At 60.7% G+C, this 57671-nt stretch carries 38 protein-coding genes, 1 tRNA gene and 1 CRISPR repeat array (1 of these 40 running past the window's edge); of the genes, 16 read left to right on the forward strand and 23 right to left on the reverse strand.

The annotated features are described in order from the left end of the window. Window positions 1-42 precede the first annotated feature (42 nt). Window positions 43-299: direct repeats of the CRISPR family, unit length 36 nt; unit sequence GTGTTCCGCAGCGATTCGCTGCGGCCCAATTGAAGC. Between the two features lie 653 nt (window positions 300-952). Continuing rightward, window positions 953-2173 carry a 3,4-dihydroxy-2-butanone-4-phosphate synthase gene (gene ribB / locus N3C12_00005; protein ID MCX8070828.1) on the forward strand — a complete coding sequence of 407 codons (1221 nt, stop codon included), beginning with the start codon at window positions 953-955 and terminating at the stop codon, window positions 2171-2173. A gap of 60 nt (window positions 2174-2233) precedes the next feature. Here the strand turns inward: ribB and N3C12_00010 are convergent, their stop codons facing one another. Beyond that, window positions 2234-3106, reverse strand: coding sequence for a hypothetical protein (locus N3C12_00010; GenBank protein ID MCX8070829.1), 873 nt, complete (start codon window positions 3104-3106; stop codon window positions 2234-2236). A gap of 63 nt (window positions 3107-3169) precedes the next feature. On the opposite strand from N3C12_00010, the gene N3C12_00015 reads away from it, so the two are divergent. Then, window positions 3170-4954 carry a thioredoxin family protein gene (locus N3C12_00015; protein MCX8070830.1) on the forward strand — a complete coding sequence of 595 codons (1785 nt, stop codon included), beginning with the start codon at window positions 3170-3172 and terminating at the stop codon, window positions 4952-4954. Here N3C12_00015 and N3C12_00020 read toward each other — a convergent pair. Then, window positions 4951-5730, reverse strand: coding sequence for a DUF4352 domain-containing protein (locus tag N3C12_00020; GenBank protein MCX8070831.1), 780 nt, complete (start codon window positions 5728-5730; stop codon window positions 4951-4953). The two genes, N3C12_00015 and N3C12_00020, sit on opposite strands and share 4 nt — an antisense overlap. Before the next feature lie 186 nt (window positions 5731-5916). Here N3C12_00020 and N3C12_00025 point away from each other — a divergent pair, with 186 nt between their 5' ends. Continuing rightward, window positions 5917-8103: a PAS domain-containing sensor histidine kinase gene (locus N3C12_00025; GenBank protein MCX8070832.1), complete on the forward strand. Its 2187-nt coding sequence runs from the start codon at window positions 5917-5919 to the stop codon at window positions 8101-8103. Between the two features lie 36 nt (window positions 8104-8139). Here N3C12_00025 and N3C12_00030 read toward each other — a convergent pair whose 3' ends face one another. The 8 genes from N3C12_00030 to N3C12_00065 all read right to left on the reverse strand — a co-directional run bounded on the left by N3C12_00030 (window position 8140) and on the right by N3C12_00065 (window position 16774). Continuing rightward, window positions 8140-10167 (reverse strand): matrixin family metalloprotease, encoded by a 2028-nt coding sequence (locus N3C12_00030; protein MCX8070833.1) that lies wholly within the window; start codon window positions 10165-10167, stop codon window positions 8140-8142. Window positions 10168-10352: 185 nt separating this feature from the next. Then, window positions 10353-11816 (reverse strand): alkaline phosphatase family protein, encoded by a 1464-nt coding sequence (locus tag N3C12_00035; GenBank protein ID MCX8070834.1) that lies wholly within the window; start codon window positions 11814-11816, stop codon window positions 10353-10355. A 182-nt stretch (window positions 11817-11998) separates the two neighbouring features. Further along, entirely contained in the window at window positions 11999-12388 is a 390-nt protein-coding gene (locus tag N3C12_00040) for a hypothetical protein (protein ID MCX8070835.1), read from the reverse strand. A 10-nt stretch (window positions 12389-12398) separates the two neighbouring features. Further along, a complete protein-coding gene (locus tag N3C12_00045) occupies window positions 12399-13007 on the reverse strand; it encodes a hypothetical protein (GenBank protein MCX8070836.1) in 609 nt (202 codons plus the stop codon). Between the two features lie 39 nt (window positions 13008-13046). Then, the gene (locus tag N3C12_00050) at window positions 13047-14195 is read right to left on the reverse strand and encodes a metallophosphoesterase (GenBank protein MCX8070837.1); all 1149 of its coding nucleotides are present in this window, start codon (window positions 14193-14195) and stop codon (window positions 13047-13049) included. A gap of 29 nt (window positions 14196-14224) precedes the next feature. Continuing rightward, complete coding sequence (locus tag N3C12_00055) at window positions 14225-15367, reverse strand: cytochrome-c peroxidase (GenBank protein MCX8070838.1); 1143 nt, start codon at window positions 15365-15367, stop codon at window positions 14225-14227. Between the two features lie 11 nt (window positions 15368-15378). Beyond that, window positions 15379-16194 (reverse strand): zf-HC2 domain-containing protein, encoded by an 816-nt coding sequence (locus tag N3C12_00060; GenBank protein ID MCX8070839.1) that lies wholly within the window; start codon window positions 16192-16194, stop codon window positions 15379-15381. Further along, window positions 16184-16774, reverse strand: a complete 591-nt coding sequence (locus N3C12_00065; GenBank protein MCX8070840.1) for a sigma-70 family RNA polymerase sigma factor — start codon at window positions 16772-16774, stop codon at window positions 16184-16186. Before N3C12_00065 ends, N3C12_00060 begins: the two co-directional genes overlap by 11 nt. Window positions 16775-17132: 358 nt before the next feature. On the opposite strand from N3C12_00065, the gene N3C12_00070 reads away from it, so the two are divergent. Further along, window positions 17133-20921 (forward strand): hypothetical protein, encoded by a 3789-nt coding sequence (locus N3C12_00070; protein MCX8070841.1) that lies wholly within the window; start codon window positions 17133-17135, stop codon window positions 20919-20921. Window positions 20922-21004: 83 nt separating this feature from the next. Here the strand turns inward: N3C12_00070 and N3C12_00075 are convergent, their stop codons facing one another. Together N3C12_00075 and N3C12_00080 are read right to left on the reverse strand one after the other, a co-directional pair. Continuing rightward, complete coding sequence (locus tag N3C12_00075; protein MCX8070842.1) at window positions 21005-22273, reverse strand: cytochrome P450; 1269 nt, start codon at window positions 22271-22273, stop codon at window positions 21005-21007. Between the two features lie 21 nt (window positions 22274-22294). Then, the gene (locus N3C12_00080) at window positions 22295-23299 is read right to left on the reverse strand and encodes a prenyltransferase (protein ID MCX8070843.1); all 1005 of its coding nucleotides are present in this window, start codon (window positions 23297-23299) and stop codon (window positions 22295-22297) included. A 345-nt stretch (window positions 23300-23644) separates the two neighbouring features. Here N3C12_00080 and N3C12_00085 point away from each other — a divergent pair. Continuing rightward, a tRNA-Val gene (locus tag N3C12_00085) sits at window positions 23645-23718 on the forward strand. Between the two features lie 127 nt (window positions 23719-23845). On the opposite strand, the gene N3C12_00090 is transcribed toward N3C12_00085, so the two are convergent. After that, window positions 23846-24274: a hypothetical protein gene (locus tag N3C12_00090; GenBank protein ID MCX8070844.1), complete on the reverse strand. Its 429-nt coding sequence runs from the start codon at window positions 24272-24274 to the stop codon at window positions 23846-23848. Between the two features lie 361 nt (window positions 24275-24635). After that, complete coding sequence (locus N3C12_00095; protein MCX8070845.1) at window positions 24636-26015, reverse strand: hypothetical protein; 1380 nt, start codon at window positions 26013-26015, stop codon at window positions 24636-24638. Between the two features lie 647 nt (window positions 26016-26662). Between N3C12_00095 and N3C12_00100 the strand changes: the two genes are divergently transcribed. Beyond that, window positions 26663-35932, forward strand: coding sequence for an isopeptide-forming domain-containing fimbrial protein (locus N3C12_00100; GenBank protein MCX8070846.1), 9270 nt, complete (start codon window positions 26663-26665; stop codon window positions 35930-35932). A 543-nt stretch (window positions 35933-36475) separates the two neighbouring features. Here N3C12_00100 and N3C12_00105 read toward each other — a convergent pair. Beyond that, complete coding sequence (locus N3C12_00105) at window positions 36476-37594, reverse strand: SGNH/GDSL hydrolase family protein (protein MCX8070847.1); 1119 nt, start codon at window positions 37592-37594, stop codon at window positions 36476-36478. A 292-nt stretch (window positions 37595-37886) separates the two neighbouring features. Between N3C12_00105 and N3C12_00110 the strand changes: the two genes are divergently transcribed. Further along, window positions 37887-38411, forward strand: a complete 525-nt coding sequence (locus N3C12_00110; protein MCX8070848.1) for a hypothetical protein — start codon at window positions 37887-37889, stop codon at window positions 38409-38411. A gap of 67 nt (window positions 38412-38478) precedes the next feature. Here the strand turns inward: N3C12_00110 and N3C12_00115 are convergent, their stop codons facing one another. Beyond that, the gene (locus N3C12_00115) at window positions 38479-40104 is read right to left on the reverse strand and encodes a hydantoinase B/oxoprolinase family protein (protein MCX8070849.1); all 1626 of its coding nucleotides are present in this window, start codon (window positions 40102-40104) and stop codon (window positions 38479-38481) included. Between the two features lie 80 nt (window positions 40105-40184). On the opposite strand from N3C12_00115, the gene N3C12_00120 reads away from it, so the two are divergent. After that, entirely contained in the window at window positions 40185-41690 is a 1506-nt protein-coding gene (locus tag N3C12_00120; protein MCX8070850.1) for a thymidine phosphorylase family protein, read from the forward strand. Window positions 41691-41727: 37 nt separating this feature from the next. On the opposite strand, the gene N3C12_00125 is transcribed toward N3C12_00120, so the two are convergent. Together N3C12_00125 and N3C12_00130 are read right to left on the reverse strand one after the other, a co-directional pair. Further along, window positions 41728-42141, reverse strand: a complete 414-nt coding sequence (locus N3C12_00125) for a cytochrome c (protein MCX8070851.1) — start codon at window positions 42139-42141, stop codon at window positions 41728-41730. 399 nt (window positions 42142-42540) lie between these two features. After that, a complete protein-coding gene (locus N3C12_00130; protein MCX8070852.1) occupies window positions 42541-43212 on the reverse strand; it encodes a protein-L-isoaspartate(D-aspartate) O-methyltransferase in 672 nt (223 codons plus the stop codon). Window positions 43213-43309: 97 nt separating this feature from the next. Here N3C12_00130 and N3C12_00135 point away from each other — a divergent pair, with 97 nt between their 5' ends. Continuing rightward, complete coding sequence (locus N3C12_00135; GenBank protein ID MCX8070853.1) at window positions 43310-43603, forward strand: ArsR family transcriptional regulator; 294 nt, start codon at window positions 43310-43312, stop codon at window positions 43601-43603. A gap of 65 nt (window positions 43604-43668) precedes the next feature. Here the strand turns inward: N3C12_00135 and N3C12_00140 are convergent, their stop codons facing one another. Beyond that, window positions 43669-44841, reverse strand: a complete 1173-nt coding sequence (locus N3C12_00140; protein MCX8070854.1) for a sigma-70 family RNA polymerase sigma factor — start codon at window positions 44839-44841, stop codon at window positions 43669-43671. 269 nt (window positions 44842-45110) lie between these two features. Here N3C12_00140 and N3C12_00145 point away from each other — a divergent pair, with 269 nt between their 5' ends. The 6 genes from N3C12_00145 to N3C12_00170 all read left to right on the forward strand — a co-directional run bounded on the left by N3C12_00145 (window position 45111) and on the right by N3C12_00170 (window position 52353). After that, the gene (locus tag N3C12_00145) at window positions 45111-45932 is read left to right on the forward strand and encodes a cyclase family protein (protein ID MCX8070855.1); all 822 of its coding nucleotides are present in this window, start codon (window positions 45111-45113) and stop codon (window positions 45930-45932) included. 683 nt (window positions 45933-46615) lie between these two features. Then, window positions 46616-47569, forward strand: a complete 954-nt coding sequence (locus tag N3C12_00150) for a PfkB family carbohydrate kinase (protein ID MCX8070856.1) — start codon at window positions 46616-46618, stop codon at window positions 47567-47569. Continuing rightward, window positions 47566-48939 carry an FAD-binding oxidoreductase gene (locus N3C12_00155; GenBank protein MCX8070857.1) on the forward strand — a complete coding sequence of 458 codons (1374 nt, stop codon included), beginning with the start codon at window positions 47566-47568 and terminating at the stop codon, window positions 48937-48939. Before N3C12_00150 ends, N3C12_00155 begins: the two co-directional genes overlap by 4 nt. After that, window positions 48936-49673, forward strand: a complete 738-nt coding sequence (locus N3C12_00160; protein ID MCX8070858.1) for an SDR family NAD(P)-dependent oxidoreductase — start codon at window positions 48936-48938, stop codon at window positions 49671-49673. The genes N3C12_00155 and N3C12_00160 overlap by 4 nt, the downstream gene beginning before the upstream one ends. Before the next feature lie 4 nt (window positions 49674-49677). Next, window positions 49678-50343 (forward strand): histidine phosphatase family protein, encoded by a 666-nt coding sequence (locus tag N3C12_00165; protein ID MCX8070859.1) that lies wholly within the window; start codon window positions 49678-49680, stop codon window positions 50341-50343. Between the two features lie 3 nt (window positions 50344-50346). Continuing rightward, entirely contained in the window at window positions 50347-52353 is a 2007-nt protein-coding gene (locus N3C12_00170) for an aminotransferase class I/II-fold pyridoxal phosphate-dependent enzyme (GenBank protein MCX8070860.1), read from the forward strand. 69 nt (window positions 52354-52422) lie between these two features. Here N3C12_00170 and N3C12_00175 read toward each other — a convergent pair whose 3' ends face one another. The 4 genes from N3C12_00175 to N3C12_00190 form a co-directional block, all read right to left on the reverse strand. Next, window positions 52423-53280, reverse strand: a complete 858-nt coding sequence (locus N3C12_00175; protein ID MCX8070861.1) for a hypothetical protein — start codon at window positions 53278-53280, stop codon at window positions 52423-52425. Then, a complete protein-coding gene (locus N3C12_00180) occupies window positions 53277-54830 on the reverse strand; it encodes a PD-(D/E)XK nuclease family protein (GenBank protein ID MCX8070862.1) in 1554 nt (517 codons plus the stop codon). Before N3C12_00180 ends, N3C12_00175 begins: the two co-directional genes overlap by 4 nt. 530 nt (window positions 54831-55360) lie before the next feature. Beyond that, a complete protein-coding gene (locus N3C12_00185; protein ID MCX8070863.1) occupies window positions 55361-56134 on the reverse strand; it encodes a 1-acyl-sn-glycerol-3-phosphate acyltransferase in 774 nt (257 codons plus the stop codon). 7 nt (window positions 56135-56141) lie between these two features. Next, window positions 56142-57041 (reverse strand): isoaspartyl peptidase/L-asparaginase, encoded by a 900-nt coding sequence (locus tag N3C12_00190; protein MCX8070864.1) that lies wholly within the window; start codon window positions 57039-57041, stop codon window positions 56142-56144. Window positions 57042-57052: 11 nt separating this feature from the next. Between N3C12_00190 and N3C12_00195 the strand changes: the two genes are divergently transcribed. After that, a protein-coding gene (locus N3C12_00195; GenBank protein ID MCX8070865.1) for an ATP-binding protein crosses the window boundary here: on the forward strand, window positions 57053-57671 show its start. Its footprint extends 749 nt past the window's final position; only the first 619 of its 1368 coding nucleotides appear in the window; the start codon lies at window positions 57053-57055; the stop codon falls past the right edge of the window.

A 57671-nucleotide genomic window follows, 5' to 3' on the forward strand; every position in this document is an offset into this window, starting at 1 on the left:
GAAGCGGCCGGCATGGTGATCGGCGCATCCTCCGCGAGCCGGGTGTTCCGCAGCGATTCGCTGCGGCCCAATTGAAGCACGAATACAAAGATAATATTGTCTGCGACCTGGCTGTGTTCCGCAGCGATTCGCTGCGGCCCAATTGAAGCTAAGGTAGAATTACGTGTACGCAATTTAGATGAAGTTGTGTTCCGCAGCGATTCGCTGCGGCCCAATTGAAGCTCAATGTCTCAGGATTTGGCGGCTCGCGGTCTCCACGCCCGGTGTTCCGCAGCGATTCGCTGCGGCCCAATTGAAGGCTTGCAATGGTTGGTCGGTTACGCAAAGAGGGAGGGCGCAACGGCTCCCTAGCCGCTGACCTGCCACGCCCCTTTTAAAAAAAGCTCGATTTCTTCGAGAATTTCATGGTAACGCGCTGAGCACGTTGGCAGGGCCTCTTCTAGTGGCAATCGCACTCCGGTGGGACAACGATTTGAGGTGGCTCACCGTGGTTCGTGCTGCGTGCCGAAGCTCCGTTTAGCAATTCCACTTCTTACCCTGGGCGCTTGTGGAAACGAGTCCCCAGAACTTCCGATGTTCGTGAGAAGCGACGCCATCGCTCCGAGGGCAGTAGGGAAAAACCTACTCCGATCCCACCGCATTCCAACTCCTCGCTCGGGAGCTGCGAGCGGAGCGGGTTCTTGGAGATAGCTCGCCGACAACTGTGAATGACAATCATCTGGCGGCGCAATCGCAAGGCTTCGTCGGCCACACGTCGCCGAGCCACCCGCACGAGATTCACTCAGGCGATGTCTTCCCACCAAAGGCAATCCAGCTAACACGTCACCCTAGTCAACGCCAACCAAGGCCATGGCTCCGCTCTCTGGCGACCTCCCAGCCCCGGAAGCAGCAACTGCTTCGCGGCCGCGCACGCCTGGCTCGGCCACCTTTGCTTGCGCTATAGGGCAACCGCATGTTCACTGCGGTTCGTTTGCCGTCGAAACGCCCCGGGCGAGTCCATTCCATCGAGGAGTGTCTGGCCGATTTGCGGGCCGGGAAGATGGTCATCCTGGTGGACGATGAGAACCGGGAAAACGAAGGCGACCTGTGTTTAGCCGCAGAAAAGGTGACGCCCGAAGCTATCAATTTCATGACGAAGTACGGGCGAGGGCTAATCTGCTTGGCGCTCACCGAAGAGCGGGTACGCGAGCTCGGGTTACCGATGATGGTGGCGGAAAACCGCGCACCGCTCGGCACTGCGTTCACGGTGTCCATCGATGCGCGCCACGGCATAACCACAGGGGTCAGCGCCGCCGACCGGGCGCACACCATTCGGGTCGCGATCCGCGAGGGCACGCGTCCACACGACCTTGTGACCCCCGGTCACGTTTTCCCTTTGATGGCGCGTCGTGGCGGGGTGTTGGTGCGCACCGGGCAAACGGAAGGCTCGGTGGACCTCGCCCGTCTTGCTGGCCTCAGGCCGGCAGCGGTGATTTGCGAAATCATGAAAGAGGATGGCACGATGGCGCGCCTTCCCGACCTGGAACGCTTTGCTGCAACCCACAATCTGAAAATCTGCACGATTGCCGACCTGGTGCAGTACCGCCTTCGGCACGACTCGCTCGTGCATCGTGTGGCCGAGGCCAGGCTCGACAGCCGCTATGGCGGCGAGTTCAAGATTTACGTCTACCACACCGATGTGGACGACGGAGAGCACGTGGCGTTGGTGAAGGGGAAGATTTCACCGGACGAACCGGTGCTGGTGCGGGCCCACGCCGAATTTCTCCCTGGCGACGTGTTCAACATGGCGGAGCAAAACACCGCCGCGTTACTGCAAGAGTCCATGAGGATGATCGGCGAGGCGGGCAAGGGCGTGATCGTCTACCTGCGCCGGCAAGGCCGGGGGGCCGAACTCGCACACTTGCAGCGGCAAATGGCTCGCAACCCGAGCACGGATCCCGAAACCCGGCAACGGGCGTTCCGAGACTACGGGATTGGCGCACAGATTTTGCGCGACGTCGGGGTGCGGAAAATTCGCTTGCTCAGCAATTTCCCGCGGCGGCTGGTGAGCTTGCCGGGGTACGGCCTAGAGATCGTCGAATGCGTGCCCATTGCTCTCCCCAAGGACAACGGAGGTAAAAGCTCGCCGCGCCCCCGGGCCACTAAGGCGAAGGCACCACGGGCGCGGAGTTGACCGCGGCGACGGTCCGGCGCCTGCCACGTTGCCACGCTCGTGTTCCTGCCGGCGGGCTGTTCACTGAATTTTTTCCACCCAAGCGCCCAGGTCCCAACTGTAACTCATTCCAAAACGCAGGCCGAAATTTTCGCTGGCTGTATCGAGCCCAGCCGTCGCACCGAAAAAGAACGCCATCGGGCCGTGAACCACCCGCATGCCGGCAGCGGCGCGTGTACGGTCGTTACCGAACCTCGAACCGGCCAGCCCAGAAAGCTCTGCCAGAAGCTGGAATTGGCTCGCGCCAGATTGCTCGCGCCCCCACAAGGGACCTTCAACGGCGAGCGCGTACACGAACAAATCGTCCTGTCCTCCGGGGCCAAACCTCCGGCCGAGCAATTCCCCCGGGTTCCCCAGGAGCAAGATGCCCAAATTGGTGTGCAGCCGTAGTGGGCCCGCCTCTTTGGAGACCAATGCAAGCAGGTCGAAATCCGTCTCATCCGTGCCTAAGCGATCGTCCTTGTTCGCGTTCGGCAATTTAGTTCCAAAACGCACCGCGAGAGCCGGCCAGGTCGCGTCCTCCGCGCGCACACGGACTTTGGTGTGCAAGCGGGCATCACCGGAGCCATACTGCCAGTTCGTCTGCCCGCGGGTGGTTTGCTCGTCGAGGTAAATCGCCTCGTACTGTGCCTCGATTTCGACCCAGTCGGCAGCCCCGGCGCGGAACCCGAGTTGGGGGACTGCCCAGCGGTCTTGCCGCCGCAACGCCCCTGGCGCGGTGAAAAATGGGAAGCGCTCATCCCTGGCGTACGCAGCGGAAACTGTGAGCTCGGCGCGACCATCCGGCAAAATTGCCGCATCGTAGGCATTAAGCGGGGCCAACGAAGCTTGCTGGGCAACAGCCACAGCCGGCAACCAAGCAGCCAGCACGCACCACCACCGCAAGCTCCGCATGTCACCTCCTTCGCCGCGCCGACCGAAGCAACGCGGCCGCAGTATTCGTGACGAGCGCCACAATTGCAAGACTACGCATGCTGTGCTTGCACGAATTTCGTGCGTGCTCTTCGCCAGGTCCTCCTCGCTGTGGCCCTGCCGCTGATTGCCGTTGCCGCAGACATCGTTGAGCTTTCTGTGCGCTCGGTCGCCCCGAACGCGATTCGCGGCGGGAGCGTACCGCTCGAGGTTCAAGTCCGGATCGCACCCGGATGGCACATCCACGGCCATGAAGCCGACGAACCGTTTCTGATCCCGACCGAACTTTCCTTCGAGCTCCCGGAGGGAGCCCATGTTGGGCCAATCCGTTACCCCCTAGCCGAGAGCCGCAGTTTTGCCTTTGCACCGACCAAAGTCCTCAAAGTCTATCAAGGAACTGTTCGCATTGGCTCGACCCTGACGGTGGACAAGGAATTCGCTGGATCAGAAGTGCCGGTGTCGGCTCGACTGCGCTACCAAGCCTGCACCGACACCACGTGCGCCCCGCCGAAAACGGTGACGGCACAACTCGTTTTGCCAGTCGCCGATCGCCAAGAGGCAGGCGTAGGTGGGGCAACATTTTCATCCGCAGCGACTCCCGGCCCTGATTTTTCGACTTGGTTCAGTGAGCGCGGGCGCCTGACCACGCTCTTGCTCACGCTCCTCCTCGGTCTGGGCCTCAACCTCACGCCCTGCGTGTATCCATTGATCTCGATTACAGTAGCGTTTTTCGGGCGCCAGGCGGCGAGCAACGCCTATCGGCGCGCGCTGCTCGCCGCGGCGTATGTCTCGGGCATCGTTGCCAGCTTTGTCGCGCTCGGCGTCGCCGTCGCACTCTCCGGCGGGATGTTTGGTGCCTGGCTGCAGCGTCCGCCAGTGCTCATCGGCTTCGCCGCGCTCATGATGTTGCTCGCGGGCAGCTCCTTTGGGCTGTACCAGTTCCGGCTTCCTTCTGTGCTCACGCGCCGGGCAGGCGGCGCGATGCCGGGGCTCCTTGGTGCGCTCGCTATGGGAGCAAGCATGGGGTTGGTGGCAGCGCCTTGCGTGGGGCCCGTGGTGGTGGGCTTGCTGTTGTTCGTTGGGCAGAAAGGCGATCCCTGGCTCGGCGTCCAATTGTTCGCAGCGTTAGGCACCGGCCTGGGCCTACCGTACCTGCTGCTCGCGTTCCTGGCGAGCTCGTTACACGCGTTGCCACGCTCTGGAGATTGGTTGGTTTGGATGGAGCGGCTCTTCGGTTTCGTACTGGTTGCGGCGGCGGTTTACTTCGTCGCCCCGTTGTTGCCACGGCGCGCCGTACACTTAACCTATGCCGCAGTTGCCCTCGGTGCTGCTGTGGTGCTCGGGGTTGTTCCCCTTGCGCACGCCCATCGTTGGTTTCGCTGGTTTCAACGGGTGGTAGGTGCGAGCTTACTCGGAGTCGCCCTGTGGCTGGCACTTCCCTCGGATGCTGGCAGCATGATCGAGTGGGAAGAGTACTCCGAGCTCGCATTGGAGCAGGCAGTACGCGATGGCAAACCTGTGTTGATCGATTTTGTGGCGGATTGGTGCATCCCCTGCCACGAAATGGAGGCCACGACATTTGCCGATCGCCGTGTTGCCGAGCTGGCGGAACGCTTCGTCATGCTGCGCGCAGACGTGACGCTCGATACCGAAAAAACCAAAGCCATGACCGAGCGTTTCCGCGTCCTCGGAGTGCCGACCATCGTTTTGCTCGATCCGGAGGGCCGAGAGGTACAGCGGCTGGTGGGGTACGTGACGGCGGAGGAGTTGGCGTTGGCGATGGGAAAGCTCGCTCCGCGAGCAGCCGGAGCCGAGCCGAGTGCAAGCTAAAACTCGATGGTAAAACCTTCGCTTTCTCGGTTCTCCACGTCCTCGAGTGTCACGCGCGCCCGCACGTAGCTTTGGAAGGGCGCGAAAACATAGCCGTCCACGGTTTCCCCGGGAGCAATCGTCCGGTCATGAAGAACCCTCGGCTCCACGCGTGCCCGGTCCTCTGGTGGTAGCTTGGCGAGCACTTCTCGAGCGGCAACAGGCTGGACGCGGCGCCCGTCGCCGGTTTGCAGCGTCACTGCGGCAACTTCGAAGCGGTATGGGCGCGAAGTGTGGTTCGCAACCCGAACGTGCACCGGGGCCACTCCTTGCTCGGCCAAATTGACCTCGAGCCCTGACGCACTCGGCCGCTCGACCACCACGGCAACATCCACACCGGACCCAGCCAATGGCCGCGGCGTCGGCCGGGCTGCCGCCATCGCGGCAAACGTCTTCTCGAATTGGCCAGCGAAGTCCAAGGACGCCAAACCCTGCCCTTCAGCTTTCGCCTCGATTTCCGCCCCCATCGTCGTGCAAAACACTTGGACCAAGACACGCGCGGTGCGTCCCGGATCTTCTTTCCTGCCGACGACAACGCCCGGGGAGCCTGGCTCCGCCCGGGTCACCTCGGCAATCTGGTAGCCTAAGCGCTGGACGGCAGAGATCGCGAGCTGCTGGGCCTCCCCGCAGGTCATCCCTTTTTCTTCGATGCGCACATAGCGTCCCGCGCAACTGGCAAGCAACAAACCCAGCAGCACGAGTTTGCTTTTGCGGAGGGCAACGCTGACTACAAACATCCTTGTGCATTAAGCCTAAATGCCTGGCCCATGCAAAGGCAGCTGCGTCGGTTCGTCTGAGTTCGCTTGCCGAACGGCTGTGCGCGCAGCGCGAATCGCTCACCGAATTTCTGCTTGCGCGCGCGGGCAAATTCATGCCATCAAGAGCTATTTACGATGGAAGGGAGGCCGCTCAGTGGAGGCTCCGTGACCAAGAACGGAACCAGGGGCTTCGTTCCTTTACTCGCCCGAGCTCGAGCGGCAGGGTGGTTATTACTTATCGCTTTGGCTGGTTTTGCGATCGCCGAGGTGGTCGCTCGCCCTCTTGAGAACCCCGGAGTCACCGCGGTCCACCTTGTAGGACTAGGCGTCCTCGCTATGCTCATGGTGCCGCTGTACCGGGGATCGTCGGAGCGCACGCTGATCACCGCCGCTGTGTTTGCTGTGCTGACAGCGGCGTTCGTAAGCGTTGCTGTCGCAGCCCTCACCGGCGATGCGAATAGTGCGTCGTTCATTTTTGTGTCGCTCGCCATGGGGAGTGCAGCCTTAGTCCCGTGGGGAGCGCGAGCCCAGACGCTCGTGGCAACCATTCTGGCCCTGTTGTTCCCGATCGCCGTGTACTCGGCGGAAGGCGCCTTCAGTCCGTTCCGCCTGCGAGAGTACCTCGGACTAATTGTGGTCCTCGGCGCCTCCGTTTACATCGCAGCGGAGCTCGAGCGCAATCGCCGACGAGCCGCTGCTGAGCTCCAGCGGAGACTGGAACGCGAACGGGAACTTGATGCGCAGAGGCGTTTTCTGCGAGCGGTCATCGACATCAACCCCCACCTCATCTTCGCGAAAGACCGACAGGGCCGCTTCACCTTGGTCAATCAAGCAGTTGCCGAGGTCTATGGGACAACGGTCGATTATTTGCTCGGCAAAACCGATGCTGACTTCAATCCTCACGAAGAAGAAGTCGCGTTTTTTCGCAAGATTGACTTAGAAGTTCTGGATACCGGAGAAGAAAGAATCGTTCCTGAAGAACGCATCACCGACGCCCAGGGGAACGTCCGTTGGTTGCGCACGATCAAGCGGCCCCTCTTCTCGCAGGACGGGAGACCCGAGCAAGTGCTGGGCGTGGCCATGGACATTACGGAGCAGCGGACCTTTCAGGAAGAGCTCCGCGAAGAGGCCCTCATCGCCTCCACGTTGTCCCGCGCGGCGGAGGACATTATCGCTGCGCTCAACAGCCCTCAGCTTCCCGCGGTGCTCTGTGGTGTTGCTACTTGGGCGCTCGGGGGTAGGTGGGCGCAACTTTGGACCGTGGACGAAGAGAGCGGCCGTGTGCGACCCGAAGCACAGCACGCAGCGTCCCCGGAAGTGTGGCAGGCGCTGCAAGTGGTGGAAGTTCACAAATCGATGGTGATTGATTTGTGGCGCCGGGTCGAGACCAGAGAGATCGTTACCATTTCGCCGCAAAAAGCAAGCCAGTGGATTCCGCAAACCCTACTGGGCTTGGCCAAAGCATTCTCTGGCGCCGCGGTCATTCCCCTCTGGCGCGGAAACCAAATTTCGGGTGCGCTCGTGGTGGGCGTGCAGGAAGAGGCTCTGCCATTGGCGCGGCCACTGGAGCGCATCGCTAATGGTTTGTCGCAGCTCGCCTCGCTGACCTTGGAAAACGCCCGCCTCGTGCATGAAGTGGAGCGGGCGAGTCGTCTGAAGTCGGAGTTCATGGCCACCATGTCGCACGAGTTGCGCACGCCGTTGAATGTCATCATCGGCTACAGCGGTCTGCTGCTCGAAGGCGCACTCGGGGAGCTCAGCAAAGATCAGGTGGAAGCCGTGGAGCGTTTGCGCGCGAATGCGTTGCAACTCCTCGACCTTGTGAATGCGACCCTCGATGTCACGCGACTGGAAACCGGGAGAGTTCCGCTCGAGTTGCGGCCGACATCCGTTCCCGAAGTCGTAGCGCAGACGGTGCGAGAAACCGTGGATCAACTTCGCCCGACGGGGTTGGACATTTGGCGCGCCGTACCCCCGACTCTGCCGCGGGTGACGACGGATCCGGTCAAGCTGAAAGTCATCCTGAAAAACCTTCTCGCGAACGCCATGAAGTTTACTCCTTCGGGTTGGGTCCTCATCGACAGTCAAGTGTACAAGGACGAGCTCGTGATCCGCGTGGCAGACACTGGAATCGGCATTCCACCGACGGAGATCGAGCGCATCTTTGAGCCTTTTCAGCAGGTGGGTGCTCCGGTGGACCATCGTCACGGTGGGGTCGGCCTTGGCCTCTATATCGTGCGGCGACTGGTCGATGCCTTTGGCGGGGAAATCACCGTCGAAAGCCAAGTCGGCTACGGCACGGCGTTCACTGTACGGCTGCCAGTGGAGCCGCACGGCGCAAGCGCCCTGTAGTCTGCTGAGCACGCCGTAAAGTGAACCGAGCTGGGGTTAGAGGTCGTTGTCGTCGCGCAAGTCGATGACCAGCGGCTGCGCGTTGTTGGTCGGGTTTCCGTCGGGATTTTGCCCTGTCACCCGCACCTCTGCGGTGCAGCGTGCCGGAGAGCCGGGGAAGATCGACGTGACAGTGTCTAGCTGAAAGACCAGGGGAATTTGGGCGCTCACTCGGGCATTGCTGCCCATCGCAACTCCGGCAAAGGTGCGACTCAACTTCGGGATGAGAGCCGGTTGGACGAGACCGCCGGGGCAGGTCCCAGGATTCACATGAACGGACACGTTGTCCGGCGCCGGTCCCGTGCGGATTTTAACCGTCACCAGCTTCCTGAGTTCTGTTTTCCCTCTTGGAAGGCGGAGCGTAACCGGTTTGATTTGTTCAAGCACGAGTCTCGCATCTTGGTCTCGGCTGACGAAATCGTTCTCATCGACAACATCGAGGGGAACACGCACGCTTTCGTTGCCCGGAACCGGGTCGATGTTATCCGTAGCCACAGGCTCGGCGGTGAACACAAGTTCGCAGCGAGCGGGATCTCCTCCGTCTGCCGTGATGAACTCCGCGGAGCGAACACTGAGCCACACAGTGGCCTTGGCTTGTGCGGCGGGCGCGAGTTCGACTTGGTCGGGGGTGTTCGTAAACTGCCCGAAATTCGCACCACCCACGGTGCCTGTTGGGCACGTGCCGTCCTGCGCCACTAAACGGAAGCGTGCCTTGTCTCCCCACGTGTCCCCGTGTCGCAGGGTCACAGTCAGGGGCACATATACCTCGCTCTTCCCGCGGCGTATTCGGACTTTCGCCCCCGGGGGCGGGACAACCACCGCATCGTGCAAGCTGGATGATGCGGGATAAATAAAGCTGAGGCCTGCCAGGTCGTCGGCTCGGATGCCCGCGCATCGACCGTCAAAGTGGGCAAAGGCAAACATGGTGGCGTGGTGATCGCCCGAGTGTCCTAAGCCGATCGTGTGGCCAAGTTCGTGGGTGACCACCTCAGCCAAGTTGCACGTGTTCCAAAACGGGCACTGGTCCCAGCCATTGTTGAAGAGAATCTTCGCCGAGGTGATTCGTTGGAAGGTGACGCCGTTGACTTCGGTCGTGTCGGACTTTTCCGCACAGTATCCCCCAACCGCCAAAATCCCCGAGCAGAACCAAGGGTCGGAAAGCAGATTGTTCGGGTCGTTGAACATAATTTGGGTTGCGGGGCTACAGTCCAACTTCCCCGGTGCCATGTCCCCGCCTCGCTGTAGGAACAGCGTGGCAATCGCTGGTGAGGTCCAGGCTTCCATGGCGGCATCGATTGCCACGTTCGTTTGTTCGGCGCCCAGGGCCGCGTCGCCGGCTGGATCGACAAGGTATGTGACCGGCTCTCCGCGATCGGCCTGGAACCAACGAGCAGCGGTAGACATGAGGGCGAAGGGAGCTCCGTACGTGTCGAGCGCCGCGTCGATGTCGCCGCTCAGCGGTGCCGCTTTGGGCACCGCTCGTCCGGTCAGCGTGGCACGGACGGAGCTCCGCAATGCTTGCCAGTCGTACACTGCTTGAGTCTGGGCGGGGCGAAGAGATCTGCCATCCCATTCGATTGCTGTACTGCCGGGCCCGAGATCGCGCAACGCGAGCGAGCCTCCAGCCCCTTGAAGAATTGTGTACTTGCCGAGTGCCAGGCTCGTAGTGCCCCACGCACCGTCGGCCCGTCGACTAGCAAATACCAACACTTTTTCTCCGGGTCGGTACACCGGCACACCGAAGAACCGTGCGGTGACTTCCGGGGTTTCTCCCCCGAGTTCAGTGAGTTCCAAGACTGAAGCGGCTTGGCCCTTCAGCGTTTCCGCAACGCGCAGGCGGACAGTCGTCGACACCAACTGCGACGCTGCGTCGTACTGTGGGGCGACCTCCTCCACCTCCCCGACCACGACCGCATCCGCTTGCTGCGCGAGCTGTTGTTCGTTGGCGATGATGAGCGTGGTCGGCCACGCCGACCAAGGAACTAGTCCACAGGCAATGACGATTATGACATGTCGGGTGCGCATTGAGTTTGTCCTCCGGGAGGACAACCAATGCGCTTGCCGTGCCAGCTAATCGTAAACACTACGTCACGTTTTCGATGTGTGGCCCGTACCGGCAGCCAATTGACGTTTTGGGCAAAACGCCAATTCCGGTTCCCTCGCGAACTCGTGAACTTCCCATCCCGCAAGAAACTCGCGGCAGCAAGTGCTTAACGCCAGCGAGCACCGCCTAAGCGCACGAGTTCCGCATGGATGTCATAGAGAGTTCGAGCAACTTCCCTGCGCCGGTCGAGAGCGCGGGGAATTCCTCCGGCGTTTGCAAAGCGTTCGATGTCCTGCAGGCCAGGTACATCGCGCGCCGTTGCTCCCAAGGCCACACACTCCGAAGGAGCCTCAGGATCCACTTGGATCACTGGAAGTTGCGGGAACGGCCGAGGATTGTCGGTCGCCAGACGTGTGCGATCGAATGCGTCGAGGAAGATGTTGGCATTGCGGTCGCGCAGCGTGAGTGGCTCAAGACCGAACAAGAACTCGATAAACGCTGGGTACGAGCTGTGCTCGTACAACGTCGAGGACACGAAGCCACGTTTTGCCCATGGCGACGCGATGAACGCCGGCACGCGGGGCCCGAGCTTACCAAAGCCTTGGTCCGAGCGTTCGTCGGGTACGGTCGGCGGCGGGACGTGGTCGAAAAAGCCGCCGTGCTCGTCGTAGGTTAGGATGAACAAACTCCGGCGCCACTGAGGACTTGCGCCCAGGGCCCGCAGCACCGCGGCAACAAATGCTTGGCCGAGTTGAACGTCGTGCGGTGGGTGATCATCATTGACACCAAATCCTGGCTCCACCACGCAAACCGGCGGCAAAGTACCGGCACGAGCATCCTCGAAGAACGCCTGGATGGGAAGCAGGCGCGAGAGTTGTGTCCTCAAGCTCGCCCACAGCGCCAAAAAAGGAAGATCCGTGTAGTAGTACTTCCAGTCGATGCCCGCCTCGTTCAGTGCATCGTAAATCGTGCGGAAGCGAAAGCCTGGCGGGGTGGGGAAGTCGTTATTCTTCCGCCCGTCCGATTGGGCCGCGTGCAGGTACATCCGGTTCGGCCATGTGGGACCACGCACCGAACAAAACCAGCGCTGGCAGAGCACGAATTCGTCGGCCAGCGCATAGTAAATCGGCAGTTGGTGGCGCTGGTAGTAACCCATCACTTGGTCGCCATGGGTAGGCCCCACCGCTTGCCAGTGTTCGCGGACGAAGCCATCCATCCGGCCGTCATTCACCTGGCGAAAGCTTGCATCCCACCCGTGCGGTGGATCCTCAACACAACGATCGGACATGGGGAAAACCCGCACCAGCGACCCATCCGGGCGCGGGTTCGCGAATGAGGCCTGCAAACCATCGACCGCTCGCCCCTCGTGCAATGACAGAGAGCCCAAGAAATGGTCGAAGGTCCGGTTCTCCATCATCACCAAAACAACGGTGTCGACCTTGAGATCCGCGGGAGAGAGCGGCGGCAGCTCAGAGCCCTCGCCGTCGTCGCCACAACTGCTGATCAACGGCCCCAACGCTACGGCCCCCGCCACCGCACTGATTTGCTTCAGGGCTTGACGGCGTGTGATGGAGCCCACGGGCCGAGCGACCGCTGCACGCTTCCCTCTTTTTCCGCCACCTCGTTTCACGGCTATGCACCTCGCGCGGCGGGCATTGGTGGCGCAAAAACGCGTGCCCTGCAATAGGCTCAATGGGGCGGGTTACAAAATTTCTCTGTACTTTAACGTTTTCCACCGCGCCCAGGACCACGAGCGGCGAGCAGTGTCCGCTACCTCATCCTGCGTGCGCGGGAAAGCTCACGCGCTGCGGATCAAGGCCGGCGGTGCTCTTGCAGCACGCGCCAGCGCGCTCGCTGCTCGCGGTCGAGCACGGCCAAGGCATCCCGATCGGCGAGCACGCGCAGGCGCCCCCGTTCTTGAGCGAGGTTCGTCCAATCGCTGTGTGTTCCCGCACTTGCATTGCGCTCGGCTTCTCGCAGTCGACGGGTGAGTTCGTTCCACGTGGCTTGCGCACGATGCACCAGGAACTGCAAACGGGTGCGCTGCTCCGCCGAGAGCTCCAAGGCATCCGCTTGCCGGAGCAAGGCCCCCGCGAGCCAATGCGGCTCCTCCGGATCCCCCGCCCCAGCCGGCCGCACGCCGTACGCTGCGACGAAGCCTAGCATCGTCAACGGCACGACAATACGGAACGTGCGGCCCACAGGCTGATCCTCAGTGCTTGCCGGGAGCCAAGGGCACACCCTTACGGGTCGAGATGATGTAGGCTTCCAAGGCCTTCATCTTTTCGTCGTCGTCGGCAAGGCGCGGACCTTCCATCGGGTTTTCAATGCACCAGTTGATCATATCCCGGAGCAAGGCGATCCGTTTCAGTTGGGTTTGGAATTTGGGATACGTCTCCGGATGAGTGTTGCTGGCATCTGGGTGACACATATCGCAGGAGATTCCGTTGGTTCCGAGTTCGGGCGAGTGAAAGAGCTTGTAGCCCTCGTCGATCGTCCGTTTCAGTTCGGCTTCCCAAACCCGCATCTCTCGCTCCGTGTGGGCCGCACCGCCGTGAGCCAACTGTGTCTTCTCCTCATACTTGCGCATGAGTTGATTTGCGACGTCGCGTGCTTGCTCACCGGACATACGCTCGCCGGGAGCGACACCAGGCACGACGACGCTGGTTTGCCCATCGCACAAGCCCACGACCTTGCTCTTGCCGTCGGGCGCAGGCGGGAGTTCATGCTTCGGCATTTCTCCCGCGCTCACGTGCAGGGCAGCGGCCCCAGCAACAACCCCGACGATGGCCAATGCCAGATAACGAATTTTTCTCACCATGGTCCCTACCTCCCTAGTCTCGCCCACCGACACGCCCGTTCAGTAGGACGGCCAATCCACGCGCCCTTGAAACTCTTTGGCCAGCTCGGCCATTCCCGCCTTACCGCGGCGAACCGTATCGAAGGTCACAGTCATCGGATTCCGATCCCACAAGACGTAATGTTTGTCCGCTTGGCCATCAGCACGCAGAGCCACCGTACCCCAACCGCAGCCATCGAACTGGTTGAACGGATCGGCACGGACCATTTGGACTGTGAGCGGGGGAATGCCCTGCGGCGCGTACGGCCACGGCCACGCGGTCGACAACACCCCATGGAAGGTGATGTTGCCGATCCGGTTGGTGAGCACTTGGTGGGTATGAGCGTGGATTACGGTGACCGACTGGAACGGTGCAAGCAGTTTTTGGACTTCTTCGGCGTCTTCCGTCCAGAAATTCCAGGGCCGGTAGTACTTGTACAGCGGCGAGTGAGAGAACACGACGATCGGGGTCTTTTTGTCGACTTTCGCCAAGTCCTTCTTTAGCCAATCGCGCTGTTCCTCACCGACCATGAACGGGCGGCCGTTAGGGTTGTCGAGCTGAGCCATAGCGAGCATCCGTTCCATCGGGGTCATCTTCGGTTCTGTCCAGTAATCCTCGACAATCACCGAATTCAGAACGATGAAGTGCACTCCCTTGTGGTCGAAGGAGTAGGTCGGCTCACCGAACATTTCCCGCCACTTCTCGCCCATATCCAAGTACCAGTCATGCTCGCCGACCATCATGCGCACCGGCGCTTTCAGTTGATCGAGAATTTGCTTCCCGATTGACAGCTCCTCAGCCTTACCGAGTTGCGCCAAATCACCGCCGAAGAGAACGAAATCCGGCTGGGGGTCGAGGGCGTTCACATCATCCACCGCTTTCTGGCATGCTTTCACGAAGCGGTGATTCAGCCCCTTGTCCAAGATGTGGGTGTCAGAGATGTAGGCAAAGGTAAATTTGGGCTGCGTCTCTTTTGCCTCTGCCACACGGATGAGCTGGAAGGAATGCGGCGGGAATCCCTTCCAGAAAGCCGTCGCGACTGCGGCTGCTTTTGCCGCTGTCTTAAAAAAGTCGCGCCGGCTCAGCCGCGGCAGCTCGGCAAAAAACCGCTCGCGCTCCGCCAGGTACTCCTGTTTCTTCCTCTCCAATGGAAGTACGTACTTTGCCATTTCGATCCCTCCTTTGCCGCACGATGTGCTCACGGGGCTGGCGCGGCCACCAATTCCCCGGCGCGCGTTTTGCGCGATAACTCCTTCAACTCCTCCCAGTCGAAGTTCTTCCCTCCGCTCTCATCGGTGAGCGACTTCATAAATTCGATGATATCGGCAATCTCTTCGCGGGTGAGGTTGAGCGGCCGCATCCCGCCATCCAGATTCGGGTTCGGCTCCCCACCGCGGTTGTAAAAGTCCATGACTTCTTCGAGCGTCTTCAAGCTGCCGTCGTGCATGTACGGGGCCGTGAGCGCCACATTGCGCAGGCCTGGCGTTTTAAACGCACCTATGTCTTTGGGCTCGCGGGTGACGATCCAGCGCCCCAGGGCTTCCACTCCCGGCTTATGGGCTAACGACGACTCCGCTTCCTTATCGCGCCGCGTTTGAATCGCCTGCGCTTCGCGCGCCAGTTGCTCGAAGTTGCCCTTCATTGCGACACCGATGTTGTGGAACTTATTGTCGGTAAAGTACGGGAAAGACGTATTGAATTCGTGGCACGTGACACACCGCCCCTTGCCTTGAAACAATTGGAAGCCGCGTTTCGCGGCATCACTCAAGGCGTTCTTGTCGCCCGCTAGAAAACGATCGAACGGTGAGGCGAAGGGAGCCAGTGTGCGCTCGAACGAAGCGATTGCTTGCACGATGCGCTCGATGGTCACTTGCGGAGAACCAAACGCCTGCTGGAACAAAGGCGGATACTCGGGCACGCTGGCCACAGCCTTGACCACCGCTTCGTGCGACGGCTGCCCCATTTCCACCGGGTTAATCAGCGGTTGCTTGGCCTGCTCCTCCAACGTTGGAGCGCGGCCGTCCCAAAACTGAACCTCGCTGAAACCAGTGTACAGCACCGTGGGAGAGTTGCGCGCACCGGCCTGCCCACGGATCCCCGTCGCCACAGGTTTCCCGTCTGCAAAACCCCGCAGGGGGTCATGGCAGGACGCGCAAGAGACTGTTCCATCCGCCGAGAGACGCTTGTCAAAGTAGAGCTTTTTCCCGAGTTCCACCTTCTCTTTCGTTAAGGGATTTCCTTCGGGAATCACCGGCTCCAGCACTCCCTTCGGCAAGTAAAGGGCAAAGGCCCCCATCATGGAAACCATCAGCTTCCGTACCCCGCGCTGCACTTCCATCATCTCCCCTCCGTTTACAGTTCGCGACCCACAGACCGACCAAAATCCTTCAGGCCATCACTTGCCACGCCTGCGTGGCAGCTCGCGCAGGCACGCGCCCCGTCCTGCTCGCCTTCGCTGACCAACACGTACGACACTTCCCCGTGGTTCCACGCAATGAACTTTCGGCCATTGTGCGCAAAGGTGCGAAACTCGCTCCGGCCAAGCCGGACTCGTGCACCTTGTGCCGGTAAATCTCGCTTTGCTGCCACGACCAACACTGCCGGACCATTGCCCGAGCGATACACCACCACTCCGACATCCTCGCCTTCGGCCCGCAAAACATTGGCACCTTCCGGAACCATCCCATCGGGCAAGCGTAAGGTGCCCGGGTGGTAGAACACCAAACGTTCTGCCAGCCAGCGATCCAGCACGGCGGCGTCCGCACTGCGCGTCAAAAGCGGCATCTCCCCACTCCGGACCGCTTCATACACCCGGTCCGCCAGCGCCACCCTTGGGGAAACTAGAGCGTTGCTGCCTCCACCGTGAAGAGCAAGCCATGCCACCACGACGGCCGCCAACAAGGCTGTAACGGCAGCACTCGGAACAATCCACCGCCACGAAGCTTCCCTCTCCACTAAGAGTGCTCGGACTTTCTGCTCCAGTGCGGGTGGGCAATCGTCTAACACGTAGTGGCGACGCACCGACTCCGCGATCCATTGCTCCACCTGCAGGCGCCGCGCGCATGCTTGGCACCCCTCGAGGTGCTCCTCGAGCTCGACCGCTCGATCTACCCCGAGCTCGTGATCCACGTAAGCAGAAAGGAATTTGGAAAACTCGTTACAGTTCATGGCCTTCGGTTCCTGTCTTGCGGTTACGGCCCCAGCCGCGATCCTCGAGCTGCCCTAAAAGCTGCGCTCGCAAAAGCGCGCGGCCGCGCGCCAGCCGCGACATAACTGTGCCTATGGGGCAGCCGAGAATTTCGGCAATTTCTTTGTACGACAACCCCTCGACGTCCCGCAGGTACACGGGAAACCGATACACCTCCGGCAAATTTTCCACCGCCCGCCGGATCTCGAGCGCCCACTGCTGCTCGACCGCAAGCTCCTCTGGCCCCCTGGCCGGCTCCGGTTCGGTACACGTTCGATCACGTCCAGCGGCTGCGACGCGGCGCGACTGCTCCCGTTGGGCGTCGATCCATGCATTGCGCAACACGATGAACAGCCAAGCGCGAATGTTCTGCCGAGGGGTAAGCTCTGCCCAATGCTCGATCGCTTTGAGCACGGTTGCCTGCACCAAATCCTCCGCCTCGCCCCGCCCGGCCAACTGAACAGCAAAATTGTACAGCGAGCGCAGATGGGGCAACAGTTTTGCCGCAACCTCGTTCGTCTGTTGTCGCCGGAGCACAACGGGACCTCGACGTTTACTCACCCGCTACTACGAGGAGCCTTGGCGGTTTATTCCCATCCCATCCAGAAATCGTGGGTCATCCGCCGCCAGGGGCGACATCAACGCATTTTCGCCCGCAGGACGACTCATCATCGTTGACCTTTCTTCGCGATTGCCGCTTCCTCCCCTTGCCCGTATTGCGCAGAGAACCCGAGCTGGCGGGAGACCAGGTTGTGGGGTTCTTTTGAAACTGGCTCTCCTCGCAAACCTGGGCAGGACAGCAGGCAGAGCCCTTTTGTCTGGTTGGTTTGCTGTTGTCAAACAGTCCAATTTCGTTGTAGACACCGCGGGCGAGGGAGGGATATCGGTGAAAAGGGTCGTAGCGTGGACGGCGCTTCTGGTGTGGGTCTTTGTCGCGCCGTGGAGCAGAACGTCAAAGTGTTGGGCAGGTTCTTATACGCTTTTTGAGAGTGGACCTGTACGCCCGTTAGCGCTTTCCCCTGATGGAACGAAGCTATTCGCGGCCAACATTCCCGACGGCCGCTTAGAGGTGTTTTCGATCGGCGTCAACGGCACGCTGACGCATTTGGAGTCAGTGCCGGTGGGACTCGAGCCGGTAGCGGTAGCAGCGCGCACGAACACCGAAGTTTGGGTGGTGAACCACCTGTCGGACAGTGTGAGCATCGTCGACCTTTCCAGTTCACCCGGGCGTGTCGTTCGCACATTGCTCGTGGGCGATGAGCCGCGCGATATCGTTTTTGCCGGTCCAGGGAAGAATCGAGCATTCATCACTTGTGCGCGTCGGGGTCAGAACAACCCCAACGATCCACAACTGACAACCCCAGGCGTCGGCCGCGCGGATGTCTGGGTATTTGACGCGAACAATTTAGGGAACACACTCGGCGGCACGCCGCTCACGATCCTCACGCTTTTCGGCGACACGCCGCGCGCCCTCGCCGCGACGCCGGACGGTAGTCGAGTTTACGCCGCAGTGTTTCACAGTGGCAACCAAACGACGGTGATCAACGAAGGGCTGATTTGCAACGACTCCAATAAAACCGACACCGTTGTTCCTGGTCCATGCACGATTTCTGGGACCACGGTGCCCGGCGGTCTCCCGCTCCCCACCGCCGATCATACTGGGGCTGCCGGACCTGACGTGGGCCTCATCGTGAAATGGAACGGCTCGTACTGGGCGGACAAAGCGTGCGCTGGCGGATCAAAGTATGGATGGAGCTGTAAGACCGATGCTGATTGCCCTGGAAGCGTGTGCGGTCGGAACTGGAACAATGCGGTCAAGTTCAACCTGCCGGACAAGGACGTGTTCGTTATCGACGCGATGGCCAACCCGCCCGTGCAGCTTGCGGGCAGTGCGGGTTTTTACACCGGGGTGGGGACGATCTTGTTCAACATGGCCGTTAATCCCGCCAACGGGAAAGTGTACGTGACCAATTTCGAATCCCGGAACGAGTTTCGCTTCGAGGGGCCCGGGATTTATGCCGCACAGTTCGGTGGCACCACCGTACAAGGCCACTTGGCGGAGTCCCGCGTCACGGTGCTCTCCGGAAGCAGCGTGCTGCCCCGGCACCTCAACAAACACATTAACTACGACCAACGACCGGCACCTGCGGGAGTCAAGGACCATAGCCTGGCTACACCTTTGGATATGGCCATCACGAGCGACGGGCAAACTCTCTACGTCGCCGCTTTCGGGTCGAGCAAGGTCGGCGTGTTCAATACCAGCGCCCTAGAAAACGACACCTTTGTTCCGAACAACGCGAACTACATCAGTGTGAGCGGTGGTGGACCTGCGGGTTTGGCCCTGCACGAAGGTTGGCAGCGACTTTATGTGCTCACTCGATTCGACAACGGTATCGCCATCGTCGACACGAGCACGAAAACGGAGATCGACCATGTGTCTCTCTACAACCCGGAACCACCCAGCGTAGTGAACGGCAGGCGCTTTTTGTACGACGCTTTTTATACGTCGAGCAACGGCGAGGCTGCCTGCGCCAGTTGCCACATCTTCGCCGACCTCGATAGCCTGGCGTGGGACCTGGGAAATCCCGACGACGAAACGCAAACCAATCCCTTACCGGTCAAGCTTGCCTTTGCCATCGGTTCCGGAACATTCAGGGACTTTCACCCCATGAAGGGCCCGATGACCACTCAAACCCTGCGCGGACTGGTCAATCACGGCGCGATGCACTGGCGGGGTGACCGCAACGGGGGATCGCAGTGGAACAACCCCGACCTGGCCTTCAAGGCCTTCAATGTAGCTTTTCCTGGACTGCTGGGGCGGACTGCCGAACTCACGGCCGCCGAAATGCAGGCGTTCACAGATTTCATTCTACAGGTGAAACTTCCACCCAATCCAATTCGGAACTTGGACAATTCGCTCACCGCGTCGCAGCAAAACGGGCGGAATTTCTTTTTCGGCCCTCGCCGAGCGGACGGGCTAAACTTCGGTACCGATGGTGCAGACAATGCGCTCGGACATACGTGCAACGGGTGCCACGTGACGAACAGGGCGCAAGGATTTTTTGGTACCGACGGCAAAGCCAGCTTCGAAAACGAACCGCAAGTGATCAAAATCGCCCACTTGCGGAACCTTTACCAAAAGGTCGGCATGTTCGGCATGGCAGCCGTTTCCTTCTTCAACGCCGGTGACAACGGGCACAAAGGGGATCAAATCCGGGGTTTCGGTTTCCTGCACGATGGCAGCGTGGATACTCTTTTCCGGTTTCTTAACGCTACTGTGTTCAACGACCAGAATGGCGTGGGGTTCAATGGCGGAGGCCAGCAGCGACGGGACGTCGAGCAGTTCCTGTTAGCGTTCGATACGGATCTCTTTCCAATCGTCGGCCAACAAGTGACCCTCACCAACACGAATGCGGCCCAGGTGAACCCGCGAATCGACTTGTTGATCCAGCGCGCCGCGGCAGGTGAAACGGACCTGATCGTGAAGGGCCGATACAATGGGCACTTGCGCGGCTGGTATCGCACTGCGGCCGGGACGTTCCAGCCGGACCGAGCTAGTGAGGCGCCCTGGACGGATGCCGCGCTTCGCGCCGTTGCCGCGGTGTCGGGGCAAGAACTCACGTACACGGCGGTGCCTCTTGGCTCGGCAATCCGCCTGGGTGTGGACCGTGACGAGGACACTTTCTTCGACCGCGATGAACTCGATGCCGGCTCGGACCCTGCGGACCCGAACAGCACCCCTCCTGCGGCAACACCGACGGCAACTCGCACGGCGACCTACACCCCCTCGGCAACACCGACCAATACACCTCTTCCCCCGACGAGCACATTCACACCCCTGCCGCCGACGCCGACGTTTTCTCCCACCTCCACTCGGACGGCGACGCGCACCCCATCGCCAACACCAACCCCCACTTTCACGCCCACGCCGACTGCGACAGCGTCTCTCACTTCGACACCCACGATGACCATCACACCCGGAGGGCCGACCCTCACGCCGACAAACACGCCGTCACCAACTCTAACGTTCACGAACTCACCCACGCTGACGCCGACACGAACTTCCTCTCCGACTCAAACTCCCACGGAGAGTCCTACCCCCACGCTGACTTGGACCCCCACTTGGACTCCAGAACCCACCGTCACACCGACGCCGATGCCGGACGTGTTCTGCGACGGGAGCAGCCAACTGAGTTCGCCGCGCCTGAAAATTACCAAACTCTCCACGCCGGCCGGTGATGACAATCTGACTCTGACCGGATCCTGGCTGTTGTCGCCGGCGACTCCGGCACCGAACCCGGTGACCGAAGGGCTCCGCTTTGCCATTTACGATTCTTCAGGGGCATTGGTTTTCCAAAGAATCATACCCGGAGGCGTTGCCCTGTCGCGTTCCCAACCGGGGTGGTCGCTGAGTGTCGACGGCCATGTCGCCAAGTACAGCGACACCTATGCTTTGCAGGGAGACATCAAAAAGGCCGTCGTCAGAAGCTCTCGCCTTACACCGGGACTCTTCACGGTGAGCATCACAGGGAAGCTGGGCAACTTCGCCGTTGCGCCGAGTCAGCTTCCGCTTCGGGTCACCATTGTTCTGGGCAATCAGACGCGAGCACTGCTCGGCCAGTGTGCGAGCTACGCGTTCAATGGTCCGGACGGGCTGCGGCCACGCTGCAGCATCTCTAGCACCGGCAGCACAGCCATGTGTCGCTAGCCGGAACGCAGGCTGGGTAGTCTTGAACGCACTACCCAGCCTGGATTATTCGACCCTACTCCGACCGTCGACCCGACCGCGAACTACGCAACCTTAAAGCGCATTCGCACGGGCATCCGTTTCGGGCCACCCACGAAGGAAGCCTGCAAGCGCTCGACCGGCCCCGCAAGCTCGACCGCATCGATGCGCTTGGCGAACTCGCGGAAGAACACCTTGATGTCGAGGCGCGCCAAGTGGGCCCCGAGGCAAAAGTGCTCGCCGACGCCGAACCCCAAGTGAGGATTCGGCTCGCGATCCAATCGGAAAACAAAAGGATCCGGAAAAACTTCCTCGTCGCGATTGGCCGAGGGATAGAAGAGAGCCACGGAATCACCCTTGCGAATCTTCTGGCCGCGCAACTCATAATCGACGGTTGCCGTGCGCGAGAAGTGGATGACTGGCGTGGTCCAGCGCACGATTTCGTCGGCACCCGTCTCGATGAGATTCGGGTTTTCCCGCAACTTGGCGAACTGATCTCGGTGTTCCAAGAGTGCGAGCAAGCCACCCGAAATGGAGTTCCGCGTGGTGTCGTGTCCCGCCACCATGATTAGAAAGTACAAGGAGAAAAGCTCAAACTGCGGTACCGGTTTGCCATCGATCGTGGCTAGCGCGAGCACGGTGGAAAGGTCTTCCCGTGGGTTCTTTCGTCTGTCCTGCGTGATTTCCTCTAGGTAAGAGAACGCCTCGTAAAGAAAACCAAGGCGATCCTCTCGCGTTTCCCCCGGGCGCTGGAATTCCGGGTCCTCGATTCCAAAGTTCTCGTTGGTCACGCGCAAAACAAATTGTTCCCGCTCCCGTGGAATACCGAGGATTTCCGTGATCATGCGCAGCGGCTGCAGGGCGGCCACGTCGCGCACAAAGTCGCACTCCACCCATTCTCCCGGCGGGGCTAGCGAGCTGAAAATCTCATTGGTCAGCTCGACCAAGCGGTTCTCGAGCCGTGCAATCGCGCGCGGTGTGAACCAGCCGCTCACAAGTTTGCGGTACACGCGATGCTCCGGAGGATCCATGTTCACGAGCATCCGCAGGGGCGGGTCCTCTTCCAACTTTGGGCCCTGCATGTCTGCATCCGGGAACAAGATAAAACGCCCCGCGCTTTTGAACTTATCGGGTTGCGTGGACACTTCAATGATGTCCGCATGTTTGGTCACGGCCCAAAACGGGCGGTAACCGGGCGGTTGCATGTAGCAAACCGGCGCTTCACGGCGGAGCCGGGTCCAAGCGGCATGCGGGTAGCCATGCTCTCCGTACGTGCGCGCACTGATGATGTCTAGTTGCTCCAGCGGAATCGACTCTACGTGCGGATCCATCATGGGCGCTTCTCTCCGATAGTGTCAGCTCAACCAACGCTGGACGATGCCATCGATCAGTACTCCTGCCAAGTAGAGGCCACCGAACCGCCGCGCATGTTGAAAGGCAAATGCCGAGTACCAGAGCGGCCAGACGTTGGGAGGAAATCCGTCCGGTGGAGCGCTCGGTCGCGCCTGACGCAAGACGCCGCTCAGCAACCGATACCAAGAAGCTGCTCCGAAGACCAACAGTACGGGCCAGCCCAGGCCCCCAGAGACGACCAGAGCGACCGTGACCACATACGCCGCAGTGCAGAGCAGCCAAGTTGTGCGACGCGCGCGTTGCTCGCCGAGGATCACGGGTAGGGTGCGAATCCGCTTCGTGCGGTCTGCCTCGATCTTGTCGATATGCTTACCGAACAAAACGGTGGTGGCTGTAAGGGCCACGGGCAAACTTGCCAACATCACGGTGTCATCAAATCGGCCCGTGATCACATAGTAGCCGCCGCCAACCATGAGAGGTCCCCACACAATCAGGACGGCCACTTCCCCGAGCCCGATGTATTTGAGCGGCCACGTGTAGAACAAGACAAAGAATGCCCCAGCCAGCAGCAACCAAAGCACGGGCTCGCCGCGCCAAAAGAGCAACGTTAGCCCGGCAAGCAAAGCCAAGAGGCCACTCACAGCAATGTATGCCAGCATTTGGCCCGTGGTCAACAACCCGTGCTCCAGCGGCTGCGGTCCGTATTGGGCACGGAAGTAGTTGTCTCGATCCACACCCTTCCAGTGGTCGGTGAGGTCATTCACCAAGTTGTTCGTCGCATGAGCTAGCAACAGCCCGGCTGTCAGTACGAGCCAGCCGCCGAAATCGAACGCACCGTTGCGCCAGGCAAGCAGTCCTGCCAGCGCAGCCGACACGAAGGTCATCACCAACACGGCTGAGCGGGTGGCGATTAGCCAGCGCGAGACCACATCGAGCTCTTGCCACTCCTCGCGCGAGATGCGGGGAATGACCCGCACTGCTTTCGCCCACATGGCAACGTTCACCATAAGCCTTCTCCTGTGGCCGTAGGGTACCCGATTCGCCGCCTCGGGCAAGGGTTCGCCGCAAAGCCGGGGTGAAAGGACAGAGCCCATGCGAATTCCTGAACTATGCACGACAGCGCCTTTGCCATCGAGCGCGAATAACGGGACACCGTGCCGCAAAGTTTCTCCCTCATAGTCCTACCGGCAACTCGAAGCAGCACCACGCCGACTCGGACGTCACGCGCAGAGGACACAGCCGCCCCAGCTCCGGTACAGGTTGGCAGCCGAACGCGGCGCGCTCGCAAGTATACCGAGGACGCAGCGCTTGCAGCTTCTGAGGCAGTGTGTTAGCGGCGCAGCCTTGCGCTTGGTCGCATAGCTCAGCTGGTTAGAGCGCCTGCCTCACATGCAGGAGGTCCGTGGTTCGAGTCCACGTGCGACCATTTTGACTCAATTTTTTCCCACAAGCCACTCGCGCTTCCACCCTTGGCGTGAGCCCTTGCCATCCCCAGGTACCCACACCAAGGGTGGCGGTCTGGCTGCTCCGACGCGTTCACTTGCGCAGCCGGCTTACCGCTCGCTCAAGCGGCGCACATTGTTCGGTGCAAACGGACTCTCATAACACGCACCATCTGACTGGTGCAGTTGCACCACTACGGCTTCGCGCGCCCCCCAAAGCGCCTGGTCGACGATTGCTTTCGGAAGCTGAGCTAACGCGCCTCCGAGGGACACCTTAATGCTGGAGCGCCCAGCCGCACCGGCTCGCAAGACCGCGCGTTGGAAGCCGTCGTTGGAGCCCCAGGGATCACGATACCGGTACGCGGTCCTCGTCGCTGTCCACAGAGACGCACTTGGCTCCACCCACGCAGCAACTTTGAGCTCCCGGTCGTCGTAGAGGCAGAGCGCGTACGAGGTGGACCCAGACACGGGGTCACCGAAATCACTGAAGGTGCGTGCGGGCCCCCGAGTAAACGACCACGTCAGCGAAGAACGATTCACGTTTGTTGAATCCGCCAGGCTCAGTTCGCTCGCCCCGCTCGTCAGACAATTCGTCGCAGGAGTCTTGGGACAAACCGTGGTCGAGGACGCGCAGCTTGTAAGTCTGAGGATACCCCAACACTCCACTTCGCCATTCGACCTTTGCCCCCACGTCGATCCACCCCCAGCCCCGATCGTAGTGAAGTTCACCCCACGCGGGGGCAGACTCTGCCCATACGTGTTCGAGCCCCAGCAGAGCACGCGACCATCCGGCCTAAGTCCACAAGCGTGTTCATCGCCTGCGGCCAACTTTGTGAACACCACACGGGCTGGGGGCGACGCCTGCCCTCGCTGATTTCGCCCCCAGCAACGGACGCTGCCGTCAAGCAACAACCCACAACTGGTGTTCCGCCCCAGTTACCACTTGTTGAACCACCAACCCCAATGGAGCGGCAGCTTGTCCGTAGTTGTTCGCGCCCCAGCAGGTCACGGAGCCATTTTCTCTCCGGGCGTAATTGTGACGATGACCCGCGCTCACCTCCACCAACCCACCGCCGCTCGGGGGAGACGCCTGCCCGTAATCGTTATTGCCCCAACACACAAGACTCTTGTCGTTCTTCAACGCGCAGGCGTGGTCTTGCCCCGCCGCGACGGACTGGTGGTCACTGCCGACTGGTGGGGACGTTTGCCCGTTGGATCCAGATCCCCAGCACACAAGCTGGCCACCGACTGCGACACCACATACAAAGCTGAACCCCTGAGACACTTGTTGCAGCGGCGGCAAACCGGGTGGGGGGACTAGCGAGAGGCAGCCCACCGTGCCCGTGCTGCCCAACTCGCAGAGCCATTCATCGCGGACGCTAAAGCTCGCTGGCGCCAGCGACCCCGGTGCCACCGTTGTGGCGCCGTTGAAGTCGCCCCAACACACCGGCTCCCCAGCACTGTTCAGCACACAGGAATGTGCGAAGCCCGCTGCCAATGATTGGTAACCGCCGCCCGGAGGAACCCCTAGCTCGCCGCTAGAGCTTCGGCCCCAACACAAAATCGAGCCATCTGCCCGACGCCCACAGGAGTGGAGCGCCCCGAGCGCCAACTCCTCAAAGGTCTCGTTCGTTGGTGCTTGCGACTGACCAAAGCCATTATGACCCCAGCAAATCGCCTTCCCATCCCCAGCTCGAATACCACTAGTGTGCAGGCCCCCTGCGGCTATGAACTGAAACGCGATCCCTTGGGGAGGAGTTGTTCGCCCGTCATCAGGCTTGCCCCAGCACGCCGCAGAACCGTCTGCCCGCAAACCACACGTGTGATCTGCCCCGCAGGCGATTTGTTGGAATAGCTCGCCCACTGGGGCATCTGCTTGCCCCCAGTAGTTCGCTTCCCAGCACGACACGACCCCGTCGGAACGCAATGCACATGAATGCTCGGCCCCAGAGCAAACGGACGTCCATCCTGCACCAGCGGGAGCATCAAGCTGTCCGGCGAAATTTGCCCCCCAGCAACGAAGCGCACCGTTGGTTTCGAGCCCGCAGTCGTGGTAATCACCGGTACTCACCTCGGACCACGACACGCCGGATGGCACGATCAACTCGCCCCGTGTCTGTCTACCCCAACAAAGGGCAGTTCCATCGGCGAGTAAACCGTAGGTGTGGTGGCCACCGGCCGCAAGCCGTGTAAAGGCACAGATCGCCCCTGCGCGCGATGCAATCTGCGGCAAGCACCAGCCGAGCAGGATCACAGCGTCCAGGGCAACTTTGAGCCACACTGACTTCAAACGACGTGCCTGCACGTGACCCGGTGAAGGCGAGGATTGCTGTACGCTCTTCGATGGTCTCTCGCACATAAACCTCCTGCCGAAACCATCCCCGAGCAAATTACCGCAAGTCTCAACCAAGGCTATCTTGTGCAAGTATCCGACCATGCATGCAAGCGAAATTCGAAAGCCCTCCGTGCACCCCAATCTGCCGGAACAGCTGGAGCTCAGATGCCGCAAGTTCACGACCAGCCTCGGCCCGAAAGGCTGGTGCACCCATCGCAGGCTTGGTGTTCGGTCACCCGCGCGATGACACTGGCGTCGCCACCATTTCATTGCTCGGATCAACGCCGTACAGGTGGAGATGCATGTGTCCCGTCACCCGCGCTACCTCCGTGGGTGATTCGACACTCCTCCAGTCCAGTCCGAGCTGGCCAAGCGCAGCTCTGGGTCCTCTGCAGCCGTTGCTGACAGATTGCGTTCCCAGCGATCTGTCCGGGCCGTGCCACAACCAGGCAGCGTTTCCTCGGACGCCCCGCTCCCGCACACGTATCAGCGGCGCTTCTGGACGAGTAAGCAAATTCTCCTTGTGTAGAGGTTGGAGGGCCCTTAGACTGTGTCACAAGCTTTCAAAACGGCCACGTATCGCGGAGCGAATTATGTACGAAATCAAACAAATGTGGGCTTTTCCGGCCCGACTCCTATTGTCATGCGCGCTGGTCGCACTCGGAACCGCCACTGCGGCCGTGGCAGCGCCCGTTCCTACTGCCTCGCTGTCCGTTCCAGGCAATGTGCTCATTGGCGAGTCCTTCACCTTCACCATCAGCTTTGACAACACTTCACCGTCGGACGTCGGCTATGGCCCCTACATCGACCTCGAGCTCCCAACGATCGGTGCCGACGGTGCCGGGCCAGCAACGGACGACGGCATCACCTTCGTGTCAGCCACGTACCTCACGTTCCCCGTCACGGTTCAGGTTCTCACGTGCCCGGTCGCAAGCCATCCCTATACTGGGTTGCCGGTTACCTGTACCGCCGGTAACCAGCTTGTGGTCATGGAACTCCCGTTTGGGAGCTTTACCAACGACCAGCCTCCGGCGGACATCACGGTAAATGCAACGCTGAGCAATTTAGCTGATCTCGGAGTTCCGCTTCCGATCCGAGCTACCGGCGGCTTCCGCTTCGGGGCAGATCCGCTCGACAATCCAACCACCGACCCACCGATCCTCGGCGCGACGCAAAGTGCCAATGTGACGCCCACGCTGTTGACGCTCGCGAAGTCGTACAACGGGCCGGAGGATGAAACGGCTACGGGGCCCAACTTCCCGCGACGGTATACGATCACCGTCGATGTGGCCAATGGGCAGACGCTGTCCAACTTGGACGTTGCCGATTTTCTTCCCAACAATCTCGCGTTCTTATCGGTAATCTCTTTCACGCCGGGCACTGGCTCGGTGCTCGTCACGCCTCCAATTGGGGTTGCTGCAAACCCGCCCAATAACCGCCTCACTGTGCGATTCCCTGCTATCGTCGGAGGAGCGGGCCCCGATGCGACTGTGGTGTTTGAGTTTTTCGTGCCCCAGTTTGATGCCAACGGCAATCCGGTGATCGACCCGAACTCCGGCGACGACGTGGTGTCAGTGAATCAGGCTCGAGCCGAGGCCGACTGGGTACCCATCGACAGCCGCGACCCGACCACGCACATGGTGGAGGATCCAGCCGGTCCGGAGCACATTCTCAACGATCGGTCCGTCGCCATCCAGAAGTCGGTGGCTTTCGTAACCGATATGCCGCCGGCTGGGCTGTCTCCCGGAGATGTCCTGGAATACACGCTCGAATTTCAGATTTCGGACTTCTTCGCGTTCACCAACCTGCGGGTAGAGTACGACACATTGTCTGACGGGCAGCGGTTCGACACGACCTTCACCCCAACCCTGTCGGTAACGGAAAACGGAGCGACGAGCTCGGGCCCCTTCGACTCTGCCAATTATTCGGTCACGTTGAACAGCCCAGGTACGGGAACCTCGGACGTGTGGTTCAACATTTCCGGAGAATTGATCACACGGGGCTTCTCCGGGCGACTTCTCGGGGGCCTCGTGCCCGACGGTGGAGCTCCGAACGATGGACCGACCGTGGGGACGATCCGCTATCGGGCGTACGTTCTCGACCAGTACTCGGACAACTTCCCCTCTGGTGACCCGAGCCTCAACAGCCGCGACAGCATTTCGAACGCCGTGCGCATCGTCGGCGACGTGCTCAACAACGCTACGTTGACGCCCACGGGTTTCGACGAGGATGACGGTAGTAGCGCAGGACTCACTGTGCCTATTGGGACGCTCACGAAGAGCATCTACGCACGCAATGGCGTTATCGGCTCGTTCACGCAGATCGCGCCGGGAGATACGGTAACGTTCCGCTTGCACTATGTCATTCCGACCGGAGACGTTGAAGCCTTACGGCTAGTCGACTGGCTCCCTTTACCAGTGCTGCTGGCGACAGAGGTCAGCACATTCAACGACGTGGTGTCGAGCACGCCGCCGGCGGCGGGTACGGCCCATTTCGGGCCAGCGGATACCTTCCGGGCACTATCCGGGATTGTCCCAACGGTTTCTGTGGACTCCACTGCAAATTCCGTAGAGTTCACCTACGGAACCTTCGCCAATCCCGCCAATACCCCCGCGACGGTCGACATCCTCTTCACCGTGACGGTCTCCGCGGCTCCATTTGCGGACCGCCTCTTCCTCACTAATCAAGTGCGCGCCTACGAGCAAAATACTGTAATTGAGCGTGCCAGTGCCGACGCGATTGTCCAGTTTCAACTGACCGAGCCGGTGATCAATTGGTCGAACATCAAAGGCGCAGTGGCGAGCTCGAACCCGCTAGCTACATTTTCGCCCCCCGTGGTGGGTCCCGTATCCTTCACGCCACCCGGGAGCGGTTGTCCCCGATTTTCTGGGACCATTCACTCGAACGGGCTGAGCACGAACCCGATTCGTAGCGACGTGGCGAATGTGGATGCCGGAGATCTCGTGACCTTTGCCATCGTTGTCGAAAACACCGGCACGGGATTGCACGGGGCGTTCGATGTCCGGTTGCGCGACACTTTGCCTCCCGGTTTTTCCATTCCTCCTGGTGGTCCCAATCTTTGTGTGACAGACGGAACCGGCGCGCCAGTCACTTATGTTCCCCTAGGTGCAGGTTTGTTCGACCCGGCTGGCGGGATCGAGCTGGTAGACCCAGGGCCGACATCCACACCAGCAGGAGCGCTCGATCCCTACGATCCCGCAAACGGGCGCAACGTCGTCGTGATCACATTCGACCTGCGTCTCGACGGTCCTGGCGACGCAAGTCCGGTTACACCCCGAAAAACTCTGACCAACACGGCCACGCTCTTCAATTACGCGGGCGCCGAAGGCGGGCCCGACCACACCATCAATGACGGGACGGACACAGCTACGGCGACCACGGCGTCGCCCGCAGTGCAAAAGCTCATCCAGTCCATCGTGCCGAACGGAACTGGCGGCTCGAGTGTAACGGCTGGTGACGTGATCACCTATGCAATTAACGTTACGTTGCCAGAGGGACGAACCCCGGGACTCACCCTCACCGATCGCCTGCCCGCTGGGTTCGAGTATGTCACGGGATCCGTTACCGTGATTCCTGGCACGTTTAACGGCTCGGTCACCGGCACCCCCTCTGTGGCTATTTCCGGGAGCATCGCCACGGGACAAATTGTGACCATCAGCTTTGGCGACGTCACGGTGAACGCCGACAACGATCCGACCACAAATACGTTCCAAGTCACACTTGCCGCGCTCGTGCGCAACGTCGCTCAAAATTCCGGAGCATCGAGTCCGCAGACAAAGACCAACCGCGTAGACTTGAACTTCACAGGGAATCCGGGAGGCATTCTCACGTCAACGGTCAGCACAACTTTCCGCGAGCCGAGACTGACCCTGTCGAAGAGCATGAGTCCTGCAAATCCAGATGCAGGTGACCTTGTGACGATCACGCTCACGGTGACGAACACTGGGACCTCGCAAGCGCACGACATTGTCCTCACGGATACCCTGCCTACAGACCTGTTTGACCCCACGCCTCTTCTATCGGTGAACGAGGGCACGACACCGACCGGATTCGTGTATGCGTACGCTCCTCCCACGGTTGCGTATACTGGTGGGCCGATTCCGGCGGGAGCCACGCGAACCTTCACATTCACCGCACGGGTTCGCAACGACGTTGTCACGGGGTCGACGTACGTGAACGGTGCGAACGTCGTCGGCGACTCGCAAGCCGGCAGCGTACCGGAACAACGTTCGACGACTGCAAGCGCAACAGCGAGCGCCACCGTACCAGCCACAACGGCGAGCAAAGCGGTGCAGGCCACGTCGGAGCCAAGCACCGACCCGGGGGATGCGAATGTGAACAGCAACCCGCCAGTAGCAATTGGCGAAGTTGTGACCTTCCGTCTCCATTTTACGATTCCAGAAGGGATTACCCGCTCCGTCACCCTCGCGGACGCTCTGCCCTCAGGCCTGCAGCACATTCCTGGCACTGCCTACCTGTCGCGCAGCAGCACGGCGCTCACGAGCGCCGCCAATCCTGGGAACATCAACAGTGCTGCTCCTGGAGTGCCCGTACCGGTAACTCTAAGCGGCACGACCGGTGAAGTCACTCTTGCTTTGGGCGACGTGACCAACGCTGACAACAACAACACCACGAGCGAACAGTATACCCTGACGCTCAATGTGGTGGTCGAGAACTCGGCGACCAACAATGCGGGCACGAATCTCACCAATGTCGCGCGGATCCGCTTCTTGAACTTCAACAACGTTCTTCAGCAAGTGAACACGAACACCCGCACCGTGCATGTGGCTGAGCCGATCCTCCAAGTAGACAAATCGGCCGCCCCGCTTTCGGTGGAAGGTGGAGACACCGTAACGTTCACGCTGGTGATTGCGAATGCGGCCACGGGAACGAACGCCGCCAGTGCATTCAATTGGACGGTTTCTGACCCCTTGCCGTCATTCTACACCTCGCCAGCAGTGAGTTCAGTCAACCCCGGAAGCTCAGGGGCTACCGTGGCAGCCGGGTTCGTTGGGAACACGCTGACTGTAACGATCGATCAGCTGGACCCGGGTGAATCGGTCACCGTTGTGTACACAGCCGTGGTTGTTTCAGGAGTCCCGTTCAACCTCGTCATCACCAACACAGCGACCGCGGCGGCAACAAGTTTGCCGGGCACCAACGGCACCGGTGGCGTGACGCCGGGCGCCCCGGGCTCTGCGACGGGAGAGCGCACAGGCAGCGGTGGCGTGAACGACCTGACAACTGCGGATTCCGCGCAAGTGACTGCGCAAGGGCCCGCGCTGTCAAAGAATACGGTCAATCCACAGCCGTACGTGCCCGTGGAAGGCACCGCCACGTTTCGGATTGTCGCGAGCGCACCAATCGGCACAACAACGAACTTCGTGGTGTCGGATACCTTAGCCACCGGCTTGTCCTATGTTCTTGGCTCCCTGACAGTCACACTACCGCCTGGCGCAACAGCATCGAATGCGCCCCTTGTCGACTCGAACGCCAGCTTCTTCACGCAGTCCGGTAACAACTTGCAGTTTAACTTCGGCAACCTGACGGTTCCGGCCTCAGGGAACATCGAGATTGTCTACGACGTCCAGGTGCAGAACGTGCTCAGCAATCAGGATGGGGTTCTGCTCGGCAATTCTGCCTCGATGTCCTACTTTGATCCGAACACGAGCGGGACCGTCAGTCTTGGCCCCGTTTCCACTCCAGACCCAGTGCGGGTAGGTGAGCCCAACCTCAACATGACAAAGGTGGTTGTCTCCGGCGGAGTTGGCGCGGACGCTGGAGATACGGTTCGCTGGCGCGTGCGGATCGAAAACACCGGACATACCACTGCGTATCAATTGGATTGGCGTGATGTTTTGCCGGACGGGCTCTACCAGATTAGCAATGTCGCGGTAACCCCAGCGGGGGGTAACGTGTTCCTGAACGGCACCAGCACAACCGTCACTGCGGCACACGCGGTGGTGAGTACGACCACGAACAGCAACGACACGATTTCCGTCCCGCTCCTCCAAATGGAACCAGGAGCCTCATTGGAGGTGGAGTTCGATTCCGTCCTGATGAACACTGTGACCCCTGGGCAAGTGCTCAACAACGCTACCCGGGCTAGCTACACGAGCCTCGTCGGTGGCGGACGCGATAACTCCAGCAACCCTGGCGGCGTCGACGACGACGATAACTCTCAACTGAACAACTACGAAGAGTCGGCGAGCCAATCGATCACAGTCGCCTCTCAAGTGGCGGTGGACAAAACCGTTGGCGCCCCCTCGTACACCATTGGCGAGGAGGTCGTTTATACGATCCGGATTTCTCTCATCGAAGGCACAACTCCCAGCCTGGTGCTAACCGACATTCTGCCCGTGGGTCTCACGTACACTGGCCACACGATCTCCTTCGGCCACATGGGCATGGTGGCAACAAACCCAACCTACAACACTCGTCTGGGCAGCGGGCAGACCGTGCAGTTCCAATTTGGTGACGTCGTCAACCCTGCCACCGGCAGTGCGACCGATGACTTTGTCGACGTTCAAATTCGCGCACGTGTCGATAACGCCGGAAGCAACCAAAATGGCACTGTGCTGCGTAACGGCGAGCAGTCCGAGGGTTCATTGGTCACGGTGGACTATGGGACTGGCACGCCAACGACCGTGACGTTTGACCACGATGCGGGCACTCCGGGCGTGCAGGGTGTGCCGGTGACCGTCGTCGAACCAGAGCTTGAAGTCGAGAAAACCGTGAGTCCACCTGCGCAATCCCTTGGCGACGAGGTTCAATACACCATCACTGTTCGCCACTTGGCGACGAGTACGTCCACAGCATACGACATCGTCATTCAAGACACGTTGCCCTCGGGGCTATCGTACATCGCGGGTTCTGCAACTCTGCCTCCCGGGGACGTGACAGTGTCTGGCCAGAACCTCACCTTCCGCATCGCTGCCCTTACGGTGACCGCCGGATCCACGTCATTTACCTACCGTGCGCGCGTGGAGACGTACGCCGTCGTGGGCGACCAGCTCACGAACAATTTGGCCATGACGTGGACAAGCCTACCCGGCGCCTCCGGGGCACCGGACAGCGGGCGCGACGGTAGCGGCGGAGTCAACGACTACGTCGCGGGCGACTCCGCATCGGTGACCGTCGGTGGAACGGCTTTTATCGATGCCATCAAGACGGTCGTTGACCTCAATGGCGTCGAGGTATTACCGAACGATGTCCTCGAATACACAGTCCAGCTCGTGAACGGTAGCGAGTCGGTGGACAACGTCGTGTTCACTGACGTTCTCCCTCCCTACGTTACCTATGTTCCTGGAACGCTGACATCGAGCGTCGGTACGGCGACGTTCAGCGGTGGTACGATCACAGCGACGATTCCGAACCTACTTCCGGCACAGGTGGTCACGATTACCTTCCGGGTCACGGTCGATCCTGGCACCCCGAAGGGGACCGTGATTTCGAACCAGGGACTGGTGGATTCTGATCAAACCAGTCCCGAGCCGACGGATTGGGACGGCAACGAGGGAAACGGCGATCAGCCGACCGTCGTGATCGTTAAAAACAGCGCGCGGGGTCGCTTAAGAGCCACGAAAACCGTCGGCTTGCTGTTCGACACCGTTGCGCCTTCGGGAACGATCAACGCCGGAGACACGGTGCAGTACCAAATCACACTCTTTAACGATGGCCCCGTCACCGTCGAACAAGTCAGTTTTACCGACGTGGTTCCACTTGGCCCGCCGGGTGTCGTCGTGACAGCGATCAGTACGACGCAGGGAACCGCACCACCTCCATCGAACAATGTGGTCATTTCCGATATCGGGTCGATTCCACCTGGAGGCACGGTGCGCATCTTTATTACCGGCGTCGTGAACGGCGATGGTCTGTTTTGCAATCAAGGGCTGGTGCAGGCACGGCAGCCTAGCTCGACGACTACAGATGAGAACGGCAATCCGAATGACGGAGCTCAGCCGACTTGCCTCAACGCAGCACCAGCCGGGATGATCGGTGAGCCCGAGCTTACGGTAGATAAATCGTTCCGTATCGTGTCCGACTCGAACCTAAGTGGCGGGGTGAATCCAGGCGAGGTTCTGGAGTACACGCTCACCATCGTGAACCGCGGAAGCAGTAGCGCCACGGATGTTCGCGTCGATGATACATTCTCACCGCAACTGGTATTGATTCCCGGCAGTGTGGTCACCTCCCAGGGAGCGGTGGTCAGCGAAAATCCGCTGCTGGTCAACATCGGAATTTTGGAGCCGGGAGATGTTGCGGTCGTCCGCTACCTGATGACACTAGGCGCGGCGTCTCCTGGAACGCTGGTACAAAACACCGCCACGGCCCGCGACGCAGAAGGGGACAACGCCTCGGATTCTGCAAGCTTTAGCGTGCAAACTCCGTTCATCGACCTCAGCATCGAGAAATCGCATACAGGCACCTTCCGCGTAGGCGAGACGGCTACCTACACCTTGGTTGTTCGCAACGTCGGTATGTTGCCGACCTCGGGCACCGTAACCGTGACCGATTCCCTGCCCAACGGATTGACCTACGTGTCCGCAACGGGAGCGGGCTGGTCGTGTAATGCGAGTGGCCCACTCGTTACGTGCACGCACGCAGGGGTGCTCTCACCAGGAGAGTCGCGGACAATCGTGTTGCAGGTGTCTGTGCGCAGCGCGGCCTACCCGACCGTCACCAACACCGCCACGGTCAACACTCCTGGCGATGCGAACAGCGCCAACAACACGGATTCGGATGCGACGCTCATTCGGCTCGCTCCGGGAGGCAACCCGCCGCCTTGTGGCATCGACCTGCGCAAGAGCCACACGGGCACGATCGAGCCCAACGCGGAGGTCGTGTACACGTTGTCCTGGACAACCGATTGCGCAGAGCCGCTAGTCGACTTGATCCTAACGGATGTGGTCCCAGGAGAGTTAGAGATCGTCAGTGTGACCAGCACCTCGGGCACCGTGAGCGTGGATGGGCAAACGGTTACGATCCGGATCCCGAACCTGTCTTCCGGCCCGGCACAAATGGCCACCATCCGCGTACAGGTGCGACCGAGCGTACCCAGTGGAACCTTGGTCGAGAACACAGCAGTGATCGAAGACGTGTACGGACGGAGGTTCTCCGCGCAGGACTCCTCCCGCGTGCGCGGCCTCCTGACGACCCGCAAGCGCTGCTTCCTCCGAGCACAAAGATACGCGGCACCGGGACGATACATTACATACACCACCCGTTACTGGAGCTTTGATCCGGGACAGCGGCGCGTTTCCCTCGAACTCCCCGACTGGCTCGAAGTCCAGTCCATCTTCCCAGCGCCGAGCGCAATCGACCGCAATCTCTACATTTGGGACAACCTGCCCCCCACGGCTGGAAAGGTGCGCATAACGACCAAAGTGTCGCCTGACGCTCCAGATGGCCTGCTCCTTCCTGCGCTTGCTGAAGTGACAGACAGCGGTGGAGCCGCCGAGGTGGGCCGATGCACGCACGAGAGCGTGGTCCGCCGGCCGCAAAAATTGTTCGGATCCTTGAAGGCGAACAGCAAGATCTTCCCAAATGCTGCCATGACCTACGCTGCACGCTACCGAAACGGGGTGGAGCCGCTTCACATGAGCGTGGTCCTACCCTCGGAGGTTCAGCTCTTGAGTTCTTCACCCGAACCGGTACGAACCGACGGAAACGTCCTCTTCTTCGAAAACCTGCCTCCGCCAGCGGGCATCGTCAAAATCAAAGTTCAAGTCGGTGCGTTACCGGCCGGAGCGGCTCTCGCCGGGCGACTGACATTGACGGATGGCACAGGAACGGTAGTGGAGTCGCAGCATACGACCGAGGTGCGCGCTGGTAACCGGTAAGTTCGGCGGCCCAAGCCACGGTCTCAGTGACGGGGATGGAAACGGTATCCGACCCGTTTCCATCCCCTTTGAGCGGCCTCAGTTTGAGCCTCCAGGGTTAGATCCCAGCCCTGCAAGTCCTCGCAACCTGGGCCGATGGCACATCAGCCTGTCCTGAAGTCCTTTCCCCCAGTTGCGCCCCGGGGAGGGCCTTGACACTCCGAACATCTCCGGGGGGCCCGCCGGAACCGCCGAAATTTCCACCACGGCCTGGCGCACTCGGGCTCACCGGCCGGCGGACGAAGCAACGAACAACGTACCGCGCGGCCTTGCACGCGATTTCCAGACAATTTCCAACCCTATCAGCATTACCGCATCGCCTGCCACTCGGTGGATGTAGCGATCTATGCGGCCACGGCGTCTCCCCCGGGAGATTGCGGGACATTGGCCAGCCATGCTGCCACAGGGCGTACAAAGATATGGGTCCGTACGTTCCCGGCGAATAAACCCTCGCGGCAACAAGGTTTGCAACTGGAGACCCTGCCTCTCCTCTTGTTCGCGGCTTCAGCCATTCAGACCGCCCTTTTTCGCTGTCGAACCCGAGGCAACCAGTTGATCCAGCAGGAGGCCTGCTTCGATTTGGTGGCCCAGAAGTAAGGGGTGAACCACGTCGGAATCGTCGAAGAGCTCCTTCGGGTTGTAACCCTGATACGCCAGCGCGGCGTCAATCAAGAGCACCCCGAGCTCCTTTGCCACGCGGCGCGTAGCCTCCCTGTACATTTCGTGAACCTCCAAAAGTTCTTGAAAGGACTTGTGTCCGTTAAAGAACAACGCTCTGCGGGCCGGTGCCCCAGGGGGTAGAGACTCGAAACGCGCGAGTTGCCCCGGGAGACTCAGCGCATCCGGCGCAGTGATAAACCAGACTTGTGCGCCCCGTGAGCGAGCAACTTGTGCCAGGCGACGAAGATAATGCTCGTACTCCGGCAAAGGCACTGACGGTTGCCACGAGGTCGGCGGCCGCGGTGGGGCTGTCTCAGAGCTGTTGCGATACGTCAACTCCATGCCGAGTCGACGAGCAAAAGCGTAGAGCTCGGTGGTTAGCAACCAATCCTCAGCTAGCAGGAGAACAGGGCTTACAGGCTCGCGGTAACTCAGCTGGGCCAACCTCCCGCCGGCGAAATGATCGTTCCAACCAAAGCGCACGGTGACCAAGTCTGGACGAAGCGAGCGTAGTTTTGACCGCAGGAGCAACAGTGCCTGAAGTGTCGAATATCCTGGCACCCCAGCATTAATCACTTGCAACCTGCCTTCGCCCCATCGTTCCGCTCCGCGGCGCGCAAGCAGCTCCGGATACGGCGCAGACAATACGGTCTTGGGATCCGGCAGGATTCCGAAGGTACAAGAGTCACCCAGAGCTAACACCTGGACTTCTCCCCGCTTCTCCCGCGTAGGATCGGGCCCCCGCAAGCCCAAGCGGTTTAGCTTTACACCAAGCTGCTCAAAGTATGGACTCGCGCGAAAACCGAGCACTGGGTCACAAACCCAGAACACCGAGTTCAACGGTACGTTGCAGCGCTCTCCCCAACCGCCCCAGCGCAAAATCCCCTCCACCACAAGGACGAGGAATAATGCCGGCAGACTTCCGACGAATGCTTTGGCACAGATCGACAGAAAGGACCGCATACACCCTATCCTTTCATTTCATTAAAAGCTTGCGTCGCTTGTGTACCACCGAGCAGCAGCCTCCCTACGGGCCGCCCCTAGTCACTGGGGTCGCGCTCTTCTTCACCCATAGAGCGCAAACCCGGCGCGCTGCGCACATACCACGCACCACGCCCCGAAACAATTGCTGCGTCCAAACCGTCACGGCTGGCTACCCCAGCAAATTTGCCCCATCACCTGCCGTTGAGCACCAGGCGCCGGATCGTCGAGAGATTCATGACGCAGTGCATTGACATTTGTGACGCGTGGCGTTATGAAGGTGCCGGAGGTGACGGACATGGCGGCCAAAGCGGCTACAAAGCGGGTACTCCAAAAGGAAGAGAGGAATTGGTTCGCGCAAGCCGCATCGACGCTGCGACGGGTGCGCTCGCCCGAAGAGCTGAACAACGAGGTCGCTCATCTATGGAAGGTGCTGCAACAGCGCTGGGTGCGCCTGGCACGGGAGGTTCGGCGCGAGGGCGCTCAGCTCCTGTTGACAGCGGAGAAACAGGTTCGCAGAGAATTGCAGCGAGTGCGCGCTCAGGCAGAACGTCTCGTCGAGCCGCTGGAAAACAACGTAAAAGGGGCGCTGCGGCGTATGCGCAAGCAGGTAACACGGCTGGAGGCAATCGCGCGCCAGAGTGGCAACCGGCTCCTGGTGCAGCAGTTCGAGGTGGCCCCTCGCAAAGACGTCGAACGACTCCGCGAGCGTGTTGCCGCGCTGGAGAAGCAACTGGCACGGCTGGCAAAGTCGAAACGAGAAGCGCAAGCGCCGCCGGTGCAAGCAACAACCGCGTAAAGCTTCCCTGACCCTCCCTTCCCTCCCGACCCCGCACGAGGGGGGTAGTTCCGTACGACCCCTCGGGCTATCTCCCTCGTGCCCCCTTCCTTCCACCCCATCCGCCGCCTCCCGGGGTTTCTAAGCGCAAGCGGTCGTTTGGTTCCAAGGTTACCGTGACCTTCGATGGGAGCCGTTGCTTGCGCAAGGCTCCTCCGTGGCCGGTGCGAATCAGCCAATTGCGGCCCGGCCTTCCGGGCCTCCCTCCGCGTAGTCCCCACGGGGCATAACGCCGGCGCTCCGTCAATAAGCTTGCACGCAGGCGCACGAGCGCCTCGATCTCGCGCACGACTCCGCACCCACCGGGATGTAACCCGGCTCCACCTGAGGCCTTACGCAAGGAGTAACGCGTCACCCTCACAGGGAAGTGCGTTTCCAGCGCTTCGATCGGGGTGTTCCAGGTATTGGTCATGTGCGTGTGTACGCCTGAGGCGCCTGCGCGCTGAGGTCCACCGCCAGCACCCCCGGCAACGGTTTCATAGTAAGTAAAGCGATCCCCATCTGTAGAGAAGCTTCCCCCGAGCGCCAGGTTATTCATCGATCCACAGCTGGCCGCTGGAACCACCTCCGGCGCAGCCTGTGCCAAGGCGCGCAAAATCGCGTCAACGATGCGCTGCGAGGTTTCGACGTTGCCACCGGCAACCGCTGCAGGAAAACGTGCGTTCACAATCGAGCCCTCGGGAGCGACCACACGCACCGGGCGTGCAAATCCAGCGTTGGCGGGGATTGCACCTCGGGCGAGCAATTGCAGGCAGTATAGTACGGCAGCCCAAGTAATGGCCAAGTTGGCGTTCACCCCACCTTGCACCTGCGCAGCGCTGCCCGAAAAGTCGAACGTGATGTCCTCGCCATCGACAGTGACCGCAACAGCAATGGGAATCTTCGTCTTGTCCATCCCGTCATCGTCGAGATGGTCACGTGCACGGTACACACCGTCAGGTAGTCGCTGAATCAGCACGCGCAGAAGTCGCTCGGAATACGCTTGCAAAGCTGACATCGCTGCGGCCAGCCGTCGTTCACCGACGGTAGCGATAAGCTCGGTGATCCGCCGGCTCCCGACGCGCAAAGCCGCAAGCTGCGCAAGCAAATCGCCTCGCCGCTCCTGCGCCGCACGCGTATTTGCCGCGAAAAGGGTGAACACGTCATCGCACCGTTCACCAGCGCGCACCAAGTGAACCGGCGGTAGACGCAACCCCTCTTGATAAATCTCCTCGGCCAGGCCCATCGAGCCAGGGAAGGATCCGCCAATGTCGGAGTGGTGCGCTCGCGCAGCCACAAAAGCCACAGCGGTGGGGCGCTCTTCCACGTAAACGGGAGCGACCAATGTCACGTCGGGCAAATGGGTCCCTCCGGAGAACGGATCGTTCAGGATCACCACGTCACCCGGAGCCAGTTTGCACTGCTCCAATGCAGCGTTAACCGCCAACTGCATCGAGCCCAGGTGCACCGGAATGTGTGCGGCTTGGGCGGTGAGGGCGCCTTGCGCATCAAACACCGCGCACGAGTAGTCGCGTCGCTCTTTAATATTGGGGGAAAACGCCGCCCGACGGAGCACCAGGCCCATCTCTTCCGCAATGGCAGCGAGTCGGTGCCGGTAAACCTCCACGGCGATCGCGTCGATCTTCGTTGCAATACCTGCGTGCTCACTTGCCATGCCTTTCCTTCTATCTGCGCTCTCGCGCCGCTGCAAAACGCCTTGCGACGGTGTATGCTCTGCACGCTTCCGGGTAAGCAATGTTCAAACTGCGCCGCGTGGGTATCGATACACTCAGTGAACATGTGGTCTTCATCCACGAAGAGGCCGTGATTGCCGGCAACCTCGGGTTTCGGCCTCTGGATCGAGTCCGGATCTGGGGTGACACGGGGCTGTCCGGCGCTGAACGGGAGATCACCGGGATTCTCAACTTTTGCACCGACCGGCTCGTGAAGCCCGACGAGATTGGCCTTTCCGAGGTCGCCTTTCGGGATCTTGGTTTACAGGAAGGCGCCGTAGTGCACGCGGCCCACGCCCCAGCACCGAAGAGCGTCGACTTGGTGCGTAGCAAACTTTGGGGGCAGGTGTTGAATGAAGATGCCTTTACCCAGATTCTGCGGGACGTGGTGGCGCATCGTTACTCGAAAGTGGAGCTTTCGATGTTTGTGCTGGCCTGTGCCCTGCGGCCCATGGAGCTCGAAGAGCTGGTCTCCCTCACAAAAGCGATGATTTGCACTGGCACCACGTTGCGCTTCTCGCACACACCCATTGCCGACAAGCATTGTATTGGGGGCATCCCTGGTAACCGTACAACAATGGTGGTGGTTCCGATCTTGGCCGCATTAGGGCTTACCGTACCGAAGACCTCCTCACGCGCGATCACCAGCCCCGCAGGCACGGCCGATACTATGGGTGTGCTTGCCAATGTCGCGCTCGATCCGCCTGCACTTTATCGGGTGATCGAACGAGCCGGGGCTTGCATCGCCTGGGGCGGTGCACTCGGACTCGCGCCCGCTGATGATATCCTGATTACCGTGGAACGACCGATGGAGATCGACACCGAGGCGCAAATGGTTGCCTCAATCCTGTCAAAGAAGAAGACTGCGGGAGCCACGCATGCACTCTTGGACATTCCCGTTGGCCCCAGCGCAAAGGTGCGCAACTTGGAACATGCCCAGCGACTGGGCACGTTGTTCCAATCCGTCGCCCGTCACCTAGACCTTCATCTCGAGGTCACGATTACGGATGCCCACGGGCCGATTGGTTGGGGGATCGGCCCCCGTCTTGAGGCGTTGGACGTGCTCGCGGTACTACAGCGCGAACCGCAGGCACCGACGGACCTCAGAGAAAAGTCCCTATACCTGGCAGCACGGATTTTAGAGCTGACAGGCAAGGTGCCTGGGGGACACGGATACCGCGCCGCCGTGAGTGTACTGGATTCGGGCAAGGCGTGGGAAGCGTTTCAGAAAATTGTTGAGGCACAAGGAGCGCGGCCGCTGCCTCCTGAGGCAAGATTTCGGGTCGAGTTTCCCTCTCCCGCCGACGGCAGGATTCGCGCGATCCACTGCTGGCATATGGCGCGCGTGGCGAAACACGCGGGCGCACCAGCCCATGCAAGCGCTGGAGTCCGCCTCCTCCGGACGGTGGGCGACGTCGTGCAGCGAGGTGAGCCGTTATTCGAAATTCACGCCCAAAGCGAAGCGCAGCTCAACTTCGCCCTCGAATACGCCCGCAGTCGTGACGACCTTATCAGCTTTGGCTTCTGATTCTTTGAATTCCCGGAACCAAGCGCCGGCACCCAGCTCACTTCTCCTGAATCGAGGCAAGGTACTCGGTAATCAAGAGCACTTTCCCACGAATGTTGGCCTCCTTGTTCATCGCCCCCGGCACCTCTGAGGCAAAGATCTCACCCCACACTGGCATGTCCGGATCCCCGTGAGCGCGCATGGTTTCGCGCCCGTCGATGATGCGAATCACCCGCATGAAAGGGAATTCTCCGTTATTTTTCTTTGCCAGTTGCGTCAGGTCTGCTGGCCGCGGGTTCATCAAGTGAGAAACTACCCCGTCACCCTTGCCGCTCTCCCCATGACAAGCGGAGCAATAACGCAAATACGCCTGCTTTGCCGGCGGGATGGGCTCCTTTGCTGACACCACACTCGCCCCTGAGACGAGTCCGGCCGACGTCGCAAACCCCACCAACACCCTAAACCAATTCATCGTGCACCTCCTTCAGTCATTACGCCGCAATCGACGGCTGCGCAGCCGACAGTGGTGGGCGATACTCCAACGAGCGCCAGTTGCCAAGAGGGACAAAACGAAGTCTCTCTTCAAGCCCCGGAGGGTCGTCTGCTCGGCCCCGAGCAACGATTGTCACCCGTCAGGATACCACCGAACCGCCACCCACCGAAAATCGCGCCGAGGCCAACAGTCGGATCGCGAAACCACGTAAGTATTCTCGCTTCCTTCTCGAAGCTTTGCGAGCGTGTCCGCCACGAGCCGCGGCCTAACGCACGATTTGCGCCCGTCGGACTCGTGATACTCCGGGGGGCTGAATTAGCCGGCACAGCCTCAGAGCGCCAGAGGCGACCGGCTTACCGCCGAGCCTCAGTGCGTCCCCTAGTGTCGGGTTTCCTTGCTCCGAATTGCCCCGCGCATGGGCACAAACGCCACAGCCCCGAAGCGTTCCACTTTGGTACTTCCGTCCTCGAGTTTGCGGACACGCACCAGCGTCTCGCCCCACCCTTCTTCCAAGGGCATAACGATCACACCGTTCGGCTTGAGCTGAGCGAGCAGCGGCTCAGGAACTCGAGGTGCAACGGCGGTAATTATGGTGGCATCGAAGGGCGCCGCTTCAGGCCAACCAAAAAATCCATCCCCAGCTCGGACATACACGTTGTTGTAACCCAAGCGCGCTAGACGTTGCCGCGCTCCTTCAGCCAGTTCGGGGTCGATCTCGATTGAGTACACCTCCTGGCAGAGCTGGCTCAACACTGCGGCTTGGTATCCTGAACCCGTCCCCACTTCCAGCACTCGCTCCTTGCCGGTGAGGCCCAACAACTGTGTCATGAGGCCGACAATCAGCGGCTGGGAGATGGTTTGCCCCTTGCCAATGGGGAGCGCGCGGTTGTCGTAGGCAGCGTCACGATCATGCGGGCGAACGAACTCTTCCCGTGGTACCTTGCGCAGGGCGTCGATCACCCGCGGATCGGTTACCCCTTCGGCACGGAGCTCTTCGAGCAAGCCGTTCTTGGCCTGTTCCAAAAAATCGTTCGAATTCTCCTGTGGCATTGCGTTGCAAGCGCCAGTCAAACAGATTGCCAGCAGCACGAGAAGCCCCTCGGCACACTTTTGGTGTCGGAGGGAGACTGTGCAGTCCATCAAGCCCATGGCGGAGACGATTCGACAAGGTTTGCTTCGACTGTTGCGCGGGGAGCCCAAGAGCGCAAGGGAGCTCTCCCAAGCGCTCGGTATACCGGAGAAAGAGGTCGTCCATCACCTCCGTCACGTCCCACGCTCGCTAGCCCACGGAGGCGAACAACTCTCGGTGGAACCGGCCGAGTGTCTGGCCTGTGGCTTTCGTTTCCAATCGCGAGAACGCTTGTCGCGTCCGACCCGCTGCCCCCGTTGCCATGGAAGCCATCTGAAGGCACCACGTTATTCCATCACGGGTCGCAGCTAAAAACACCACGGCGGCAGAGCCGCTGGGGCCAGCCGCCGTGGTTTCCCTGGCCGCCTCGTCGGTGATTACTCCAGGTAATCCTGCAAGCCCTGCTCCGCGCAGATCTGCCGGAGCATTTTGAGACCGCGAGCCTCGAGCTGACGAATCCGCTCGCGGCTTACCCCAAACTCCTTGCCCAGTTGTTCCAGCGTCTCCGTTTCATCGTCGTCTAGGCCAAACCGCCGCCGCAGAATCTTGCTCTCCCGAGGCGGCAGCCGCTTTAAGGCCTCCTCTAGCCGTTCTCGCAGCGAAACGTGCTCCGCAACTTCATCTGGTTCGGGAGTCTCCGCAGCCAACGTGCTTTCGAGCGTCCGGTCATCCTCGTCCCCAATGGGTGCATCCGTGGACAAGAACTGAAAGCTTTGTGCCATGGCTTCGAACCGCTCCGGATCGAGGCCATGCGAAGCGGCGATTTCCTCACGCGAGACCGGCCCCTCGTTTTCCATTGCCAGCTCGCGGGCGTCTCGCCCGATTCGCCGGCGGAACTGGTTCCAATGCACCGGCAAGCGGATCAACGAGCCTTGCATGTCCGCCGCTCGGCTCAGTTGCTGCCAGATCCACCAGGTAGCGTAAGTGCTGAACTTGATATTTCGCTGCGGATCGTACTTCTCGATCGCTCGCAACAGGCCGATGGTGCCCTCCTGGAACAGGTCCAGCGAGGTGAGCACAGGGTGCCGATACCTACGCGCGAAGAGGTTCACAAGCCTTAAGTTGGCCCGCATCATCTCATCGCGCAATACGCGATAGTCCTCGAGCGCGCGCTTGAGGTCGCGAACGAACGCCCGCAGCCGAGAGACCTTTCTGAATCCGGTCCGCCCGAACAACTTCCGATCCCGCAGCGCTTCCTCGGCGAAACGGAGGATGGTCACCGTCTCCCTTTCCCGAAAGTCCTCCTCCGGTAGGATCACCCCGCGACCGGCATCCTCCAGCGCGATCCGGCTCAGCTTCTTCGCCTGTGCCAGGACCCGCAAAATGCGGGAGCGCGCCTTGGCGATCTTGCGGGCGAGCGCCTCTTCCTCGGCACGTGTCAACACCGAAGTTGTTGCCAAATCAGCGGAAAACAGGGACTCTACGTCGCGCGCTTCCAACTCGCTGAGGTCCTCCGTCAAGCTTTCGCTCAATTCCGGGGGCTCCTCAGCGCGAAGCTCGTCGTCCCTTTCCAGAACGTTGTTCTCGTTAGTGTACTCCGTGTCAAACATGGCTTTTTCCGACGGATATCATCGGCGAAAATTCACCGAAGGTCTAGTGCATTTTTGCAATTTCGTTTCCACTCTCGTGGAACCTTCCATGCCCCCACTTCCGGCAAGCCGTCCACGACAGTGAGCCTGAATTTGCATCGGTTCCTGGGGCTAGTCAAGGACCTAAAAGGTCTACTCTCATCCCCTGCCCAGAAGAGAGCTAAGGCGCGCGGTAAATTGACTGCCCCCACCCGCTCGAATAGGCTACGGCTCGTCCGGGGTAACGAGCGATGGCACAAGCGCGCGTTTGCCTGTCCCTTTGCCTGTTTTGCTGCGCCGTAATCCTTACCAGCTGCTCTGGCTGGCCGGGGGCGACGAGCCCACTAGACGCGATCAGTGCGGAGCACGTCGTCGATCTCACCCACTCCTTTGGGCCAAGCACAATTTATTGGCCCACGGGCGAGTCGTTTCAGCTAGAGCGGCTCGCCTATGGCAAGACGGATCGAGGGTACTGGTATGCGGCAAACAAGATTTGCCTTCCCGAGCACGGCGGCACCCACATGGACGCGCCCATTCATTTTGCCGAGGGGCAACTGACCGCCGATGCCGTGCCTCTGCGCTCACTCATCGGGCCGGCTGCCGTGATCGATGTGCGGGGCGCTGCAGATAACAATCGCGATTACGAGGTGACCGTGGATGACATCCTTCAGTGGGAACGCCGCCACGGTCGTTTGCCAGAGGGCGCCATCGTCGTCTTTTTTACCGGGTGGAGCCGCTTTTGGGGAGACAAGCGCGCATACCTTGGGAGCGACAAGCCAGGGGACGTGTACAACCTGCACTTTCCAGGGCTGTCCGCCGCGGCAGCCGAGTTCCTCACCAAAGAGCGCACGATCGCGGCGGTAGCCATTGACACAGCCAGCATCGATCCCGGCCCGTCCTTAGATTTTCTAGCACACCAAATCTTGAACGGGGCAAATAAGCCCGCCTTCGAAAATCTCACGAATCTACACTTGCTGCCCCCTACCGGGGCCATTCTGATTGCGTTGCCGATGAAAATCCAGGGCGGGAGTGGCGGCCCCGCCAGGATCATTGCCGTACTCCCGCATCGATGACGAGAGCCTCGGGTGAGAAAGGCGGCTCAAGGGTTTCGCGACCCAACACCGCTAAAAAGAGGACGAGGAAGCTTCCAATCCTTGTTACTTCCTTCGTGATCCTCGCCATAGGTTTTTTCGCCTTCAAATGGACGCCTCCGTTGGCGCCTCCAGAGATCGCTGTCGAAACCCTGCCGCCGCCAATCTCGCCGAAGAACGCCACAAACTCATCCAGCGTCTGGTTGCGAGTCGAAAATCGCGGGGTTGCTCCACTCCGCATTTACGAGATCCGGAGCGGATGCAATGCCACCTTGTCACTGGGTGGGGCATGCACCGACTGCTCGTTTCCGATCATTCTCCAGAAGCACGCCCATTTGACCGTCCGCGTCGAGTTCCGCGATCGCCAGAGCTCAGGCATGTCAGAAACTACGGTGACCATTTATTCCAACGACCCAAGAACCCCAGCCCTGACCGTTCAGCTTTGACCGTCCCTGGGTCCTCACGATTGCTGTCACCATCCCACACGGAAACGCGGAAGGCAGACACTCGCTCGGGCGCGTCTGACCTCTGGCGCAAAAGCACCTCGCCGCCGGAGTACAGTTTGTAAGGGCGAAGTCCGTCAGAGCGATGCAACTGCGTTTATAGTTGTCGTGACACGCAGCGTTGTGTAGGCGTTGCCAAACGCTCCAGATGAAGAGAGGACGATGAGCCAGGTCGAGGATCGCGGAACTGTGGGTGGCGACGGGGCAAGGCCGAAGCGGGTAGTCGGTATTGGCACCAGTAGCGTGGATCACCTATGCATCGTCGCCCGGCACCCCCGACTGGACAGCAAGCAGCCGCTTGTTCATTACGAAGTGCAGCCAGGAGGCCAGGTGCCCACGGCGCTCGCAGCTCTGCAACGCTGGGGAATTCCCACCGCGTACGTTGGCGCGTTCGGCGACGACCCCGGAGGTCACCTGGTGCGCGGCGCCCTCGCCCGCGAAGGAGTTGATATCGTTGCCTCGATCGTCCGCCCCAACACCAACCAACCGGTTTCAGTGATTTTAATTGACGAAGTCACTGGAGAGCGATCTGTCCTTTACCAGCCTGCAAACACGTTGGCACCCCCGGACCTCCACGAGCCGGCAAGGGATCGCTTACGAGACGCGGCCGCGGTCCTTCTCGATGCCGTTGATTTACACCAGGCAATCGAAGCAGCCAAAATCGCCAAGGCCGCGGGGGCACTGGTTGTCTTGGATGTCGATTGCCCGGCACCCGGGATCGAAGAACTGCTGACCGTCACTGATGTGGTCATTACAGCCGCGGAATTTCCCCTGCGCTTGGCAGCTACCGACAACCTTCGGCGTGCACTGCGGTTTACGGCTAAGAAGGGCCCTTGGTTCGTAGGGGCTACGTTGGGGCCGGGAGGGGCGATCGCGTACGTCCAGGGTCGAGAGCACTTTGTGCGAGGTTTCCCCGTGCATGCCGTAGACTCCACCGGGGCCGGCGATGTGTTTCATGCCGGGTGTATCTTCGGCCTCTTATCAGGCTGGAATGTCACCGACACTCTTCGCTTTGCTGCCGCTGCCTCTGCACTAAAGTGTCGGAAGGTTGGAGGCCGCCCCGGCATCCCCACTGTCGAAGAGGCTTTGTGTCTTGCCCGGAGGGACGAGCGGTGACAAAGCCTGGCGACCTCACAGCACCCAAGGCGCTACCCTCCTGTTCCCCGCTCCTGCCTGTCAGTGGATGGGGCCGTTACCCGGTTCAGGAGGCGAGGCTATGTGGCGATGAGAACCTCGCTGTGGTCGGCCGCTACACAACATTATCGCGGGGGCTCGGCCGATCGTATGGCGACGCAGCGTTGCCAGCGCGGGCCGGGGGTGCACTCACCTCAACGTTGTTTGCCGATCGCCTCCTTTCGTTTGACGCGAGCACCGGCATGCTTCGGGCCGAGGCCGGCTGCCCCCTGTGGCGAATCATCGAACTCTTCCTGCCCCGGGGTTGGTTTCCTCCTGTCACGCCCGGTACGAAGTACGTCACGCTCGGAGGCATGGTCGCCGCCGATGTTCACGGCAAAATGCACCACTCTCAAGGCAGCTTCGGCGACCACGTTGTCTCCATCCTCTTGGAGGTCGCCGATGGTCGCGTGATCGAGTGCTCAGCGGAACAAGAACCGGAGCTGTTCAGGGCAACCATTGGCGGCATGGGTCTTACTGGGCACATTCTGGAAGTCAGCTTTCGGATGCAAAAGGTTCCTTCGCCCTGGATTCACGAAGAGGTCGAAACTGTTTCCGACATCCGTTCGCTCCTCTCCACCTTGCGTGCGGCAGGGCGGGACTGGCCGTTTACGGTGGCTTGGGCCGACCTTTTGAACACACCGCCTCTGTTCGGCCGTGGCGCAGTGATGAAAGGCCGGTGGGCCCAACCCGAAGAAGCTCCCCCGCAACCTCCAAAGCCGCGAAAACCCTTACGGGTGCCGCCCGTTTTCCCAGACTGGTTTCTGCAGCCGTGGATGCTGCGCGCATTCAATCGCCTGTACTTCTATCGGGCCTCCCGAGCCACGGGGCGCCGCATCGTCGACCCGGACACCTTCTTTTATCCCTTAGACGCGCTGCTGGATTGGAACCGCGTGTATGGCCGGCGCGGATTCACGCAGTACCAGTGTGTGCTGCCGGCTGAGGACGGTTTCGAAGCTCACGAACAGTTTGTGCTCAAGCTGCGCCAACTGGAAGCCCCGGTATTTCTTGCTGTCATCAAAGACTGCGGGGCTGAGGGACGGGGTGTCCTGTCGTTCCCCCGCCCGGGCGTTTCCTACGCCTTTGATCTGCCGATGTCTGACCGCACGCAGCACATCGTCGATGCCTTGAACGACTTTGTCATTGCCGCCGGAGGGAGAATCTATCTGGCCAAAGATGCGCTCACACGACCAGAGCATTTCCGCGCTATGGAACCCCGGCTGGAGCGCTTCTTGGCGATCCGCCGGCAGTGGGACCCGCAGGGCCGCTTTCGCAGCGCCTTATCGGTTCGCCTTTTCGGAGACCAACCATGAAAGCGGCAATCCTTGGTGCCACCCGAGGGATGGGCCGTGCATTGGCTCGGGAGTTAGCGCGGCGCGGCCACCAGCTATTCTTGCTTGGACGCAACCAGCGTGAACTCGAGCGGAGCGCTCGTGACCTAGAACTCCACGGTGCACCCCCACCCGTGGCGCACACCGAGTGCGATCTGGCGAACACAAGCACCTTTGAAGATGTGCTGGCGGCTGCGGATCGCGCCCTGGGCGGACTCGACACCGTGATCGTCACGGCAGGGATCTTTGCGCCCCAAGAGGAGCTCGAAGCGGATCCTAACCTCACCGCAACGCTCCTGCAGACCAACTTCACCAACACAATCCTTTTCTGCGAAGCCGCACGCAAACACCTGTTGGCAAGGGGCGGCGGCACACTGTGCGTGTTCAGCTCTGTTGCGGGCGAACGGGGGCGAAAGCCCGTCGTGCTCTACGGTGCGACCAAAGCGGGCCTCAGCCGCTACCTCGAAGGCTTGGACCACCGGTACCACAGCGCCGGTTTGCGCGTCGTGACGGTGAAGCCTGGATTTGTGCGAACGAGCATGACCATCGGTCTGAAGCCGCCTCCGTTCGCTGGAGAAGCTGACCAAGTGGCGAAGACGGTTGCAAATGCCATCGAACGAGGCCGACCGGTCGTGTACGCCCCCTCGATTTGGGCTTTTATCATGGCCGTGATACGCTGCTTGCCACGCTTCGTGATGAGAAAAGTCAACTTTTGAGCGGATGGCTGTGAGTAAGGTGATCACGCTTGTGCTCCTGCGACACGGCGAAACCGTGGCGGGATCGAGCACGCGGTACTGGGGAGCAACAGACGTGGCCCTAAGCGAATTTGGTCGAGAGCAGATGAGACGAGCGGCTCCCTTCGTGGCGCAACTTGGGGTCGGTCAGGTTTTCACCAGCTGCCTGTCTCGCACCCGCGATGCCGCAGCGATCGTGGCACCGCAAGTGCCCGCCATCGCTCTCAAAGAACTCAATGAGGTGAACTTCGGACGGTGGGAAGGGCTCACCCGAGAACAAATCGCTACCGCATACCCCGAGGAGTACGCCCGCTGGCAACGCCGCGACCAAAACTTCCGTTACCCAGGCGGAGAATCGCTCGTTGAGTTTCAAAGACGAATCGAACTCGCCCTCAACCGAATCCTGGACTCGGCTGCGCCCACAACCCTGGTCGTCGCCCACCGTGGCGTCATCGCTCGACTTCTGGCTCAGTTGCTCCATTGGGACACGACACACATGGCTACCCTGCACATCCCTCTTGGCTCGCTGCACCTATTGCGCCGCGTGGCGGACCACGTTTGGAAACCGGAACGTCTCGACTACACAGCTCATCTCGATGCTCTTCGCCCGGTCGCCGCAGAGGAGGAAGCTCAACCCACGACACGCAACTGAGCTATGGCCAGACACTCTTTGAGCGTCACCTACCCATATGCGCTTCCCTCGGAAGAATTGCAGCTCTCGCCGATCAAGGCGATCGAGATCGAGGCGGCGCATATTCCCGGTGTCGTGTCCTTGGCGCAGGGAATTCCCAGCTTCGACACCCCAGAGATCATCAAGTCCTATGTGAAGCAAAAACTCGACGAGGGTGCGTGCGCCAAGTACAGCTTGTCCCCTGGTCTCCCTGCACTTCGGGAGCTGATCAGCGAGCACCTGCGCAGCGAGGGGATGCAGTACGACCCCGAGAGCGAGATCATTGTCACTTGTGGTTCGATCGAAGCGATTACAGCAAGCCTCCTTGCGCTCGTCCCATCGGGATCGGAAGTGATCGTCACTTCGCCGACTTATACTTCGTACTCCAGCGCAATCCGACTCGCCGGGGCGGTTCCGCGATTTGTTCCGCTGGTTGAGGATCTCGGCTTCGACCTCGACCACGAGATGCTGCTGCGGGCCTTCACGCGGAAAACCCGGGCCGTATTGATCGCTCAACCCAACAATCCTACCGGCACGATCTTCCCAAAGTCGACCGTGGAACTCTTGTTGCAGCTCGCAGAGCGACATGGTGCTGTGGTGATCTCGGACGAGGTTTACAAAGAGTTCGTGTATTCGCCAGAGCCGGTGGTGAGCCCTGCAGCGTTTGCTGCCCATCGACACCACACGGTGCGCGTCTGCTCGTTTTCGAAGGCCTATGCCATGACCGGTTGGCGCGTCGGCTTTCTTCATACGGACCGCCGCCTGGCGCAACGCATTCTTCGAGTCCATGACACCTTGGTGACGTGCGCCCCGGTAGTTTCCCAATACGCGGCGATGGCGGCACTCGAACACTCGGACGCAATCGTGGTACCGTTTCGGGAGCAATTCCGCTTGCGGCGCCAGCGTATGATCGAGCACCTCGACAGCCTGTCCGCGGTTTTTGATTACCAAAAACCAGATGCTTCTTACTTCGTGTTCCCGCGTGTCAAAGACAGCGCCCCCTATGCCCGGGATTCCCATGCGCTCGCCTGTGCCCTTCTTTACGAAGCCCGCGTGGCCGTCGTGCCCGGCAGCGCCTTCGGACCAAGCGGCGAGGGCCACCTCCGGCTGTGCTTCGCCCGCGACCCAGCAGACATCGACCTGGCGTTCGAGCGAATGCGCGACTTCTTCAAACTCCCCCGGCGCTCACCTAGTGCCGCTGCTCACAGAGTTGTTCTCGCTCCGGCCAAATCTTCACCAGTGAGAGTGAGCTGGCGGCGGCAGTTTGCGGCCGCTGTTTTTTCCCAGCTCGCCCGCCTCAGCCTCCGCATGCACCGACCCATCGTCATCGGGATCGCCGGTGGACGTGGGAAAACCGTGGCAAAGCGGGTGTTTTTGGAAATCCTATCGCGCCGTTTTCAAGTGCGAGTTAACCCGTTGTCCTACAACACGGAAATCGGGTTGCCCCTAGCGGTTCTCGGGGTCCAGTTCGAAACACTGCAAACACGCGCGGTCCTCAAGGGCTCTCTTGTCGCATTGTACCGCGCGCTCTCTCCTGAGCGCAGTGCCGTGCTTGTGCTCGAGTACGGAGTGCGCCAGAGCGGAGATGCGCAGCGACTGCTCGATATCGTCGAGCCGGACATTCTGGTTCTTACTCCGACTGCCGGAGCCGGAGCTTACGACGAGCACTCCTCCGCTACCCTGCGAGACGAGCTGGCAACGTTAGTCCGGTGTGTCGCGCAAAAGCCCGCCCCGATCATCGCTTGCCAGGACGATCCGTTTTGCCGCAGTCTCGATCTGCCCAAAGGCACCTGGTTTGTGTCGAGTGAAGCGGACACAGCCAGTGGCTGCGCGGTCACGGCGAGCGTCGAAGGCACCGAAATTCCCTTGGGCCGCGACTTCGTGGGCACGAGCGAACTTTACGCACAGCGTGCCGCACTAGTTGTCGCTCGTGTCCTCGGTACCCCGCTGCAAGACCTCTACTCGCTGGCGGCAGGGGATCACGATCGATAACACGGACGCCCCACGACTTGGCCCCGGGGGCATTTCGGGACGAACAGGAGCCGCTTGCAGGATCTACCCTCAGGAGGGCACGATCAATGCGGTTCCCACTCGGATGAGGGTTGCATCCGTGTCCGATGGGGTCGTGCCCACGAGCACCTGGTTCGGCCCCACGACATCCCAAATCAATTCCTCACGACAATTACATTCCGCAGATGCTCCGATGATGAGCGTCTCGACGGCCTCCTCGCCAACCAGTTCACCGGGAGCGACCACCTGAACCGCGCTCCCAACCTTCCCAAGGCCTAACAGCAACCCCAGCTGCGCGGGGTTTTTCCACCATGCCTCCAGGGTAGGCATAAAGGACACGAGGTCGACGGCGGCGGACCAACAATGCCGCTCGATCATGCTCACGAACGACCAGAACAAGCACCGTTCGATTGGCGAGTTCGGCCCGACAAAGCACGGATGTGAAAAGAATTGCGTTTCCTCCGCCAATGCCACCACCGTTGCCGCCGGGCTGCCAAGCTGCGCGCGCATACGAAGCTGCCGCACGAAGGCACGCGCGGTACGCCAAGCGCTGTCTTCGCCTCGTCCGCAGCGTTTTCCCTCTGCAACCCGCTGAACTCGATCTCTCAACCCGAGCGGGAAGAAGGGTTTCCCAAACAAGGTCGCACTTCCCACTGCGTCATCCTCATCAGCCAAAGCGGGCAGCGCCCCGAGCAGATGCCGGATCCAAGGATGGATCACAAAGAGCCAACGGCCGCGCGCAACAAAGCCCCGTGCACAACGGCTGAGGGCCTCTACCAACGCAGAAGCGGATCCGGAGCTGGCACACACCGCCAGCACGGCACCCGCAACGCTGCCCTCGGCCAACAGAGGCGCCAGCGCGTACTCTAACGCACCAGGCGTCCTCCCCGCATAACGGAGAATCTTCACAACGCCCCCTCAAGGCAACCGCCGCCCAGCAAGCCGCTCTCGCTGATCGTCGCCCGCCAGTTCACGTACTCAGCAACAGCCGGCGGCAGATGCGCCTCTTTGCTAGCCTGCCGAACCCCCCCGCTTGCCTCTTCACCGCAGTGCGCAAAGAAAGGGCAGCGCACACAGTCGCCAGCTGCCGGCGTGCGGGGGAAGAAGCCAGTACGCACCAAGCTAAACATGACGCCAAGGGCCCTCTCCGTCGTCTCGCGCAAGGATTGCAACGCCGTTGTCGCGATCAGCGTCCGCTGCACCCGGTCGGGGTTCACCGTCAGAATTGTTGCCTCGTGTACGCTCCCTTTCTCCACCAGCGCTCCCGCCTCGGCCGCTACCACATACAGCCCAAGCTGGAGGCCTTGCCGTAGATCCAGCCCTTGTGCCTCGCCGAGGGCCTGTCCAACCGTTTTCAGCTCACGTACCGCAAGCCCTTCGGGAAGCCGGATGAGCCAATCAATGGAGCCCCGAACGTAAAACTCGCGCTGCGATACCTGCAGTCGCACGCCGACAGGCTCTCCGAAACGGAGCTCAGCCGCAACAAATTCGCCTGCCTGCGAGTTCCATTCGTCCAAAATCACCTTCCGCACGGCGACCTGAAGGCGGGCGAGTTCTCGCGTTCGTGCCTCCATTCCCCACAATGGGTAGGAATCCAGGAAGCTTGCGAACTTATCTTCGACAAGCCCTCTCGCACACTCCAGCCAATGGAACACGTCCCGCACCCGTCGATAGAACTCCGCACCGGAGCGACGGAGAAAAGCCTCTACGCCACCGTGTACGAGCTCACCAAACACATGGGGACTGATCCGCGCCGTGTGCAAATGCGGCGCCGGTGGCTGAAGACGGGCCATGCGCTCCAGGGCAAAGCGATAGGGGCAACTCAAAAACAGCGCGAGACCAGTGGCGGATACCGGCCGGCCGGCCCGCGATCCCCAATCCTGCAGCCACGCTGGGTCAATCTCGAGGAACAATAATTTTGCCGGCGCCAAGGCCTTCCGCTCCCTCGTGCCAGCCCTGCCATTCGCCAATGAGGAGTTCCACTGCCGATTCGTCACCGTCTCCGAAGCGGAAGTCGCGTGTGGAAGAGCTCCATGCGGACTCTGATCGGGTGTTCGAGCGAACGCTTCTTCGTCGTCACCTCTCGGCATCACGAACAGAGGCTCCGCGCCGCGCTCCGGAAAACCAGTCATGACCACCACATGTGGATCCAACATTTGGTTCCCTGGAATGACAAGGGCGTTCAACCGCCGAGACAGCCAATGCAGGAATTCCCCGCCAGCCACGCCTTCTTCGCCCTCCACCGCAGGAGGGCGAAGGGCCTCACGGACCGCGTTTCTTGTCTCCGCGGGCATCGGCATCACAAGCCACTTTCGGGCAAAGCTCCAGTATCGATCCAGCAACTCCGTGAGCGTTCCGCCCCGAGTCAAGGCGTCGGCCAACGAGTCGAGCTCGCGCAGCGCGGGCAATATTGGTCGGAGTTCACGGATGACCCGCTGCGCCTCTTGTGCGCGAACCATCGCAGATCGCCGTTCACCCGATCGGTCCATTCGCTTCGTTGCGTTTAGGTCGGCACGGGCCCGCGCCAGAAGCGCCGCCAGTCGATCATGCCACCGATGAGGACCACTGGCATCTAGGTGCGCCCCGGTGGCTTGCAAAAGAAAGAGGGCACGGCGAACCGTGATCCGGGGTAGCCACGCCTCTGGTGTTGCCAATGCGTCCCCGGATCCACGGCGCACAAATGGCAGCAGGCCTGCAACGGACTCCGCAGAAAGGTCGCTCTCCAATGCCGCGATGAGTCTTTGCAGGCGGGCATACGCGGAACTCCCAACAAATGGTAGACCTGGAACAGCTGCGACCCTCAACGACGGGGAACACCTCACTGCGACGTGCTGAAAAAGCAACGGCACATAGGGAACGAGCGCAGGAACAACCACCATCCAAGGCCGCGGTGCATCTTGAGCACGCTGCTGCCGCAGCCAGAGAACCGCCTCGTTGACGCAATCGAGTACCGTCATACGGCCCCGCAGGGTCGCAAAAGCCGCAACCTTTACAAATTCGGATCAAAGTTCGCGAGCACGACTTCCCTTACACGCTCATTCAGTCTGTCCCGCTCGTCCAAGCTCATGCCGGCAGTCTCAATTGGCTTCGCGAGAACGAGCTTCACCCGCCCTCCTGGACGGATCAGCAGCGCGTTTTTGGGGAGAAGCTTCCAAGTGCCGCTGATCGCCAGCGGCACAATCGGCAGTCCAGTGCGGAGAGCTAACGTCACCCCTCCCTTCTTGAATGCATGAACCCGTCCGTCCGGACTGCGTGTTCCCTCAGCGTAGAACAGAATGCAGAACGGTTTTCCCGCCTTCGCTTGCACCGCCACACGTTCGTTGATGCGAGCGATTGCCTCGTCCGGTTTCGCCCGATCGATGACGATATGATCACTCATGCGCAGCGCAGTACCGAAAAACGGGATGCGCAAAAGTTCTTCCTTTGCGACGAAACGCAAGCGCAGCGGGAGCGCTGCCAGAGTGACCCAAATATCGAAGTTGCTCAGATGATTGGAAATGATCACGTAAGAGCGATTGGGGTCGATATGTTCGAGCCCTTGAACCTCTACGCGCACGCCACAAACGAACAGGACAATTCGGCTCCAAATCGGCGCCAAGAAATCGATGGCCCACGTGCGCCGTGTCGCTATCGTGACGACAATCGCGGGGATCGCGAGGACAATGGTGACGAGTGCTACCACCGCATCGGCTAATACCCCCCAGGCAATACGCCACAGCGGCAACGAGAGCAAAGAAGTGTCCTTTGTCGCAGCAACCGTCATCGCTTGCTTACCTCGAGCACGTGTGTAGCGCGCTGTCGCAGGCTGACATCCAGGCAACAATGTCCCCGCTTTGCGATGTCATCAACGCCACTGGCATCGCCGGCGTGTTATGCGCAGTGCCCACGCGGCCGAGAGGATCGACCAAAATGATCCCCGCCTCTCCTCCAACGCGGCGCTCAAATTCACGCAACGCTTCCGCCGCTGAGATTGTCGGAGAAAGCCCGCGCTCCATCTGCAGCACGGCATAGCGCGCCAGTCCGAAGCGCAAGATTGCTTCTCCGTCACCTGTGGCAGAAGCCGCTCCTCCGCGGTTATCTGCATACGTGGCAGCGCCCAAAATGGGAGAGTCCCCGACGCGACCACTCCGTTTGCCCTTTCGCCCTCCAGTGGAGGTAGCCGCGGCCACGTTGCCTTCCCGATCCACAGCCACCGCCCCTACGGTTCCTCCACCCTCGCTCGAACCAACTATCCGGCGCTTGGCCGCGGCTACAAGTTCCTCTTGGCCCACCATTTCTAGCCCCAGGCTTTGCGCCAACTGGTCGGCCGCCGCGCCGGCAAGCAGAACCTCACGGCCGCTCTTCAGTACCTCCACTGCCAGTTTCACCGGGTGCCGCACTGCACGAACCAGAGCAACGGCCCCGCCCTTGAGCTCCTTACCTTCCATAACTGAGGCATCCATCTCCACTGTTCCGTCTTCCGTCAGGATAGAGCCTAAGCCGGCATTGAACATGGCCGAGTCCTCTAACACGGCTACCGCGGCGGCAACCGCCGCGAGAGCACCCCCGCCATCCACCAGGATCTCCCAAGCATGACGGACGGCTTGGCGGCAGGCCATGAGGACCTCAGGCGCTTCACTTTCTCGCCAGTGTCCCGCACCACCGTGAACAACACAGGCCAGACGACGCATCACCCTTCACCGTGGAAGAACACGAAGCCGAATACAATTTGTGGCTGCAACTTTTTCGTTATATACGCAACTTGGTGGCGCAAACTGAGGGCCCAGTCCGAGATTCTTTCGAGGCAGACACCCAGCGACGCATCGCCGAGCGGCTACCCATCGCCGGGATTGCATTCGCGCTCGTCATTGGCCTGGCGTGGATTTTTGAACACCGCTCGTTCCCCGAACGCGACTCGGTATACGCAGTGTTCTATAGCCTCGAGCTGATCACCATTGCCCTTAGCATTTGGCTCGTGCGCAAGCCGAAGCTGCGGCAACGCGCCCGTGACTTGGCGTCGGTTTGCACCGTAGTTTTGGTTGCTTTGGTTACCGCCTACCACATTACGGTTCGTTCCACGGGCGACGTGCTCGCTCTCGCTCTGCTCTACATTCTCGTCGGCACGATGGTGGCAATCCCCTGGGGTTGGCGAGGTCAGATCCCGGTGTCCGTGGCCGCAACCCTCGGCTTTGTGCTCACCATAGCGGTTGGCGGGCAGCCAGTGGTGCCGGTCTCGATGCACATCCTCGGGCTTGTGGCCATGGCATCCCTCACAATTTTGGGCGCCGGATTTCTCGACCGACAGCGCTGGGTGCTCTTCC

The organism is Candidatus Binatia bacterium, from assembly GCA_026415395.1.
Classification (GTDB): Bacteria; Desulfobacterota; Binatia; order HRBIN30; family HRBIN30; genus HRBIN30.

Excerpts from the sequence above, each read along its gene's own strand:
- N3C12_00010 (MCX8070829.1), bottom strand. The coding sequence starts at position 3,106 with ATGCGGAGCTTGCGGTGGTGGTGCGTGCTGGCTGCTTGGTTGCCGGCT.
- N3C12_00185 (MCX8070863.1), bottom strand. The coding sequence starts at position 56,134 with ATGACGGTTGCTGCGACAAAGGACACTTCTTTGCTCTCGTTGCCGCTG.
- N3C12_00190 (MCX8070864.1), bottom strand. The coding sequence starts at position 57,041 with ATGCGTCGTCTGGCCTGTGTTGTTCACGGTGGTGCGGGACACTGGCGA.
- N3C12_00050 (MCX8070837.1), bottom strand. The coding sequence starts at position 14,195 with ATGGCAAAGTACGTACTTCCATTGGAGAGGAAGAAACAGGAGTACCTG.
- N3C12_00110 (MCX8070848.1), top strand. The coding sequence starts at position 37,887 with ATGAAGGTGCCGGAGGTGACGGACATGGCGGCCAAAGCGGCTACAAAG.
- N3C12_00060 (MCX8070839.1), bottom strand. The coding sequence starts at position 16,194 with ATGAACTGTAACGAGTTTTCCAAATTCCTTTCTGCTTACGTGGATCAC.
- N3C12_00075 (MCX8070842.1), bottom strand. The coding sequence starts at position 22,273 with ATGATGGATCCGCACGTAGAGTCGATTCCGCTGGAGCAACTAGACATC.
- N3C12_00135 (MCX8070853.1), top strand. The coding sequence starts at position 43,310 with ATGGCGGAGACGATTCGACAAGGTTTGCTTCGACTGTTGCGCGGGGAG.
- N3C12_00170 (MCX8070860.1), top strand. The coding sequence starts at position 50,347 with ATGGCCAGACACTCTTTGAGCGTCACCTACCCATATGCGCTTCCCTCG.
- N3C12_00150 (MCX8070856.1), top strand. The coding sequence starts at position 46,616 with ATGAGCCAGGTCGAGGATCGCGGAACTGTGGGTGGCGACGGGGCAAGG.
- N3C12_00020 (MCX8070831.1), bottom strand. The coding sequence starts at position 5,730 with ATGTTTGTAGTCAGCGTTGCCCTCCGCAAAAGCAAACTCGTGCTGCTG.
- N3C12_00100 (MCX8070846.1), top strand. The coding sequence starts at position 26,663 with ATGTACGAAATCAAACAAATGTGGGCTTTTCCGGCCCGACTCCTATTG.
- N3C12_00080 (MCX8070843.1), bottom strand. The coding sequence starts at position 23,299 with ATGGTGAACGTTGCCATGTGGGCGAAAGCAGTGCGGGTCATTCCCCGC.
- ribB (MCX8070828.1), top strand. The coding sequence starts at position 953 with ATGTTCACTGCGGTTCGTTTGCCGTCGAAACGCCCCGGGCGAGTCCAT.
- N3C12_00125 (MCX8070851.1), bottom strand. The coding sequence starts at position 42,141 with ATGAATTGGTTTAGGGTGTTGGTGGGGTTTGCGACGTCGGCCGGACTC.
- N3C12_00045 (MCX8070836.1), bottom strand. The coding sequence starts at position 13,007 with ATGGTGAGAAAAATTCGTTATCTGGCATTGGCCATCGTCGGGGTTGTT.
- N3C12_00145 (MCX8070855.1), top strand. The coding sequence starts at position 45,111 with ATGGCACAAGCGCGCGTTTGCCTGTCCCTTTGCCTGTTTTGCTGCGCC.
- N3C12_00140 (MCX8070854.1), bottom strand. The coding sequence starts at position 44,841 with ATGTTTGACACGGAGTACACTAACGAGAACAACGTTCTGGAAAGGGAC.
- N3C12_00030 (MCX8070833.1), bottom strand. The coding sequence starts at position 10,167 with ATGCGCACCCGACATGTCATAATCGTCATTGCCTGTGGACTAGTTCCT.
- N3C12_00120 (MCX8070850.1), top strand. The coding sequence starts at position 40,185 with ATGTTCAAACTGCGCCGCGTGGGTATCGATACACTCAGTGAACATGTG.
- N3C12_00180 (MCX8070862.1), bottom strand. The coding sequence starts at position 54,830 with ATGGTTCGCGCACAAGAGGCGCAGCGGGTCATCCGTGAACTCCGACCA.
- N3C12_00055 (MCX8070838.1), bottom strand. The coding sequence starts at position 15,367 with ATGATGGAAGTGCAGCGCGGGGTACGGAAGCTGATGGTTTCCATGATG.
- N3C12_00160 (MCX8070858.1), top strand. The coding sequence starts at position 48,936 with ATGAAAGCGGCAATCCTTGGTGCCACCCGAGGGATGGGCCGTGCATTG.
- N3C12_00115 (MCX8070849.1), bottom strand. The coding sequence starts at position 40,104 with ATGGCAAGTGAGCACGCAGGTATTGCAACGAAGATCGACGCGATCGCC.
- N3C12_00165 (MCX8070859.1), top strand. The coding sequence starts at position 49,678 with ATGGCTGTGAGTAAGGTGATCACGCTTGTGCTCCTGCGACACGGCGAA.
- N3C12_00105 (MCX8070847.1), bottom strand. The coding sequence starts at position 37,594 with ATGCGGTCCTTTCTGTCGATCTGTGCCAAAGCATTCGTCGGAAGTCTG.
- N3C12_00130 (MCX8070852.1), bottom strand. The coding sequence starts at position 43,212 with ATGCCACAGGAGAATTCGAACGATTTTTTGGAACAGGCCAAGAACGGC.